This window comes from Pseudomonas sp. GW821-FHT02H09, assembly GCF_059421425.1.
Genome location: NZ_JBWKVA010000027.1, coordinates 1 through 55,939, shown reverse-complemented (window position 1 = coordinate 55,939; position 55,939 = coordinate 1). Strand labels below are relative to the sequence as shown.

49 protein-coding genes, 4 tRNA genes and 10 pseudogenes (1 of these 63 cut by a window edge) are annotated in these 55,939 nt (G+C 58.4%); 29 read left to right on the top strand and 34 right to left on the bottom strand.

The genetic code is table 11. From position 1 onward, the window contains the following. The 5 genes from AC07VR_RS28035 to AC07VR_RS28015 form a co-directional block, all read left to right on the top strand. Window positions 1-355: the final stretch of an SDR family oxidoreductase gene (locus AC07VR_RS28035; RefSeq protein WP_495013185.1), read on the top strand. The gene continues 494 nt to the left of window position 1, outside the view; 355 of the gene's 849 nt are visible here — the last part of the coding sequence; its start codon lies off the left edge, out of view; it ends in the stop codon at window positions 353-355. Further along, entirely contained in the window at window positions 352-1,506 is a 1,155-nt protein-coding gene (locus tag AC07VR_RS28030; protein ID WP_495013184.1) for a phytanoyl-CoA dioxygenase family protein, read from the top strand. Before AC07VR_RS28035 ends, AC07VR_RS28030 begins: the two co-directional genes overlap by 4 nt. 48 nt (window positions 1,507-1,554) lie before the next feature. Continuing rightward, the gene (locus AC07VR_RS28025) at window positions 1,555-2,478 is read left to right on the top strand and encodes a sugar ABC transporter substrate-binding protein (RefSeq protein WP_495013183.1); all 924 of its coding nucleotides are present in this window, start codon (window positions 1,555-1,557) and stop codon (window positions 2,476-2,478) included. 320 nt (window positions 2,479-2,798) lie between these two features. After that, a complete protein-coding gene (zapE, locus tag AC07VR_RS28020; protein WP_495013182.1) occupies window positions 2,799-3,935 on the top strand; it encodes a cell division protein ZapE in 1,137 nt (378 codons plus the stop codon). 88 nt (window positions 3,936-4,023) lie between these two features. Then, window positions 4,024-5,367, top strand: a complete 1,344-nt coding sequence (locus AC07VR_RS28015) for a leucine-rich repeat-containing protein kinase family protein (protein WP_494994097.1) — start codon at window positions 4,024-4,026, stop codon at window positions 5,365-5,367. Between the two features lie 149 nt (window positions 5,368-5,516). Here AC07VR_RS28015 and AC07VR_RS28010 read toward each other — a convergent pair whose 3' ends face one another. The 3 genes from AC07VR_RS28010 to AC07VR_RS28000 all read right to left on the bottom strand — a co-directional run bounded on the left by AC07VR_RS28010 (window position 5,517) and on the right by AC07VR_RS28000 (window position 9,234). Then, the gene (locus AC07VR_RS28010) at window positions 5,517-6,224 is read right to left on the bottom strand and encodes a YebC/PmpR family DNA-binding transcriptional regulator (RefSeq protein WP_494994098.1); all 708 of its coding nucleotides are present in this window, start codon (window positions 6,222-6,224) and stop codon (window positions 5,517-5,519) included. A 208-nt stretch (window positions 6,225-6,432) separates the two neighbouring features. Then, entirely contained in the window at window positions 6,433-7,824 is a 1,392-nt protein-coding gene (locus AC07VR_RS28005; protein ID WP_495013181.1) for an FAD-dependent oxidoreductase, read from the bottom strand. Window positions 7,825-7,908: 84 nt separating this feature from the next. Next, window positions 7,909-9,234 carry an MFS transporter gene (locus AC07VR_RS28000; protein ID WP_495013180.1) on the bottom strand — a complete coding sequence of 442 codons (1,326 nt, stop codon included), beginning with the start codon at window positions 9,232-9,234 and terminating at the stop codon, window positions 7,909-7,911. 286 nt (window positions 9,235-9,520) lie between these two features. Between AC07VR_RS28000 and AC07VR_RS27995 the strand changes: the two genes are divergently transcribed. Beyond that, a complete protein-coding gene (locus AC07VR_RS27995; RefSeq protein ID WP_495013179.1) occupies window positions 9,521-10,393 on the top strand; it encodes a LysR family transcriptional regulator in 873 nt (290 codons plus the stop codon). Between the two features lie 102 nt (window positions 10,394-10,495). Here AC07VR_RS27995 and AC07VR_RS27990 read toward each other — a convergent pair whose 3' ends face one another. Next, window positions 10,496-11,362, bottom strand: a complete 867-nt coding sequence (locus AC07VR_RS27990; RefSeq protein ID WP_495013178.1) for a LysR substrate-binding domain-containing protein — start codon at window positions 11,360-11,362, stop codon at window positions 10,496-10,498. Between the two features lie 114 nt (window positions 11,363-11,476). Between AC07VR_RS27990 and AC07VR_RS27985 the strand changes: the two genes are divergently transcribed. The 3 genes from AC07VR_RS27985 to AC07VR_RS27975 all read left to right on the top strand — a co-directional run bounded on the left by AC07VR_RS27985 (window position 11,477) and on the right by AC07VR_RS27975 (window position 14,358). Then, window positions 11,477-12,586, top strand: coding sequence for a 2-aminoethylphosphonate--pyruvate transaminase (locus AC07VR_RS27985; protein ID WP_495013177.1), 1,110 nt, complete (start codon window positions 11,477-11,479; stop codon window positions 12,584-12,586). Between the two features lie 196 nt (window positions 12,587-12,782). After that, a complete protein-coding gene (gene phnX / locus AC07VR_RS27980; protein ID WP_495013176.1) occupies window positions 12,783-13,610 on the top strand; it encodes a phosphonoacetaldehyde hydrolase in 828 nt (275 codons plus the stop codon). A 199-nt stretch (window positions 13,611-13,809) separates the two neighbouring features. Then, window positions 13,810-14,358 (top strand): cytochrome b, encoded by a 549-nt coding sequence (locus tag AC07VR_RS27975; RefSeq protein WP_494994102.1) that lies wholly within the window; start codon window positions 13,810-13,812, stop codon window positions 14,356-14,358. Here AC07VR_RS27975 and AC07VR_RS27970 read toward each other — a convergent pair. Then, entirely contained in the window at window positions 14,355-15,287 is a 933-nt protein-coding gene (locus tag AC07VR_RS27970) for a 1-aminocyclopropane-1-carboxylate deaminase/D-cysteine desulfhydrase (RefSeq protein ID WP_495013175.1), read from the bottom strand. The genes AC07VR_RS27975 and AC07VR_RS27970 overlap by 4 nt on opposite strands. Window positions 15,288-15,494: 207 nt before the next feature. Further along, window positions 15,495-17,534: an oxidoreductase gene (locus tag AC07VR_RS27965; protein WP_495013174.1), complete on the bottom strand. Its 2,040-nt coding sequence runs from the start codon at window positions 17,532-17,534 to the stop codon at window positions 15,495-15,497. A gap of 209 nt (window positions 17,535-17,743) precedes the next feature. Here AC07VR_RS27965 and AC07VR_RS27960 point away from each other — a divergent pair, with 209 nt between their 5' ends. Next, window positions 17,744-18,874 carry a carbon-nitrogen hydrolase family protein gene (locus AC07VR_RS27960; protein WP_495013173.1) on the top strand — a complete coding sequence of 377 codons (1,131 nt, stop codon included), beginning with the start codon at window positions 17,744-17,746 and terminating at the stop codon, window positions 18,872-18,874. Window positions 18,875-18,877: 3 nt separating this feature from the next. Beyond that, window positions 18,878-19,918: an AraC family transcriptional regulator gene (locus tag AC07VR_RS27955; protein WP_495013172.1), complete on the top strand. Its 1,041-nt coding sequence runs from the start codon at window positions 18,878-18,880 to the stop codon at window positions 19,916-19,918. A gap of 15 nt (window positions 19,919-19,933) precedes the next feature. Here AC07VR_RS27955 and AC07VR_RS27950 read toward each other — a convergent pair whose 3' ends face one another. Together AC07VR_RS27950 and AC07VR_RS27945 are read right to left on the bottom strand one after the other, a co-directional pair. Beyond that, window positions 19,934-20,095 carry a hypothetical protein gene (locus AC07VR_RS27950; RefSeq protein ID WP_494994107.1) on the bottom strand — a complete coding sequence of 54 codons (162 nt, stop codon included), beginning with the start codon at window positions 20,093-20,095 and terminating at the stop codon, window positions 19,934-19,936. A 231-nt stretch (window positions 20,096-20,326) separates the two neighbouring features. Further along, window positions 20,327-21,214, bottom strand: coding sequence for a DUF2242 domain-containing protein (locus tag AC07VR_RS27945; protein WP_494994108.1), 888 nt, complete (start codon window positions 21,212-21,214; stop codon window positions 20,327-20,329). A gap of 152 nt (window positions 21,215-21,366) precedes the next feature. Between AC07VR_RS27945 and AC07VR_RS27940 the strand changes: the two are divergent. Next, window positions 21,367-21,602 (top strand): annotated as a pseudogene (locus tag AC07VR_RS27940) (MFS transporter); the annotation flags it as partial. 87 nt (window positions 21,603-21,689) lie between these two features. On the opposite strand, the gene AC07VR_RS27935 reads toward AC07VR_RS27940, so the two are convergent. The 10 genes from AC07VR_RS27935 to AC07VR_RS27890 form a co-directional block, all read right to left on the bottom strand. Further along, the gene (locus AC07VR_RS27935; RefSeq protein WP_495013171.1) at window positions 21,690-23,561 is read right to left on the bottom strand and encodes a SurA N-terminal domain-containing protein; all 1,872 of its coding nucleotides are present in this window, start codon (window positions 23,559-23,561) and stop codon (window positions 21,690-21,692) included. A 101-nt stretch (window positions 23,562-23,662) separates the two neighbouring features. Continuing rightward, a tRNA-Asp gene (locus AC07VR_RS27930) sits at window positions 23,663-23,739 on the bottom strand. 53 nt (window positions 23,740-23,792) lie between these two features. After that, complete coding sequence (locus tag AC07VR_RS27925) at window positions 23,793-24,065, bottom strand: HU family DNA-binding protein (RefSeq protein WP_002552737.1); 273 nt, start codon at window positions 24,063-24,065, stop codon at window positions 23,793-23,795. A gap of 148 nt (window positions 24,066-24,213) precedes the next feature. Continuing rightward, window positions 24,214-26,610 carry an endopeptidase La gene (gene lon, locus AC07VR_RS27920; RefSeq protein ID WP_494994110.1) on the bottom strand — a complete coding sequence of 799 codons (2,397 nt, stop codon included), beginning with the start codon at window positions 26,608-26,610 and terminating at the stop codon, window positions 24,214-24,216. A gap of 182 nt (window positions 26,611-26,792) precedes the next feature. Then, window positions 26,793-28,076 (bottom strand): ATP-dependent Clp protease ATP-binding subunit ClpX, encoded by a 1,284-nt coding sequence (gene clpX / locus AC07VR_RS27915; RefSeq protein ID WP_494994111.1) that lies wholly within the window; start codon window positions 28,074-28,076, stop codon window positions 26,793-26,795. A 106-nt stretch (window positions 28,077-28,182) separates the two neighbouring features. Next, complete coding sequence (clpP, locus tag AC07VR_RS27910; protein WP_489072213.1) at window positions 28,183-28,824, bottom strand: ATP-dependent Clp endopeptidase proteolytic subunit ClpP; 642 nt, start codon at window positions 28,822-28,824, stop codon at window positions 28,183-28,185. A gap of 91 nt (window positions 28,825-28,915) precedes the next feature. After that, entirely contained in the window at window positions 28,916-30,226 is a 1,311-nt protein-coding gene (tig, locus tag AC07VR_RS27905) for a trigger factor (RefSeq protein ID WP_494994112.1), read from the bottom strand. Window positions 30,227-30,649: 423 nt separating this feature from the next. Next, window positions 30,650-30,734 (bottom strand) — tRNA-Leu (locus AC07VR_RS27900). 56 nt (window positions 30,735-30,790) lie between these two features. Beyond that, window positions 30,791-30,866, bottom strand: a tRNA-His gene (locus AC07VR_RS27895). Between the two features lie 40 nt (window positions 30,867-30,906). Continuing rightward, window positions 30,907-30,983, bottom strand: a tRNA-Arg gene (locus AC07VR_RS27890). Between the two features lie 280 nt (window positions 30,984-31,263). Here AC07VR_RS27890 and folD point away from each other — a divergent pair. Beyond that, entirely contained in the window at window positions 31,264-32,118 is an 855-nt protein-coding gene (gene folD / locus AC07VR_RS27885) for a bifunctional methylenetetrahydrofolate dehydrogenase/methenyltetrahydrofolate cyclohydrolase FolD (protein ID WP_494994113.1), read from the top strand. An 87-nt stretch (window positions 32,119-32,205) separates the two neighbouring features. Here folD and AC07VR_RS27880 read toward each other — a convergent pair. Further along, a pseudogene (locus tag AC07VR_RS27880) lies at window positions 32,206-32,469 on the bottom strand (hypothetical protein); the annotation flags it as partial. A 219-nt stretch (window positions 32,470-32,688) separates the two neighbouring features. On the opposite strand from AC07VR_RS27880, the gene pbpG reads away from it, so the two are divergent. Next, window positions 32,689-33,627 (top strand): D-alanyl-D-alanine endopeptidase, encoded by a 939-nt coding sequence (gene pbpG, locus AC07VR_RS27875; RefSeq protein ID WP_494994114.1) that lies wholly within the window; start codon window positions 32,689-32,691, stop codon window positions 33,625-33,627. Between the two features lie 91 nt (window positions 33,628-33,718). Here the strand turns inward: pbpG and AC07VR_RS27870 are convergent, their stop codons facing one another. After that, on the bottom strand, window positions 33,719-34,450 hold the full coding sequence (locus AC07VR_RS27870) for a PA2778 family cysteine peptidase (protein WP_495013170.1): 732 nt from the start codon (window positions 34,448-34,450) through the stop codon (window positions 33,719-33,721). Window positions 34,451-34,617: 167 nt separating this feature from the next. Here AC07VR_RS27870 and AC07VR_RS27865 point away from each other — a divergent pair, with 167 nt between their 5' ends. Beyond that, window positions 34,618-34,788 carry a hypothetical protein gene (locus AC07VR_RS27865; RefSeq protein WP_494994116.1) on the top strand — a complete coding sequence of 57 codons (171 nt, stop codon included), beginning with the start codon at window positions 34,618-34,620 and terminating at the stop codon, window positions 34,786-34,788. Between the two features lie 86 nt (window positions 34,789-34,874). Here AC07VR_RS27865 and AC07VR_RS27860 read toward each other — a convergent pair whose 3' ends face one another. Next, the gene (locus AC07VR_RS27860) at window positions 34,875-35,624 is read right to left on the bottom strand and encodes a TerC family protein (protein WP_494994117.1); all 750 of its coding nucleotides are present in this window, start codon (window positions 35,622-35,624) and stop codon (window positions 34,875-34,877) included. Window positions 35,625-35,653: 29 nt separating this feature from the next. Further along, complete coding sequence (locus AC07VR_RS27855) at window positions 35,654-35,908, bottom strand: hypothetical protein (RefSeq protein WP_495013169.1); 255 nt, start codon at window positions 35,906-35,908, stop codon at window positions 35,654-35,656. A gap of 131 nt (window positions 35,909-36,039) precedes the next feature. On the opposite strand from AC07VR_RS27855, the gene nhaR reads away from it, so the two are divergent. Beyond that, complete coding sequence (gene nhaR / locus AC07VR_RS27850) at window positions 36,040-36,945, top strand: transcriptional activator NhaR (RefSeq protein ID WP_495013168.1); 906 nt, start codon at window positions 36,040-36,042, stop codon at window positions 36,943-36,945. A gap of 4 nt (window positions 36,946-36,949) precedes the next feature. Here nhaR and AC07VR_RS27845 read toward each other — a convergent pair whose 3' ends face one another. Beyond that, complete coding sequence (locus AC07VR_RS27845) at window positions 36,950-38,104, bottom strand: MFS transporter (RefSeq protein WP_495013167.1); 1,155 nt, start codon at window positions 38,102-38,104, stop codon at window positions 36,950-36,952. A 270-nt stretch (window positions 38,105-38,374) separates the two neighbouring features. After that, window positions 38,375-38,884: a DUF1993 domain-containing protein gene (locus AC07VR_RS27840; protein WP_494994121.1), complete on the bottom strand. Its 510-nt coding sequence runs from the start codon at window positions 38,882-38,884 to the stop codon at window positions 38,375-38,377. Between the two features lie 128 nt (window positions 38,885-39,012). Between AC07VR_RS27840 and AC07VR_RS27835 the strand changes: the two genes are divergently transcribed. Beyond that, entirely contained in the window at window positions 39,013-39,660 is a 648-nt protein-coding gene (locus AC07VR_RS27835) for a YceH family protein (RefSeq protein WP_494994122.1), read from the top strand. Window positions 39,661-39,880: 220 nt separating this feature from the next. Here AC07VR_RS27835 and AC07VR_RS27830 read toward each other — a convergent pair whose 3' ends face one another. Next, entirely contained in the window at window positions 39,881-40,699 is an 819-nt protein-coding gene (locus AC07VR_RS27830) for a shikimate 5-dehydrogenase (RefSeq protein WP_495013166.1), read from the bottom strand. Window positions 40,700-40,955: 256 nt separating this feature from the next. Here AC07VR_RS27830 and AC07VR_RS27825 point away from each other — a divergent pair, with 256 nt between their 5' ends. From AC07VR_RS27825 to trhP, 4 genes are all read left to right on the top strand, one after another. Further along, the gene (locus AC07VR_RS27825; protein ID WP_495013165.1) at window positions 40,956-41,303 is read left to right on the top strand and encodes a hypothetical protein; all 348 of its coding nucleotides are present in this window, start codon (window positions 40,956-40,958) and stop codon (window positions 41,301-41,303) included. A gap of 248 nt (window positions 41,304-41,551) precedes the next feature. Further along, window positions 41,552-41,746 (top strand): hypothetical protein, encoded by a 195-nt coding sequence (locus AC07VR_RS27820; protein ID WP_419117255.1) that lies wholly within the window; start codon window positions 41,552-41,554, stop codon window positions 41,744-41,746. 112 nt (window positions 41,747-41,858) lie between these two features. Continuing rightward, window positions 41,859-42,041, top strand: coding sequence for a hypothetical protein (locus tag AC07VR_RS27815; protein WP_494994126.1), 183 nt, complete (start codon window positions 41,859-41,861; stop codon window positions 42,039-42,041). Between the two features lie 195 nt (window positions 42,042-42,236). Further along, window positions 42,237-43,586: a prephenate-dependent tRNA uridine(34) hydroxylase TrhP gene (gene trhP, locus AC07VR_RS27810; protein WP_495013164.1), complete on the top strand. Its 1,350-nt coding sequence runs from the start codon at window positions 42,237-42,239 to the stop codon at window positions 43,584-43,586. A gap of 34 nt (window positions 43,587-43,620) precedes the next feature. Here the strand turns inward: trhP and ctpM are convergent, their stop codons facing one another. Then, window positions 43,621-45,303 carry a methyl-accepting chemotaxis protein CtpM gene (ctpM, locus tag AC07VR_RS27805; protein ID WP_495013163.1) on the bottom strand — a complete coding sequence of 561 codons (1,683 nt, stop codon included), beginning with the start codon at window positions 45,301-45,303 and terminating at the stop codon, window positions 43,621-43,623. 249 nt (window positions 45,304-45,552) lie between these two features. Here ctpM and AC07VR_RS27800 point away from each other — a divergent pair. Both AC07VR_RS27800 and AC07VR_RS27795 read left to right on the top strand, forming a co-directional pair. After that, window positions 45,553-46,869: pseudogene (locus AC07VR_RS27800) on the top strand (cache domain-containing protein); the annotation flags it as partial. Window positions 46,870-46,971: 102 nt separating this feature from the next. Beyond that, complete coding sequence (locus AC07VR_RS27795) at window positions 46,972-47,727, top strand: methyl-accepting chemotaxis protein (RefSeq protein ID WP_495013205.1); 756 nt, start codon at window positions 46,972-46,974, stop codon at window positions 47,725-47,727. Between the two features lie 131 nt (window positions 47,728-47,858). Here the strand turns inward: AC07VR_RS27795 and AC07VR_RS27790 are convergent. The 4 pseudogenes from AC07VR_RS27790 to AC07VR_RS27775 form a co-directional block, all read right to left on the bottom strand. Continuing rightward, window positions 47,859-48,239 (bottom strand): annotated as a pseudogene (locus AC07VR_RS27790) (ATP-binding protein); the annotation flags it as partial. Between the two features lie 2 nt (window positions 48,240-48,241). Continuing rightward, a pseudogene (locus AC07VR_RS27785) lies at window positions 48,242-48,442 on the bottom strand (response regulator); the annotation flags it as partial. Then, window positions 48,442-48,763, bottom strand: a pseudogene (locus AC07VR_RS27780) (PepSY domain-containing protein). The pseudogenes AC07VR_RS27785 and AC07VR_RS27780, both read right to left, overlap by 1 nt. Continuing rightward, window positions 48,763-48,855: pseudogene (locus AC07VR_RS27775) on the bottom strand (PepSY domain-containing protein); the annotation flags it as partial. The pseudogenes AC07VR_RS27780 and AC07VR_RS27775, both read right to left, overlap by 1 nt. 136 nt (window positions 48,856-48,991) lie before the next feature. On the opposite strand from AC07VR_RS27775, the gene AC07VR_RS27770 reads away from it, so the two are divergent. From AC07VR_RS27770 to codA, 3 genes are all read left to right on the top strand, one after another. Next, complete coding sequence (locus AC07VR_RS27770; RefSeq protein WP_495013162.1) at window positions 48,992-50,071, top strand: patatin-like phospholipase family protein; 1,080 nt, start codon at window positions 48,992-48,994, stop codon at window positions 50,069-50,071. 95 nt (window positions 50,072-50,166) lie between these two features. Next, window positions 50,167-50,523 carry a 6-carboxytetrahydropterin synthase QueD gene (gene queD, locus AC07VR_RS27765; RefSeq protein ID WP_489072189.1) on the top strand — a complete coding sequence of 119 codons (357 nt, stop codon included), beginning with the start codon at window positions 50,167-50,169 and terminating at the stop codon, window positions 50,521-50,523. A 242-nt stretch (window positions 50,524-50,765) separates the two neighbouring features. Further along, a complete protein-coding gene (codA, locus tag AC07VR_RS27760; RefSeq protein ID WP_494994138.1) occupies window positions 50,766-52,019 on the top strand; it encodes a cytosine deaminase in 1,254 nt (417 codons plus the stop codon). Window positions 52,020-52,169: 150 nt separating this feature from the next. Here the strand turns inward: codA and AC07VR_RS27755 are convergent, their stop codons facing one another. Then, window positions 52,170-53,162, bottom strand: coding sequence for a diaminopimelate epimerase (locus AC07VR_RS27755; RefSeq protein ID WP_495013161.1), 993 nt, complete (start codon window positions 53,160-53,162; stop codon window positions 52,170-52,172). After that, window positions 53,159-53,587 carry a RidA family protein gene (locus AC07VR_RS27750; RefSeq protein ID WP_495013160.1) on the bottom strand — a complete coding sequence of 143 codons (429 nt, stop codon included), beginning with the start codon at window positions 53,585-53,587 and terminating at the stop codon, window positions 53,159-53,161. The genes AC07VR_RS27755 and AC07VR_RS27750 overlap by 4 nt, the downstream gene beginning before the upstream one ends. 57 nt (window positions 53,588-53,644) lie before the next feature. Between AC07VR_RS27750 and AC07VR_RS27745 the strand changes: the two are divergent. Together AC07VR_RS27745 and AC07VR_RS27740 are read left to right on the top strand one after the other, a co-directional pair. Continuing rightward, a pseudogene (locus tag AC07VR_RS27745) lies at window positions 53,645-53,854 on the top strand (LysR substrate-binding domain-containing protein); the annotation flags it as partial. Window positions 53,855-54,035: 181 nt separating this feature from the next. Further along, window positions 54,036-55,187 carry an MFS transporter gene (locus AC07VR_RS27740; protein ID WP_495013159.1) on the top strand — a complete coding sequence of 384 codons (1,152 nt, stop codon included), beginning with the start codon at window positions 54,036-54,038 and terminating at the stop codon, window positions 55,185-55,187. Between the two features lie 24 nt (window positions 55,188-55,211). On the opposite strand, the pseudogene AC07VR_RS27735 reads toward AC07VR_RS27740, so the two are convergent. Further along, window positions 55,212-55,490 (bottom strand): annotated as a pseudogene (locus tag AC07VR_RS27735) (TonB-dependent siderophore receptor); the annotation flags it as partial. A gap of 84 nt (window positions 55,491-55,574) precedes the next feature. Here AC07VR_RS27735 and AC07VR_RS27730 point away from each other — a divergent pair. Beyond that, a pseudogene (locus AC07VR_RS27730) lies at window positions 55,575-55,773 on the top strand (Dyp-type peroxidase); the annotation flags it as partial. Here AC07VR_RS27730 and AC07VR_RS27725 read toward each other — a convergent pair. Further along, a partial coding sequence (locus tag AC07VR_RS27725) for a hypothetical protein (protein ID WP_495013158.1) occupies window positions 55,735-55,939 on the bottom strand: 205 nt, incomplete at its 5' end. The pseudogene AC07VR_RS27730 and the gene AC07VR_RS27725 sit on opposite strands and share 39 nt — an antisense overlap.

The window sequence follows — 55,939 nt, the reverse complement described above, 5'->3', positions numbered from 1 at the left end:
CTCCAAAGGTGCCCTGGCGATACTGACCAAAAACGTGGCCTTCAGCGCCCTGCGCAACCGCATCCGGGTCAACGGCCTGAACATCGGCTGGATGGACACGCCCCATGAGGACGAAATCCAGCGCCGCTACCATGGTGCCGAGAATGGCTGGCTGGCGACTGTCGAGCGCGCGCAGCCTTTTGGCCGCCTGCTCAAACCCGAGGAAGTGGCGCAGAGCGTTGCGTTCCTGCTGTCCCGCGAATCGGGAATGATGACCGGCACACTGATCGATCTGGAACAAGGCGTGATCGGCTGCGGCGACGACACCGCTCCGCGCCCCGCCCGCCCGCTGAGCCTGACGGGAGGCGCGCGATGAATCAGCCGCTGTCAGCTTTTGTGCGTGCCGATTCAGTGCAGTTGCAGGACTTCGCCCGATTCTGCGAACAACAGGTCAATCCCGAGGAATATTCCCACTGCAGCGAAGTGCAAGGCAACGTGCCGATCTATCACGCGCAGGCTTTACGCGACGGCGATCGCGCGCAAGTGCTGAACGAATTGCACCGGCTGTTTCGCGACGGCCCCGGGGTCATGGTTGTGCGCCAGGGCTATGCAGACCTGGACGTGGTCGATCGCCACAGCCAGGTGTTCGAAGCAATCTTCGCCAAGGAAGCCGCCCAGGGCTTCAGCGCCGATCACTTCGCGAAGGCCGGCAGCAACGGGCGCATCTGGAATTCGTTGCAAAAGGCGGCGCTGCAATCTCCGTCGTCTTTTGTCGAGTACTACGCCAACCCGCTACTGGGGTTGATTGCCGAAGCCTGGCTGGGCCCCGGCTTTCAAGTCACGGCCCAGGTCAACGTGGTGCATCCGGGCGGCCAGGCGCAACAGCCCCATCGTGACTACCACCTGGGCTTCCAGACAGAGGAAGTAGTCGAGCGCTTCCCGTTGCCCCTGCATGCGCTGTCGCAGTACCTGACATTGCAAGGGGCCGTGGCCCACTCCGACATGCCACTGGAAACCGGCCCGACCCTGCTGCTTCCGTTTTCCCAGCAGTACGCCCTGGGTTATCTGGCCTGGCGCCGCCCTGAATTCATCGACTATTTCCAGCACCATGCAGTACAGCTGCCTCTGAGCAAGGGCGACTTGCTGTTTTTCAATCCGGCGTTGTTCCACGCTGCCGGCAGCAATCACACGCCGGACCGCCAGCGCATGGCCAACCTGCTGCAAATCTCCTCGGCATTCGGCAGGCCCATGGAAACCGTGAACCGCGAACGCATGATGCTGGCGCTCTACCCCTGCCTGCTGCAGCGGTTGGCGGATCAGGTACTGAACGCGCAAGAGCTGGACGCAGTGATTGCCTGCACCGCCGACGGCTACGCCTTTCCCACCAACCTGGACACCGATCCGCCCCTGCACGGCCTGGCCCCGCAGACCGGGCAGCAACTGATGCTGCAAGCGCTGACGGAACGCTGGACCTACGCGACCTTTGCCGAGCGCGTGGCGCAGATGAGCGCCAAACGCCAGGCATGACCCTATTTCCAACGTGTTCAAAAACAACAACAAAACCGGACTGAAACCATGAAAAAACGACTCCTGACCTACCTCTTCGCCGTCCTCTTCGCCCCCTTGGCACTCGCCGATATCCGCATCGGCGTCAGCATCGCCCAGGTGGATGATGTGTTCCTGGCGCAGATGCGCGACTACATGGCCGCCCACGCCAAGGAACTGCCGGGGGTGACTCTGCAATTCGAAGACGCCCAGGGCGATGTGGTGCGCCAGCTCAACCAGCTGCAGAACTTCACCGCCCAGGGCATGGACGCGATCATCGTCAACCCGGTGGATACCGCTGCCACGCAAAGGATGACCAATGACGCGCAGAAGGCCAGCGTTCCCCTGGTCTATGTCAACCGCCGCCCCGACCAGGCCGAACTGCCGCCGGGCGTCGGCTATGTGGGTTCGGACGAGATCAAGGCCGGCGAGATGCAAATGCGCTACCTGGCGGAAAAAATGGGTGGCAAGGGCAATCTGGCGATCATGCTTGGCCTGCTTTCCAACAACGCCACCCACAACCGCACCCAAGGGGTGAAGGAAGTGCTCAAAAGCTATCCGGACATCCACGTGGTCGAAGAACAGAGCGCCGAGTGGCAGCGGAGTAAGGCCATGGACCTGATGAACAACTGGATTCTGTCGGGCAAAAAAATCGATGCGGTAGCCGCCAACGCCGATGAAATGGCCATTGGCGCGGCGATGGCCATCAGCCAGGCCGGCATGCACCCGGGCAAAGACATCCTGGTCGGTGGCAGCGACGGCGGCCCCGCCGGCCTGGACGCGATCAAGAAGGACCAACTGCTGGTGACCGTCTACCAAGACAACAAAGGCCAAGCCATCGCCTCCATTGATCTGGCACTAAAGATGATCAGGAAAGAACCCTATACGGCACAGTTGACCATTCCCTATCAGCTAATTACCAAGGCCAACTATCAAGACTTCCTTAACCCTTGAATGAGGTGGGTTGCACAGCCGGCAGGTGGAATAGAAAGAAGAAGTCGCTCTGAAGCGCTTCAGTGTCCGGTAAGGGCCGTGGAATGCAGCCCTTCCTGACAGGCAGCTGTCGGTCCAGGCCGTGTAGAAACGCAGGCACCGTTTTGAAGTCTGCGTTGCTACGTAAAATCTGCCGGTGTTTGGTTAATCAGCAAGACCTGTGTGCGCCTGATTTCAAGGGGTTGCCTGCTCAAGATCGCTGGCCGGTGAAACACGCCTTTGGTTAAATTACCCCGCCGGCTCTATGATGGGCGGGCTTCTGGACCATGGGGGGACATCAATTGGCCACGAACCCTTCAAACCGCTCACGACTCACATCACGCTGGCCAGCGCTGGGTAAACTTCTCGGCAAGGCCTTTGCAAGACCGTCGCAAGCCACTGCACGCGCACGGGTGATCCATGAATACTTCCGCCAAAAAGCCCATGATCAAGGCTATACCCTCAGTCACAGCCAACAGCAGGTAATCGACTGCATGGCCCGGCAAGCCGATGGCTTGCTGAAAACCGGCGCAAATGCGCATGCTCCGCGTAGCCTATACCTCTATGGCGCCGTCGGCCGTGGCAAAAGCTGGCTGCTGGATGGATTTTTCCAGGCTCTGCCGATGGCTGAAAAGCAGCGCTTGCACTTTCACGATTTTTTCGTCCAACTGCACCAAGGCATGTTCCGCCATCGCCAGCAGTCCGATGCGCTGGCAAGCACGCTGGATGAACTACTCCTGCACTGCCGCGTACTGTGTTTCGACGAGTTCCACGTCCACGACATTGGCGACGCAATGCTGATCACCCGGCTATTCAAAGCGCTGTTCCAGCGTGGAATCCTGCTGCTGGTCACCTCCAACTACCCGCCGGCCGGCTTGCTGCCCAACCCCCTTTACCACGCCCGCTTCAAGCCGGTGATCGATCTGATCAATGCGCGCATGCATGTCATGGAGGTCGGCGGCCCCCATGACTACCGCAGCCAGGCACGGACTCATTCGCAGCAGCTCTTCACTCACGGGCAATACGTCTGGCCCAGTAGCCCGGCTCAGCGCCAGGCATTGCAATTGCCCGAGCAAAACGCCCCAACGTTTGCCCTGCCTGTAGGCCCCCGACAATTCCAGGTACGACGGTGCGAAGAACGGAGCATCAGCTTCGACTTCAGCGACCTCTGTGAACAACCCACCGCCGTGATGGACTATCTGGAGCTGTGCCGACGCTTCGACACCTGGATCATCGATAGACTGCCCAACCTCGCCGACTGTTCAACTGCCGCCCAGCAGCGTTTTATCAATCTGATCGACGTGTTGTATGACCAGGACAAACGCCTGCTATTGCTGGGCGAACGTCCTCTGCGCGAGCACCTTGGCGGCGACGCCATCGACCTGGCGCGAACCCGCAGTCGATTAGGGCAGTTGATTGAGGTCGGCCCTGCGTCATAAACCATCCAACCTGCGGCCCTTTATCGTTATCATGGCGCCCATTTCCAATGGCCGCGCGCCCTTCTCTTTTCGAGTATTGAATCTGTTCATGGATACCCTTGCACAACTTCGGGCCGGCCAACTGGCGGGCATCAAACGTCTGGATCTGTCCTGCGGGCTGAGCGAATTCCCTCAGGAGATCTTCGAACTGGCGGACTCCCTCGAGGTGCTGAACCTGAGTGGCAATGCCTTGAGCCAACTGCCGGACGACCTGCATCGGCTGACGCAGTTGCGAATTCTGTTCTGCTCGGATAATGCATTCACCGAACTCCCGACGTGTCTTGGCCAATGCGCCCGCCTGAGCATGATCGCGTTCAAGGCCAACCGCATCGAGCGCGTCCCCGGTGCCGCGCTGCCGCCGATGCTGCGCTGGTTGATCCTGACCGACAACCGCATCAGCGAACTGCCCGCCGAGCTTGGCGAAAGACCTCATTTGCAAAAACTGATGCTCGCAGGAAACTGCTTGCAACAACTGCCGGCGAGCCTGAGCCAATGCCATCAGCTGGAGCTGATCCGGATTGCTGCCAACCGCCTGACCGAGCTGCCGCAGTGGCTGTTATCGCTGCCACGACTGGCCTGGCTGGCTTACGCGGGTAACCCGCTGGAATCAGAGGCGGACGCTTGCGCTCTGGACGCCACCCCGCACATTCCCTGGTCACAGCTGCATCTACAGCAGAAACTGGGCGAAGGCGCTTCCGGGGTGATTCATCAGGCACTGTGGGAACAGCCATCACAAGCCGCGCGCGAGGTTGCGGTGAAGCTCTACAAGGGCAGCATGACCAGTGACGGCTCACCGCAGCATGAAATGAATGCCTGCATCACCGCGGGCCAACATGCCAACCTGATCAAGGTCGAAGGCAGGATCGTCGACCACCCGCAGGCACAAGCCGGGCTGGTGATGCATTTGATCGACCCCAGCTATGGCAATCTGGCCGCGTTGCCGAGCCTCGCTTCCTGCACTCGCGATGTCTACGAAGCCAACACACGGTTCAGCGCAGCGTCCGCATTGCGGATCGCCAGCGGTATTGCTTCGGCCGCCGCACACTTGCACCAACAGGGCATCACCCACGGCGATCTCTACGGCCACAATATTCTGTGGAACGCTCAAGGCGACTGCCTGTTGGGTGACTTCGGCGCGGCTTCGTTTCACTCCACCTCAGACAGCTTCGAGACACGCGCCCTGCAACGCATAGAGGTGCGGGCGTTCGGGATTTTGTTGGGGGAATTGCTGGAGCGGATTGACTCGGGGTTGAGCGAGGTTGCTCGACAGCCATTGCTGGCGTTGAAAAGCCGATGCTGCCAGGCGGATGTGCTGGCTCGGCCGGGTTTCGTAGAGATTGGTGAGGATCTACGGGTTGCGGTTGAATCATTGCGAGAATCGGCGGCGTCTTGAAAAGATCGTCCGAACGCGGCCCGAACTTATCGGCAGCTCCTACAGAATTTGCGTACACCCGCCAGTGGTGTGGATGGATGCCAATCCCGTAGAAGCTGGCGCAGGCTGCGATCTTTTCGCAGCCACGAAGCCCTTACAGATAGAAGCTCTTAACCCGCCAAACCGACAAACATGTCCTGCACGTCGTCGTGGTTATCGAGCCCTGCAAGGAAGGCTTCGACTTCTTCCATTTGCGCGTCGCTCAAGCCACTGACCGGGTTTTTAGGCTGGTAGCCCAATTTGGCCGACAACACGGTAAAACCCTGTTCAGGCAAGGCTTTCTGTACCGCGTCCAGATCGGCAGGTTCGGTAAGGAACAACGTCGTGCCCTCTTCTTCACCCGGCTCGAAGTCCTGGGCGCCAGCCTCGATAGCCGCCATCTCTGGATCAGAATCCGGGCTATCGGGGGACGCTTCGATCATGCCGACATGGTTGAAATCCCAGGCAACCGAGCCCGAAGCACCCAATTGGCCTTTGCGGAACGCCACACGAATTTCCGCGACGGTCCGGTTGATGTTGTCGGTGACACACTCAACGATAAGCGGAACCTGATGAGGCGCGAAGCCTTCATACGTAACGCGATGGTATTGAACGGTTTCGCCAAGCTGACCCGAGCCTTTCTTGATCGCACGCTCCAGGGTTTCGCGTGGCATCGAGGCTTTTTTCGCCTGTTCTACCACCAACCGCAGATGCGCGTTAGTGGCCACATCCGCACCATTACGCGCGGCAATAGTAATTTCTTTGACCAGTTTGCCGAAGATCTTGCCCTTGGCATTGGATGCCGCTTCTTTGTGTTTAACCTTCCACTGTGCGCCCATTACTCACTCTCTTGATCTGTGGCGCCGAGACATCTATTGGCCGACGCTTTGTGCAAGTTTATACGGCCTAAAGTTCCCAATCGACCAAAAAGTCGAGTGACTGATCGACTTCTCCATAACATCGGGTTTGACTCGGGCCGCCGCCACCGAACCGGGTCTGTTTTCGATTGGCTGGTGAACAGCCAGACACCTGGCGCTGAAAGACTGATCAGCCTTTGTCGGCCTTGCCCGCTGCCGCCGCAAACCTGGCCAGGCGCACATCCAGATGCCGCGGTCGGCGCCCGCGGTCTTCGGCGTGCTCCTTGCGCCGGATCGCGTTGCGGACCATCAATGAGCCCAGATAGCGGATCGGCTCCGGCGGAAAATAACCCAACGGGCCGTTGACCAAGGGCGAGCGGGTCCAGAGATTGTCCAGGCCTTGCACCATCGACGCGAGGATCTGCCCGCCCATATGACAAGGCCCGACACCGCTGCCGGAATAACCGAATCCATAGAACACGTTGCCGCTGGCGCTCATCTGGCCGAAGAATGGCAGCCCGGTGACCGAACGATCCGAGGGGCCGTTCCAGGTCGCCTCCACCGCGACATCGGTAAACGCCGGGAAGAACTCCGCCAGACTATTGCGCAACAATCGTTCGTAAGGTGAAGGCTGATCGAACACCGGCAGCATCCGCCCGCCATATGCAAAGGTGTTGCCGCCTTTGCCAAGCATGATTCGGCCGTCCGGGGTGTTGTGGTAGTAGTGCACGAAAATCCGCGAATCAAGCACCGTCACACCGCTGGTCAAGCCGATTTCCTTGAGTAGATCCGGACGCGGCTCAGTGATGATCATGTCACTGGAGACGATCGCCACACTGCGTTCGAACTGTGGGAACGCCCGGGCCATCCACGCGTTCATCGCCAACACCACGCGGTCGGCCTGGATGTTCCCGTACGGCGTTTGAATCACCGCGGGGTTGCCCTCTTCCAGACCGATCATCGCGGTGTTTTCATGAATCCGGACACCCAGTTGCCAGGCGACCCGCCGTAAACCACGCACCAGCTTGCCCGGCTGCACGCTGGCCGCCGCCGGGGAATACCAGCCTTCAAGATGCTTGCTGGAACCGGCCATGCGCTGCACATCGGCCACAGGGCGTTTTTCGAAAGAGTTGATGCCATTGCGCTCGAGGGCGGCGATCACCCCGTCGGTAGACCCGCACTGCGCCCGGTTGGTGGCGGTGTACAACGTGCCATCGAGGCGGTAATCGGCATCCACCGCGTATTTCTCGCAGAAAGCGCCAATGGCATAAATGCTTTGCTCCGATTCCTTGACCAGCCGCACCGCTTCCTCGACACCGAATAACCGCTCCAGCGTGAAATACTTGGCCGACCAGGACAGTGCACAGCCACCGTTGCGTCCGCTGGCACCGGCGCCGCAGATATCGGCTTCGATCAACACCACCTCAAGCTCGGGGTTCTGCTCCTTGAGCATGATCGCGGTCCACAACCCGGTGTAGCCACCGCCGACGATACAAACGTCAGCGCTGGTATCGCCTTGCAACGGCTCGCAGGGTTCTGAAGCCTCAGACTTCAAGGCCTGTTCCAGCCAGAATGGTCGCATGGGGCACATCTCCAGTTCAGTTGGCCACACTCCGACCTGCCGTCATGACACGACGGCAAGCAGGGTTTGTTTGGCAATAGGATTTCAGCTACGCAGCGGTTTGACGGGCATGGCCCCGTTGGGCACAAAGGCGCAATCCGCTTTGAGACCTGTCGGACGGCTGTTCCAGTGCGGGATCAAGACCAGTGCGGAGAACATCGCGCAACCGGCGAAGACGATAAACACCGTGACCGTGTCGAAGTAACCCGGCAGCAATCCACCGAGAATCGCCCCGACCGAGCCGCAACCATTGACGAAACCCGCCGCCGTCGCACCGGCCTTGGCCGTGCCGAAGTCAATCGCCGCCGCGCCACTGATCATCGAGTCCGGCCCGTAAAGGGTCAGCCCCATGAAAAACAACAAGGCCACCACCAGCAGCACACTGCCGGTGTGCAACGCCCCCATGAACAATGCCAGCGATACAGTCAGCGCCAACAGACTCAAGACACAGGCCGGCATCCGTCGTGCGCCAAAGACCTTGTCCGAGGCCAGGCCTATCATGATCGGCCCGAGCAAACCGGCCAGTTCAAACGCCGTTGGCACAATCGCCGCGCCGACCTTGCCCACCGAGGGCATTTGCTCGAAGACAATCACCGGCCCCCACAGCAAAATCGCGTAGCGCGCCGGTTTCAACAGGAAGTAGGCGAAGCCGAGGGTCAGCACCGTGCGGTTGCGCAGGATTTCGCGCAGCGGTTCCCAGACACTGATTTTGCTCCGGGCTTGCAGCTCCTCGGCGGTCAGTTCAGGCTCTGGCTCCACGGCAGGCAAGCCAACGTCTTCAGGTTTGTTGCGTTGAAAGATAAAGAACAGCACCGCTACCAGACCAACCACTGCTGCGCTGGATATAAACGCCGCATGCCAGGTACCGATCAGTGTGTACGCCCACCAGCCGGCAAACGGCGAGGCCACCAGGCCGCCGAAGGCGTAGCAAGAGCTCCACAAGCCCAAGACCCGCCCGCGCTGCTCGGCGGGAAAGAAACTGCCAATGTTTTTGCACAATCCCGACCAGCCAGTGGACTGCGCCAACCCCTGGATCAACATACAAGTGAAAAAGATGGGCAGTGTCGCGAAGCTGCCCATGACCAATGCCGCCACGGCAGAAATCAACAAGCCACCCAACACCACGACCCGCGGCCCGAAACGGTCAGCGAGCATGCCCCAGGTGAATTGACCGACGGCATAGGCCGCCAGGTAGATGCCGTCGAGGTTGGCCATCATCATCTTGTCGAGATGAAAGGTGGGGTCTTCACCGATCCCCAGTTTGGCCACGGAAAAGGCTTTGCGAGTGAAATAGAAGGCCGCGTAGGCCAGCCAGGTGATGGCAAAAATCTGCACGCGCCAACGCTTGATGGTATCGATGTGCTTATTCATTGTGAGTCTGACCTCAGGGTGAGTGTGCCGGCAGAATTGGGAAAAACGCCTGTTTTTTTATTGTTGAGCACCGCGATATCGCCCTTCAGGAGGAGCGATACCGGTCAGATGAGTCCTGTTGCTTCCCTGTAGTCGGAGGTTCTTCCGCACGCACAGGCTCATGGCCGCCAAGGACTGTCATACGACCAGCCACCGGGGTTGAGGGCGATAAAAACAATTACTGATTAATAAGTGAAATCGATTTATCGTATTTCAAATATAAGCCCAGCTTGTTACTGGTGATCCGATGTCTGTCTCTCACGCCCAACTCAAAGCGTTCCACGCCGTTGCGGTGCACGGCAGTTTCACGCGCGCCGCCGAACGCCTGTTTCTGACTCAGCCAGCGATTTCCGACCAGGTGCGCAAGCTGGAAGAGCGTTTCGGTGTGTTGCTGTTCCATCGCAACAAACGCTCGGTGCACCTGACCGATCTGGGCGAACGCTTGCTGAGCATCACTCAGCGCCTGTTCGTCATCGAAGCCGAAGCCCAGGAGCTGCTGCACGACTCTCAGGCCTTGCAGACCGGCAGTCTGATCCTCGCCGTGGATGCACCGGTGCACGTACTGCCGCAGATCGCCCGCTTCTGTGAGCGCTACCCCGGTATCAGCGTGAAAATCGAGACCGGCAACACCGATGAATCACTGTTTCGGCTGTTCAACTACCAGGCTGACCTGGCCCTGCTTGGCCGCGATGTCAGCGATGAACGCCTGCTGTCGCTCCCCCTGCGCAATGACCCCATGGTGGCGTTCGTTTCGCGCAACCATCCGTGGGCCAGCCGCCAGTCGATCTGCCTGGCGGACCTGGATGACACGCCGCTGGTGCTGCGTGAAATCGGCTCGGTGACGCGGCAGACGCTGGAAGAGGAAATGAATCAGGCAGGCTTTCGCATCCGTCCGGCGATTCAGGTGGAGGGCCGTGAAGCGGCGCGCGAAGCTGTGGTGGTGGGAATTGGCGTAGGCGTGGTGTCAGCGGCGGAATTCGGCTCCGACTCGCGGGTCTGTGCGCTGCCGATTACCGATTGCAAACGGCGGTTGACCGAGACACTGGTATGCCTGCGCGAGCAAAGTTCACGACGGGTAGTGGCGACCTTTCTGGAGATGGTTCGCGAGAGTCTGGTGTAGGCCGCATGGCCCTCATCGCGGGCAAGCCTCGCTCCTACGGGTACGCGTCATATCTGTAGGAGCGAGGCTTGCCTGCGAAGGAAGCGACTCGGTCTCCAAGACTCACCCGACACTGGGTGACAACCCAAAAAACGCCTGAATCAAGCGCAAATCCCGCCGCCGCTCCATACAGCCGATCATGTGCCGATTGACCAGCCCTTCGCCAATGATCGGCACGGCAGCCACCCGCGGATCATGACTGACCTCCACTGACGAGACGATGCCCACACCCAATTCGGCGGCCACGGCCTCGGTCACCGCCTCGCGACTGTCCAGCTCCAGCAGCACCCGCGGATTGACGCTGGCCAGGCCACAGGCGTCGTCAAAGGTGCGACGGGTAATCGAACTCGGCTCACGCAACACCATGATCACCTGATCCAACTGTTCGATGCCGATCCCCGCAGGCGAAGCCAGCCAAGGATGATTGGCCGGCACCAACGCACAGATCCTGGATTCGCTCAATCGTTGCAAGTGCAGCCCTTTGCGCGGCTCAACTTCGGTCAGCACCGCCACATCCGCATGTTCGGACAGCAACGCCGCGAGGGTTTCCTGCGCATTGCCCAAGCGTAAATTCACGGTGATTCCCGGGTATGCCGCCCGCAGACTGGCGAGCATCGGCATGACCATGTGCGGACCGTCCGCCGCCACTTCCAGACGTCCGGTGAGCAACTGCCGATTGGCTTCAAGCATCGCCTGGGCCTCTTCGGCCAGGCCGAACATGGCTCGAGTGATCGCCGCCAGTTTGATCCCCTCCTCCGTCAGCTCCACCCGCCGTGCGGTGCGCCGTAACAAGGTGATCTGGTAATGCTCCTCCAACGCCTTGATATGCCCGGTGACCGCCGGCTGGCTGATGAACAAACGCGCAGCGGCCCGGGTGAAGCTGCCTTCACGGGCCACAGCATCAAACGCTCTTAGCTGGAACAGGTTCATATCTATCGGCCTCACTGATGGCTGGCATAACAACAAACAATTTGATTGATGACAAGCCAAACCGCAATTTATGCCCCGTACCTTCATCCCTAAGCGTTTTGCGAGGACATCAGCATGAGTACTGCCGAGCCAATCCTGCTCACCCCAGGCCCATTGACCACTTCAGCCCGCACCCGTCAGGCCATGATGGTCGACTGGGGTTCATGGGATGACCGCTTCAATCAACTGACCGCCAGCCTTTGCGAACAGCTGCTGGCGATCATCGACGGTGCCGACAGCCATCACTGCGTACCCTTGCAGGGCAGCGGCACGTTTTCCGTGGAAGCGGCCATCGGCACCCTGGTGCCCCGTGACGGCAAGGTGCTGGTGCTGATCAACGGCGCTTATGGCAAACGCCTGGCGAAAATCTGTGAAGTGCTCGGCCGCTCGTTCAGTACCTTTGAAACCGCCGAAGACGAACCGACCACCGCCGCCGATGTCGATCGTCTGCTGCGGGCCGACACCAGCATTACCCACGTCGCACTGATCCACTGTGAAACCAGCACCGGCATCCTCAACCCGCTGCCGGAAATTGCCCGGGTGATTGCCCGGCACGGCAAACGGCTGATCATCGACGCCATGAGCTCCTTCGGCGCACTGCCGATCGATGCCCGACAAGTGCCGTTCGAGGCGCTGATCGCCGCGTCTGGCAAATGCCTGGAAGGCGTGCCGGGGATGGGCTTCGTCTTTGTTCGCAAGGAGGCACTGGCCAATGCCGCCGGCAACTCGCATTCGCTGGCGATGGACCTGTTTGATCAGCACAGCTATATGGCCAAAACCGGTCAGTGGCGCTTTACCCCGCCGACCCACGTGGTCGCGGCGCTGCACGAAGCCCTGCTGCAATACAACGAAGAAGGCGGTTTGCCGGCGCGTCATCAGCGTTATGCCAATAACTGCAAAGTCTTGCTCGATGAAATGGCCAGGCTGGGCTTGCGCAGCTTCCTGCCGGCGGCGATTCAGGCGCCGATCATCATCACCTTTCACGCGCCGAAAGATCCGCGCTACCAGTTCAAGGAGTTCTACGAACGGGTCAAGGCCAAGGGCTTCATTCTCTATCCCGGCAAGCTGACCCAAGTCGAAACCTTCCGTGTCGGCTGCATCGGCCACGTCAATGAAGCCGAGATGCACGCGGCCGTGGCAGCGGTGGCGGACGTACTGCGGGAAATGGAAGTGCTGGAAATCTGATCACGACCTCCCGTAGCAGCTGCCGAGCCTGCGAGGCTGCGTTCGGCTGCGAAGCAGTCGCAAATCAACCACCGCGGTGTTTCAGGTGGACCGAACCGCATGGTTTGCGGCCGCTTCGCAGCCGAACGCAGGCTCGCGCAGCTCGCCAGCTGCTACGGGTATGTAATTCATCATGCCCACACACAGGATTAGAGACATGAACTACAGCAACCCAACCAAACTTCAAGCCGCCATCCTCGACTGGGCCGGCACTGTCGTCGACTTCGGCTCGTTCGCGCCGACCCAGATCTTCGTCGAAGCCTTCGCCGAATTCGACGTTCAGGTCTCCATCGAAGAGGCCCGTGGCCCGATGGGGATGGGCAAGTGGGACCACATCCGCACCCTGTGCGACCAGCCGCAAGTTGCCGAGCGTTATCGCAAGGTGTTCGGTCGCGCACCGACCGACGACGATGTCACCGCCATCTATCAGCGCTTCATGCCATTGCAGATCGAGAAAATCGCCGAGCACTCGGCGCTGATCCCCGGCGCCCTGGACACCATCGCCAACCTGCGTCAGCAAGGCATCAGGATCGGCTCCTGCTCCGGTTATCCGAAGCAGGTGATGGACAAAGTCGTCGAACTGGCGGCCACCAACGGCTATGTTGCTGATTATGTGGTCGCCACCGATGAAGTCCCGAACGGTCGCCCGTGGCCTGCTCAGGCACTCGCCAACGTGATCGCGCTGGGCATCGATGACGTCGCTGCCTGCGTCAAGATCGACGACACCGTCCCTGGCATTCTGGAAGGTCGTCGTGCCGGCATGTGGACCGTGGCGCTGATCTGCTCGGGTAATGCACTGGGCCTGACCTACGAGGGCTACCGCGCCTTGGGCAGTGAGGAACTGGCCAGCGAACGCAAGCGTATTCATGCGATGTTCGAAGGTTCCCGCCCGCATTACATGATCGACACCATCACCGACCTCCCGGAGGTGATCGCCGATATCAACAAGCGTCTGGCCAATGGTGAGATGCCACAAACCAACTGATCCCCGGTACGCGACACAAAAAAGCGGCAGCCCTTGATCGGGGCTGCCGCTTTTTTGTGTCGGATAACCATCCCAGAGTATTTATACGCCGAAGAAAAGCCTGATCTGCCTCAGGCAATCCCACAGAAACAGGATTACAGTTATAGAACTCCGTCGAGCAAGAACGGAGGCTTGTGACCTGATAAGTGAGGGACACCGCATGCCCTGGACAAATACCGAGTCGCGTTACAGCACGGTGTCGATTGCATTGCATTGGTTGATGCTGGTGTTGCTGGCAGTGGTCTACGCCTGTATCGAATTTCGCGGCATATTCCCCAAGGGCAGCGGTGGTCGGACCTTGATCACGGAAGCACACTACATGCTCGGCCTGACCGTGTTCCTGCTGGTCTGGCTGCGCCTGTTCGCACGAAGCCTCGGTGTCGCGCCGAAAATCCTGCCGACGCCACCTGGCTGGCAGATGCTTGTATCCAGACTGATGCATCTGGCGCTGTACGTATTCATGATCGCCATGCCCATCCTCGGCTGGCTGATTACCAGTGCCAAGGGCAACCAGGTCATGTTCTACGGGGTGGACTTACCGTTGCTGGTTCACGAAAACAAGGCATTTGCCAAGCAGCTCCAGGGTTGGCACGAGCTGGGCGGTACCATCGGTTACTGGCTGATTGGCCTGCACGCCGTGGCCAGCTTGTATCACCACTATGTGGTGCGCGATAACACGCTGCTGCGGATGATGCCAAAACGCGGCTAATCCTTACCCATAGCCGTGAATCCCCGACGGCCCTGCAAACCGCCGGTGTGCACAAAGATCAATCGTGCTCCCTGGGCCAGGCCCCCCGCTTCGATCTGTTGTTTGAGCGCCAACAGTGCTTTGCCGGTGTACAGCGGTTCAAGCGGTATACCACTGTGCTTCTCGGTCAACTCGATGAACTCAAGCAACGCCGGATCGACCTTGGCGAAGCCGCCGCGACTGCCATCGAACAGCTCATACACCGGATCGCATAATCCTGCTTGCCGGACTATCGTCTCGATCTGTTGAGCGACCCCATGATCATCAGGCACTGCCAACGCGCCATAGACCGGATGCGCCCCCGCCTCGGCCAGCACCAGACCGGCCAGTGTGGTCCCTGTCCCGGCGGCCAGCCACCAGGCGTCATAGTCGCTCCAGCCCAGTGCACTCAGTTGATTGCGCGCCATCTCCAGCAATCCCGCGCACCCTTGCGCGCCGGGTAAACCGCCCCCGCCTTCGGGTACTGGTTGCAAATGCGGGTATTGCACTTGCCACGGCAGCCAGAAGCCAGGCTCATGCCGCGCGCGATAGCCGCCATAACCCAGCCAATGCAGCTGCATGCCGAAGGCCTGCAAATCCAGTACGGTCGGGGTTTCTTGTGGGTGACCACGCAGCAAACCGACAGTGGGAAAACCGAAACGCTTTCCCGCCGCTGCCAGCGCGTGCAAATGATTGGAGTGAGCACCGCCCAGGCTGATGATGCCCTTGGCCCCGACTTGATCGGCTGCGGCCAGATGTTTGATCAGCTTGAACCACTTGTTGCCGCAGATCAGCGGGTCGATGAGGTCCAGACGCAGGATGGCAACCTGAATATTGGCCTGTGTCAACCAATCCAGATGAAGGTGTTCAAGGGGCGCGCTGGGTAGCCAGTCGAAGGGACCCAGGCTCATGGCAGGAAAAGCATCGGGAACACGCTGCGTGGAAAAGACCCCAGTCTAGCAGCGAGCGCGGCCGTCGTTGTAGCAGCTGGCGTAGCCTGCGTTCGGCCGCGTAGCGGTCGTAAAACCTGAGTCCCCTATCTTGCTTCGGGAGCGCGGCGTCAGGTATTACGGCCGTGCCGGCCGAACGCAGGCTACGCCAGCTGCTACAGGGGGCCGTTACAATTGCGCCGCCAATCGCGAACCCTGATTGATCGCCCGCTTGGCGTCCAGTTCAGCGGCCACGTCCGCACCACCAATCAGGTGCACGTTCTGTCCGGCCGACAGCAGGCCGTCCTGCAGCTCGCGCAACGGGTCTTGTCCTGCGCAAATCACGATGTTGTCCACCGGCAATACTTGCGGCTCGCCTGCCTCCCCGATGCGGATGTGCAACCCGGCATCGTCGATCTTCAGGTATTCGACGCTGTTGAGCATCTGCACCTGCTTGTTCTTCAGGCCCGTGCGATGAATCCAGCCAGTGGTCTTGCCCAGGCCGTCGCCGACTTTGGACTTCTTGCGTTGCAGCAGGAACACCTGACGCGCCGGTGCATGGGGCTCAGCCTTGATACCGGCGACGCCACCACGTGCAGCGAGGTGGGTATCGATGCCCCACTCCTTCCAGAACGCCTCGCGGTTCTGGCTGGTGGACACCCCCTGTTGGACGAGAAATTCCGACACGTCGAAGCCGATACCGCCCGCACCGATCACCGCCACGTTTTTGCCGACAGGCTTGCGCTCAAGAATCACGTCCAGGTAGCTCAAGACCTTGGCATTCTCGATGCCGGGAATTGCCGGCAAACGAGGGGCGATACCGGTGGCGAGAATGATCTCGTCATAACCGCCAGCCACCAGTTGCTCGACGTCGACCCGGGTGTTCAGGCACAGCTCGACATGGCTGGTTTGCAACTTGCGTTTGAAATAGCGCAGGGTTTCAAAGAACTCCTCCTTGCCCGGCACGCGCTTGGCGATGTTGAACTGGCCACCGATCTCGCTGGCGGAATCGAATAGCGTCACCTGATGCCCACGTTCCGCCGCGACGGTAGCCGCCGACAAGCCCGCAGGCCCGGCGCCAACCACGGCGATTTTCTTGATCTGCTGCACCGGCAGGTAATTGAGTTCGGTTTCGTGGCAGGCCCGCGGGTTCACCAGACAGCTGGTCAACTTGCCGCCGAAGGTGTGATCCAGGCAGGCCTGATTGCAACCGATGCAGGTGTTGATCTCGTCGCCGCGCCCGGCAGCGGCTTTGTTGACAAAGTCCGGGTCGGCAAGGAACGGCCGCGCCATCGAGACCATATCCGCGTCGCCTTCAGCGAGAATCTGCTCGGCGACTTCCGGGGTGTTGATGCGGTTGGTGGTGATCAACGGGATCGCTACCTCACCGCGCAGCTTGGCGGTGACCTTGCTGAACGCAGCACGCGGGACTTTGGTGGCGATGGTCGGAATCCGCGCCTCATGCCAGCCGATCCCGGTGTTGATAATGGTCGCACCGGCCTGCTCGATAGCCTTGGCCAGCTGGACGATTTCCTCCCAGGTGCTGCCGCCTTCCACCAGATCGAGCATCGACAGGCGATAGATAATAATGAAATTCGGCCCTACGGCCTCGCGCACGCGGCGCACGATTTCCACCGGCAGACGCATGCGGTTCTCGAAGCTGCCACCCCAGCGGTCAGTACGGTGGTTGGTATGCGCCGCCAGAAACTGGTTAATGAAGTATCCTTCAGAGCCCATGATTTCGACGCCGTCGTACTCGGCTTTTTGCGCCAGGGTCGAACAGGTGACGAAGTCGCTGATTTGCTTCTCGATACCTTCCTCGTCCAGTTCTTTGGGCTTGAACGGGTTGATCGGCGCCTGGATGGCGCTTGGCGCGACCTGTTTCGGGCTGTAGGCATAACGCCCGGCGTGGAGGATCTGCATGCAGATCTTGCCGCCCGCCTCGTGTACCGCGCGGGTCACGATCTGGTGCTTTTGCGCCTCTTGCTCGGTGGTCAGTCTGGCCGCGCCCGAGTACACACCACCTTCCTCGTTCGGGCCAATGCCGCCGGTGACCATCAAACCAACGCCACCACGGGCACGCTCGGCGAAGTACGTAGCCATACGCTCAAAACCGCCGGGCTTTTCTTCCAGACCAGTGTGCATCGACCCCATCAGGGTGCGATTGCGCAGCGTGGTGAAACCCAGATCCAGCGGGGCCAACAGGTGCGGGTAGTGAGCGGCGGCCATCGGTAACTCCATAACGAGCAATCACGGAAAAGTGCAGGAACTCTTTGGCTCCCATCAGTTATGTTCGACAGACTAAGAGCACACCTCTCGCCGCTCAATGACCGTAACTGACAACTTATTGATCCAAATGTGCAGCGCCCCTTGGCAATCGCATGCATGGGCCCTACCCTAGTCGGTAAACCCTGTATGCGGCCGCTTACTGTTTTCCCATGCGCAAACTTCTCAGCCTCACCTTTTCCTTGGCTTTGATCGCCGCCATCACCCTCTATGCGATGTGGACCGCCGAACGCCCCGTCGGCCATTACTTGTCGGACTTGCGGATCAAGCTCGCCGTGGATCACGGTATTCGCGCCGATCGCGGCAACCTTCTGGGCATCCAGCCCGAACTGTTCCCCACCGATTATCAAAGCCCCCAGCAATTGCATCGCAAGCTTGCGGCCTATTTGCAGCAAGCCCTGGATCTAGGCTTGCTGAATGACAAAACCATCGTCGTGCTGCCGGAGCATATCGGTACCTGGCTGATGATCAGCAGCGAAAAAGATGAGGTGTACCAAGCCACCAGCCTTGAAGAGGCAATGAACTGGCTGGCTATCAGTAATCCACTGGCGTTTGCACGGGCACTCATCAGCGCCACAGGCGACAGTCGTCTGGACGACGCGTACCTGCGGATGAAAGCCGACTCCATGGCCAGGGATTACCAGGCACTGTTCGGTGGGCTGGCCAGGGAATTTGGTGTAACGCTGGTGGCAGGTTCCATCGTGCTGCCTGAGCCAAGTGTCAGCGACAGCCAGCTAAAAGCCGGTCGCGGCGCGCTGTACAACAGCACGCTGGTGTTCGGCAGCGACGGCTTGCCGATCGGCCAACCCCAGCGTCAACGTAATCCGGCGTTCGATGAGCGCGGTTTTATCCAGCCCGGTGCCGACAGGACAATTAACGTCATCGATACCCCGGCAGGACGCCTTGGCGTATTGATCGGCAGAGACAGCTGGTACCCCGACAATTACCGCAAACTCAATGACCAGGGCGCGCAGTTGATCGCCGTCCCGGCCTTCGTTACCGGTCGCGGTACATGGGACAAACCCTGGCGCGGGTACAAAAACATGCCGACTCCCAGCGAAACCCACCTCAAGCCCGGAGAGCTCAGCGAAGGTGACGCCTGGCATCACCTGACACTGACCAGCCAGCTTCCCGGCAACCACGCTATAGCCGGCGTGAGCGTGTTTTTACGTGGCCAGTTCTGGGATCAAGGCAGCGACGGCCAGAGCTTTATCAGCTGCAACGGCCAAACCCTCACCGACGGCGATGCCCGCGGTGCCCGCATGCTGAACATCTGGTTGTAACCGATGAAACCGCTACCGATGCGCCTCGGCGATCTATCTGTTGGCTTTGTCCATAGCCTTGCCGACGCCGTGCGCAGCCATGGCCTGGACCCACAGGATTTGCTCGATCAATATGGCCTCGACCCGGCGCGCCTGGCCGAAGCCGGCGCAAGGCTGTCGATTCCACGTTACATGCGCCTGGGCCACGCAGCCATTCAACTGACCGCAGACCCGGCATTGGGCTTGCGCATGGGCCAGCTCAGTCGTCTCAGCCAGGCTGGCCTGGCCGGAGTCACGGCGGCCCAGGCACCGACAGTTCGGGAAGCCGCGCGCTGCCTGACCCGTTTCGAAGCCTTGTATGGCTCAAACTATCGCGGCCATTCGAGCTTCCATGAAGATGCTCAAGGCGCCTGGCTGCGGTTCTATTCCATCAGCCCCTATAACGCCTACAACCGCTTCGTGGTGGATTCGATCATTGCCGGATGGCTACAGCAGTTATCCAGCCTGAGCCCCGAACCGGTGCACGCCGAGCGCATCGACATCGAGTTCGCCGAGCCGGAGTACCGTGAATGCTATGCAATGCTGGGTGACTGTCCTATCCACTTTGGTGCTGAGCACAATCAGCTGCGTCTGAGCCAGGCCAGTCTGGCGCTGCGCAACCCTGAGCATTGCCCCAGTACCTGGCGTCTACTGATCAAGCTGTGTGAAAGGGAACTGGAGCAACTGACTCGAACCCGCAGCCTGCGTGAGCGCATTATTCAGTTGCTGGGACCCTTGCTCAATGGTGGCCGGGAACCCGACCTGGAAGAAGTGGCGGCACGCCTGAAGCTGCCGACCTGGACTTTGCGCCGCAAGCTCGCCGAAGAAGGCACGCAATTTCGCGCCATTCTCAACGACACCCGGCGTGATCTGGCGATGACCTACATCCGCGACACCGAGCTGGCGTTCGGGGAGATTGCTTACTTGCTGGGATTTGCCTCAGCCGAAGCCTTTCAACGGGCCTTCAAACGCTGGAATGGCCAGACTCCCGGCGAATTTCGCCGAAGCCATCGCCAATCAGCCTGAAGCACGCCACCACCATCACAGCTCGGTAGCGTCTTCAGCAGGTTCCAATGGATCGAGTTCAAACGCCTGATATTCGAGAAGCTCTTCCTGGTAATCGTCCATTGCGACATCCTTTTTGGTTGCAGTGTAAAACCGATTGCTTAAATGACCTTCGCTCTCAGCATAAAGTGCCTTCATGACGGAAAAAATAATCCTTCATGACACTCAGACTCTTAAAAATCAAACGTAGCAGATCCCCGCGAATTTACCGCCATCCGCGGTGCAACGATTGTATTGGCATGATTGTGTTGGCCGCGCTGAAGGCGCCAGGCGATGACGGGCAGTCAGCCTGAAGTCACTTGTCGCAAGCGATCAGCCGCTACAGGATTGATATCGGCAAGGCCAATCCTGCAGCGGTCCGGGCCGGGCTTACTGAGCCGAAACCGGCAGAGCCTGAATCGGCTCTGTCGGTGCCGGCAGCGAAGCTGGATTCGCCGGTGGTGTTACGGTTTCAGCCGACGGGACTGGCGCCGCGGTTTGCTCAGGGACAATCGGTGCGGTTTTCGCTGACGGCGCCACAGGCTCTGAGACCGCTGGCGCGCTTTCTGCTGGCACAACAACTGGCGCAGGTTCTGCGGCCGGTACAACAGCGGGCGCAGGTGTTGGTGTTGGCACTACAGCAGCAGGCGCAGGCGTTGGCGTTGGCGCTACAGCAGCAGGCACGACTTTGGGCTCGGGCACCCCCAGATCGGCCTTCGGCTTCTCGGTGATATTCGCAGCCTTCTTGGCCTCAGGCGGCAAGAACAGTTCAACCAGCGCAAAGAAACGCTCATAAAACTTGGCCGAAGACACTGTTTCGCTGGCGACCTTGACCATCGAATCGTCGGAGGAGCCAATTGGCATCGACACCGAACCCAATACACCGACCCCAAGACTGGCGGAGTTATTGGTCTTTTTCAGCGCATAGCGATCCTGCAAGGCATTGGCGAACATCGTTGCGTGGTGACCGGCACTGCCGTCTTCAGCACAGACAACGCTGAAGCTGATCTCCATATGCGTTTCACCGGTCTGCTGAAAGCTCTTGTGACCACTGACCAGCTTCGGATCGCTGCTGGTGATGATATAGCCCTGACTGAGCAAGGCGCGACGTGCGGCTTCGCACGTCGCGGTATCGCTCATCGGGTAGTCGCGCGAGAAGGTTCCGGAGTCAGCGAAATTTTCATGCTCATAAATGGCGGCTTTTTGCGACGAGCAACCTGCTGCGCCCGCCATCACAAGCGCCAGTACAGCAACACGCAAGTGGAATGATTTAAACATTGAAAATCCTGAGCAAAACGGTTCGAGGCGTATTGTGCAACAGATCGACGCTCATGGGCGTACCGTTTAGTGTCTTAAAAGCGTTACAAACTTACTGATCGCTATTTGCGGGAAAAAATCACGCACACAAATGATCCATGAACACCCGCAACCTGGCCACCGCAGGCTTCATTACCGTCATGACAGAAACCTTGCCGGCGGGCCTGCTGTCACGAATGAGCGAGGACCTGAGCGTTTCGCAAGCACGGGTCGGCCAGTTGGTCACGCTTTAAGCCTTCGGCTCGTTACTGACGGCGACCCCCTGACCAGCGTCAACCGGGGCTGGCGCCGTCGCCCCTTGCTGCTGATTGCGATTGGCGGCTTTTCTATCGTCAACAGTATCACAGCCTCCCTTACCGGCATCGATAACCCATAAACAAAGACCCCGGCCTTGCGGCCGGGGTCTTTGTTTACAACTTGTCGACTCAGTGAGGCATCAGAAGCGCTTGATGTCCGCCTGGCTTTCAAGTTGCTTGCGATAGGCCGCAAAGTCTTGCTGACCAATGCGCGAAGCAAGGAAGCGACGATACTGGGCTTTCTCTTCCTCGGTAGGCGCTGCCGCTTCGTTCACGCCGTTCAGACGCACGATCACCAGGCTACCATCAGCCAGGGTCACACTGCTGAAAGTCGGCTTGTCCTTGGCTACAGGTTTCGGCATACGGAACAGTGCTTGCAGCACGGTTGGATCGATGCCTTCCTGACCACGGGTTACGGCCCCAGTCACTTTCCAGCTCTGACCATCCACCGCTTGGGTCAACGGTGTCTTGCCATCGCGCAGACCGGCAATCAGTGTTTCAGCCTTGGCCTTGGCGGCAGCACTTGCATGCTCCTTGGCCAATTGCACGCGGATGCTGCCGGCAACGCTTTCCAGAGGCAGTTGTTCAGGCTTGCGATGCTCTTTGGCGCGCAGCACCACAACAGTTTCCGGATCCAGCTCGATGGCGGTGCTGTTAGCCCCCTCATCCAGCACTTCAGGACTGAACGCTGCTTGCACAACCGCACGGTTGGCGGCAACACCATCGCCACCTTCACGACCGAATGGCGCCGAGGTGTGAACGGTCAGTTTCAGATCTTGAGCCGGCTGAGACAGATCGGAAGCTTCGAACGAGGAGTCCTCCAGTTGCTTGGTCGCCTCGACAAAGCGCTGCTCGACCTGTTGGGTTTTCAGCTCTTTGGTCAGCTTGTCTTTCAGGCTGGCAAAGCTCGGCACTTGAGGTGCCTCGACGCCCAACAGCTTGATCAAGTGCCAACCGAAGTCAGTGCGAACCGGTGCCGAAACCTGATCCTTGTTCAAGGCGTACAAGGCCTTTTCAAAGCTTGGGTCGTAGACACCTGGACCTGCATAACCGAGGTCGCCGCCGTTAGCTGCCGAGCCCGGATCCTGCGAGAACTCTTTGGCCAACGCTTCGAAGCTTTCACCCTTGGCCAGACGTTGTTGAACTTCGTCGATTCTGGCCTTGGCTTGCGCCTCGTTCACCTTGTCATTCACTTCAATCAGAATGTGCGCCGCCCGACGTTGCTCGGAGAGGTTCGCAGTTTCTTTCTGATACTGAGCCTGCAGGTCCTCGTCCTTGACGCTGATCTGATCAAAGAAAGAGGATTTCTTCAACTCGAGGTAATCGATCACCACCTGATCAGGAGACATGAACTCCTTGGCGTGCTCGTCGTAGTAAGCCTTGATCTCATCATCGGTCAGTTTGACTGCCGCCGGGTCAGCCTTGATATTCAAGGAGGCGAAATCGCGAGTCTGTTTTTCCAGACGGGCGAAAGCCATAACCTGTGCATCGGTCACGAAACCGCTACCTGCCAGACCGGCACGCAGCTGGCCGATCAGCATTTCCTGCGTCAGCATCTGACGGAATTGCAGACGGTTGTATCCCAACTGACGGATCACCTGATCGAAACGCTCGGAGCTGAACTTGCCGTCGACCAAAAACTCAGGCGTTTGCAGGATCACTTGATCCAAAGCAGCTTCGGAGAAAGCGAATTTCGAACTGTTTGCGCCTTGCAGCAACAATTTGCGATCGATCAGCCCTTTCAGAGCGGCTTCACGCAGCATCTTTTCGTCGAGCAAGGAAGCATCGAAATCCTTGCCCAGCCGTTGCATGAGCTGACGGCGTTGCATATCGACCGCCTGGCTCAGCTCATTCTGGCTGATGTCTTCGCCGTTCACCTTGGCCGCATCATTGGTATGTGTGGTGGCCTTGAAAATGGCGTCGAAACCGGTCAAAGCCATCAGTGCAACGATGACTCCAATAATGGTCTTGGCAATCCAGCCTTGTGAATTGTCCCTGATATTCTGCAGCATGCGTCCCCCATAAACGGTTGTACTTCAAATTAAGCAACCGTGGAGCGTGGGTAGAATCCGGATAGAAGAAAGGCGCATCCGAGGATGCGCCTTCTCGTAACTGGCGGAGCGGACGGGACTCGAACCCGCGACCCCCGGCGTGACAGGCCGGTATTCTAACCGACTGAACTACCGCTCCGCTGCCAAGTCAGGACTGACCCCGACCCGGATGGGTAAAGACTTTAAAGAAACTTAGTTAACAGCTTCTTTCAGTGCTTTACCGGCTTTGAAACCTGGTTTTTTGGCTGCTGCGATTTCCAGCGTCTTACCGGTCTGTGGGTTACGACCAATGCGAGCTGGACGATCGGTAACGGAGAACGTGCCGAAACCAACCAGTACAACAGAGTCGCCAGCCTTGAGAGCGCCAGTGACGGATTCGATTACTGCGTCCAGCGCACGGCCAGCAGCAGCTTTCGGGATATCAGCGGATGCAGCGATAGCATCAATCAGTTCCGACTTGTTCACTCTAAGTCCCCTTATATCTATTTGAGTATGATTCTAAGTTTTTTGGTGAAAGCAAAAACGAGTGCTGAATGGCCTACAGACACTTAAGAGCCGCTTTATAACAAGGGCTCTAAAAAGCTGTCAAGGAAGCCCCCCAGGCTAATGCGTACTAATGCGTGCTAATTCTTTCCTTAGAGTCAGACTCGCGCTTTTCATCCTTTGCAACTATCTCGGGAGCCACATCCGGCAAGGGCTCCGGCGCGTATTGCAGCGCAATTTGCAGGACCTCGTCAATCCATTTAACTGGTTTAATCTGAAGATCTTGCTTGATATTGTCAGGAATTTCCTTCAAGTCGCGGACATTCTCTTCAGGAATGATCACGATTTTGATCCCGCCGCGATGTGCCGCCAACAGCTTTTCCTTGAGGCCGCCAATCGCCAGAACCTGACCACGCAGGGTAATTTCACCTGTCATGGCGACATCTGCACGCACCGGAATCCCGGTCAGTGCGGACACCAGAGCGGTGCACATGCCTACACCAGCGCTAGGACCGTCTTTAGGTGTAGCCCCTTCCGGCATGTGGATGTGGGTATCGCGCTTCTCGTGGAAGTCCAGAGGGATCCCCAGGCTTTTCGCGCGACTGCGAACAACCGTCAGCGCCGCAGTGATCGACTCGACCATCACGTCACCCAAAGAACCGGTCTTGATCAGTTGGCCCTTGCCGGGAACCACGGCGGCTTCGATGGTCAGCAACTCACCACCCACCTGAGTCCAGGCCAGGCCTGTCACTTGCCCGATCTGATCCTGCTGTTCAGCCAGGCCGTAGCGGAATTTGCGCACGCCCAGGAAGTGCTCCAACAGCTCGGCGGTCACTTTCACCGAAAAGCGTTTTTCCAGAGAATGCTCTTTGACCGCCTTGCGGCAAACCTTGGCAATCTGACGCTCAAGCCCACGTACACCGGCTTCGCGGGTGTAGTAGCGAATGATGTCGCGGATCGCTTCGGCGTCGAATTCCAGTTCGCCTTTCTTCAAGCCGTTGGCCTGAATCTGCTTGGGCGAGAGGTATTTGACGGCGATGTTGATCTTCTCGTCCTCGGTGTAACCGGGCAGACGAATGACTTCCATCCGGTCGAGCAATGCCGCCGGGATGTTCATCGAGTTGGCGGTGCAGAGGAACATTACATCGGAAAGGTCGTAATCGACTTCCAGGTAATGGTCGTTGAAATTGTGATTCTGCTCGGGATCGAGCACCTCGAGCAAAGCCGAAGCCGGGTCACCGCGCATGTCGCTACCCATCTTGTCGATTTCATCGAGCAGGAACAGCGGGTTGCGCACGCCAACCTTTGTCATCTTTTGAATCAATCTTCCTGGCATCGAACCGATGTAAGTCCGCCGATGACCACGAATTTCCGCTTCGTCACGCACGCCGCCGAGCGCCATGCGAACAAATTTACGGTTGGTCGCATGGGCAATCGATTCAGCCAGCGAGGTTTTACCCACCCCTGGAGGACCGACCAGGCACAACACCGGGCCACGAATTTTCTTCACGCGCTTTTGCACTGCGAGGTATTCGAGGATCCGTTCTTTGACTTCTTCAAGCCCGTAATGGTCGGCATCGAGAATATCTTCAGCCCGCGCCAGGTCCAGGCGCACTTTGCTCTGGGCCTTCCACGGCACCTGAACCAGCCAGTCGAGGTAAGAACGCACCACTGTCGCTTCCGCTGACATTGGCGACATTTGCTTAAGCTTGTTCAGCTCGGCCTGAGCCTTGGTCATGGCATCTTTCGGCAAACCGGCGGCATCGATGCGCTTTTTCAGCTCTTCGATTTCATTATGGCCCTCGTCGCTATCACCCAGCTCTTTCTGAATGGCCTTCATCTGCTCATTCAGGTAGTACTCGCGCTGGCTGCGCTCCATTTGCTTTTTGACACGACCACGAATGCGTTTTTCAACTTGCAACAGATCGATCTCGGCATCCAGCAACGCCAGAACGTGCTCGACCCGGGCCGACAAATCGATGATTTCGAGAATTTCCTGCTTCTGCTCGATTTTCAGCGCCATGTGCGCCGCCATGGTATCGACCAGGCGACTCGGCTCGTCGATGCTGTTGAGGGACGACAGCACCTCGGCAGGGACTTTTTTGCCCAACTGCACATATTGCTCGAACTGAGCCAGCAAGCTGCGGACAAATACTTCCGACTCGCGCTCAGGAGCATCAACTTCGTCAATCAGCGAAACTTCGGCGCGGCAGTGGCCGTCCACTTCGCTGAAACGCTCGATCGCACCGCGTTGCTCACCCTCGACCAACACTTTGACCGTGCCATCAGGCAGCTTGAGCAGCTGCAGAACCGTTGCAATGGTACCTACGCGATAAAGTGCGTCTTCACCGGGATCGTCGTCAGCAGGGTTTCTCTGAGCCAGCAGGAGAATCTGCTTGTCGCCCGTCATCGCGGCCTCGAGGGCTTCGATAGATTTCTCGCGCCCCACGAACAGCGGGATAACCATGTGCGGATAAACCACAACATCACGCAATGGCAGGAGAGGCAATTCGATGGTTGTCTTCATGATTTCGCCTCTACGGCGGCCATAAGGCCGTAAACAGATGGGAGTAAGCTTGAAACCAAGATGGGGGCTGCCTTGAAAAAAAACAAGCTCAAAGACGGCACTTCAAGCTCAAAGACATGACTTAAAGGCTATAAAAGCAAAGGGGCCCGAAGGCCCCTTCTTTAAATCCAGCAGTGCGACGCTTAAGCGTCTGGCGCTGCCTTGGCTGTCGGCTCACTGTTTTCATAGAGATACAGTGGCTTGGACTTGCCTTCTATAACGCTTTCGTCGATCACTACTTTACTCACCTCGGATTGCGAGGGGATCTCATACATAGTGTCCAGCAATACACCTTCGAGGATCGAACGCAATCCACGAGCACCGGTCTTGCGCTCAAGCGCACGCTTGGCCACCGACTTGAGAGCGTCGGTACGGAACTCAAGATCGACGCCTTCCATCTCGAACAGCTTGGCGTACTGCTTGGTCAGAGCATTTTTCGGCTCGGTGAGAATCTGCATCAAAGCAGCTTCGTCGAGCTCGTCCAGGGTTGCCAGAACCGGTAGACGACCAACGAACTCCGGGATCAGACCGAACTTGACCAAATCATCAGGCTCGACTTCACGCAGGGATTCACCAACCTTCTTACCCTCTTCCTTGCTACGCACTTCAGCGTTGAAGCCGATGCCACCACGGGTAGAACGGCTTTGAATCACCTTTTCCAGCCCGGAGAACGCACCACCGCAAATGAACAGGATGTTACGCGTATCGACCTGAAGGAACTCTTGCTGCGGATGCTTGCGACCACCTTGAGGCGGAACGGAAGCGACAGTGCCTTCGATCAATTTAAGCAGCGCCTGCTGCACGCCTTCGCCGGAAACGTCCCGGGTAATCGAAGGGTTATCAGATTTACGCGAGATCTTGTCGATCTCATCGATATAGACAATGCCCATTTGAGCTTTCTCTACGTCGTAATCGCACTTCTGCAGCAGTTTCTGAATGATGTTTTCAACATCTTCACCGACATAACCCGCCTCGGTGAGGGTGGTGGCGTCAGCGATGGTGAAAGGCACGTTCAGCAAGCGAGCCAGTGTTTCTGCAAGCAGGGTTTTACCCGAGCCTGTAGGGCCGATCAGCAAGATGTTGCTTTTGCCGAGCTCGACATCGTCATTCTTTTTGTCGCGCTGGTTGAGGCGCTTGTAGTGGTTGTACACCGCTACAGCCAAAACCTTTTTCGCACGCTCCTGACCAATCACATACTGATCAAGGATGCTGCTGATTTCTTTAGGCGAAGGCAATTTATGCGCGCTGCTTTCAGCCTGTGCTTCCTGCACCTCCTCGCGGATGATGTCATTGCACAGGTCGACGCATTCGTCGCAGATAAAGACCGAGGGGCCGGCAATCAATTTGCGTACTTCATGCTGGCTTTTGCCACAGAAGGAGCAATAGAGCAATTTGCCGTTGTCCTCGCCGTTGCGGGTGTCAGTCATTCGATCGATCCAAATCCGATAGGCTTGCAACACAAGATGAAGGCAATTGCAGGCTTTTTCAAGCCCGCAGGTGGCCAGTTAACCCAACCACCTACATTTGAGCTGCTTAGGCAGGCATTTGACGCTTCGTGATCACGGAGTCGATCAGGCCATATTCGGCCGCACGCTCCGCGCCCATGAAGTTATCACGTTCGGTATCACGCTCGACGGTTTCGAGGCTTTGCCCGGTGTGATGGGCCAGCAACGAGTTCAAGCGATGACGAATAGAGAGGATTTCCTTGGCATGGATGTCGATATCCGACGCTTGCCCCTGGAAGCCGCCCAACGGCTGGTGAATCATCATGCGCGAGTTAGGCAGGCAGTGACGCTTGCCCGCAGCGCCACCGGCGAGCAGGAAAGCACCCATGCTGCAGGCCTGGCCGATGCAGATGGTCGAAACGTCAGGTTTGATGAATTGCATGGTGTCGTAGATCGACATGCCCGCAGTCACCGAACCGCCTGGTGAGTTGATGTAAAGATGGATGTCCTTGTCCGGGTTTTCCGCTTCAAGGAACAGCAGTTGCGCCGCAACCAGGTTGGCCATGTAGTCTTCTACCGGACCAATCAGGAAAATCACCCGCTCCTTGAGAAGGCGCGAGTAGATGTCGTAGGCACGTTCGCCACGGGCAGACTGCTCGATAACCATCGGGACCAGGCCGCCTGCGGCCTGGATGTCAGAGCTCTGCTGATAATAAGAATTGCGGGACATGTCCGGCAGTCACTCCCAAATAGTTATGTCTTGAATACGCATAAGCCAGCGCGAAGGCTGGCTTATGTGTGTATTTCAAACTAAGAAAAAATCAGTCGGCTTGTGGAGCTTCTACCGGCTTGACCGCTTCTTCGTAAGAGACCGATTTGTCGGTCACGCTAGCTTTCTGCAGAACAGTATCCACAACTTGTTCTTCCAGCACAACCGAACGGACTTCGTTCAGCTGCTGGTCGTTCTTGTAGTACCAGGCCACAACCTGCTCAGGCTCCTGATAAGCGGAAGCCATTTCCTGGATCAGCTCGCGAACGCGGGTTTCGTCAGGCTTGAGGTCGAATTGCTTGACCACTTCAGCAACGATCAGACCCAGCACAACGCGGCGCTTGGCTTGTTCTTCGAACAGCTCGGCCGGCAGTTGATCAGGCTTGATGTTGCCACCGAACTGCTGAACGGCCTGAACGCGCAGACGGTTCACTTCATTCTCGAGCAGGGACTTCGGCACTTCGATCGGGTTGGTGGCCAGCAGACCATCCATTACCTGATTCTTGACCTTGGATTTGATCGCCTGGCGCAGTTCACGCTCCATGTTCTTGCGAACTTCGGCGCGGAAACCGTCAATACCCGCTTCCTTGATACCGAACTGAGCGAAGAATTCTTCGGTCAATTCCGGCAGCTTCGGCTCGGACACAGTGTTCACGGTAACGGTGAACTCTGCTGCCTTGCTGGCCAGGTCCAGGTTCTGATAGTCCTCAGGGAAGGTCAGGTTCAGAACACGCTCTTCGCCAGCTTTAGCGCCAACCAGACCGTCTTCGAAGCCAGGGATCATGCGGCCGGAACCCAGAACCAGCTGAGTACCCTTGGCAGAACCACCCGCGAACACTTCACCGTCGACCTTGCCAACGAAATCGATGTTCAACTGATCTTCGTTCTGGGCAGCGCGATCGGCTTGCTCAAAACGGATGTTCTGCTTGCGCAGCACTTCCAGCATCTTGTCGAGATCGGCGTCCGCCACGTCAGCGCTCAGGCGCTCGACAGCGATGGAGTCGAAGCCGGCAACGGTGAATTCAGGGAACACTTCGAAAGTAGCTACGTATTCCAGGTCCTTGCCCTTTTCCAGGACTTTAGGCTCTACGGAAGGAGCGCCAGCCGGGTTCAGCTTCTGCTCGACAACAGCTTCGTAGAAGGAAGCCTGGATCACATCGCCCACAGCCTCTTGACGCGCATCAGCTTCGTAACGCTGACGAATCACGCTCATTGGCACCTTGCCAGGACGGAAGCCTGCAATTTTGGCCTTTTGGGCAGTCTGCTGCAGACGCTTGTTGACTTGGGTCTCGATGCGCTCAGCTGGCACGGTGATGCTCATGCGGCGCTCAAGAGCAGAAGTATTTTCAACAGAAACTTGCATGGATATTCCTCGTTGCACAGACGTTAGCCGGCCGTTTCCGACCCCAGAATCAAGGGCATGCATTCTAGTGGGTCAAACTCAAGAAGTCACCCTACTGAAAACGGGTAAAAAAGCAGCAGGCAATTTATAGGCGGGGGACAAACGGTTGCGCCTCGCCCTGAGAGCAAATACAGCGAATCACGCCAAGGCCTCTACACCAACCCTTCTATATATAGAAGGAATCAGCGGGCACATCCCTGGCAGCCGAACCGACAAGGTACACGGCAGGCAAACACAGCACCATCCAGCGACAAAATGGCGATGACTCGCCACCCTTTCAGCCCAATGCCTGCAGCCATCCTGGAAATTCACGCTTCTGAAACGAAAACGGCGCAGCCCTTTTCAGGTGCTGCGCCGTTATCTGCTATCAAATAGCTACTTAATTGGTGCGGACGAAGAGACTCGAACTCTTACACCTTGCGGCGCTGGAACCTAAATCCAGTGTGTCTACCAATTCCACCACGTCCGCGTATCAAGCTTTTAAAGCAAAGGCGCCAGATTATTAATCTGGCGCCTTTCTAAATATGGGGTGGACGAAGGGGATCGAACCCTCGACAACGGGAGTCACAATCCCGTGCTCTACCAACTGAGCTACGCCCACCATATTGCCTTGTTGCGTTACTTGTGCCAAAGCTGCCTAATGGCGCACCCGGCAGGACTCGAACCTGCGACCATCCGCTTAGAAGGCGGATGCTCTATCCAGCTGAGCTACGGGCGCCTTGTTAATCTGTATTCTTGGACGATTACAAACTAAGTGCTTTCAGTCTTACCGAGTTAAACAGCAACCCGACTCAACCTTCTTAACCAGTGCTAGGCTGTGCCCGACAAGTGCGACGAATGTTATAGACGACCGGAAAGGTCGTCAACTCTTTTTTGAAAAAAATTCATTTAATTAAAGGGGTTAGGGGAATTTGCAGACCAAGCGCCTTTGCCCTCACGTCACGACATGCGAGAATGCGTTCTCTTTTCTTCCCCCTCTCGATGGTTAATCACGCGTCATGACTGCACAACTAATCGACGGCAAAGCGATCGCCGCTAGCCTGCGCCAGCAGATCGCCAAACGTGTCGCCGAGCGTCGCCAGCAAGGCCTGCGCACTCCTGGCCTCGCGGTGATCCTGGTCGGCAGCGACCCCGCCTCTCAAGTTTATGTCTCGCACAAGCGTAAAGACTGCGAAGAGGTCGGCTTCCTTTCGCAAGCCTATGACTTGCCCTCCGACACCACTCAAGAAGCACTGACCGATCTGATCGATCGCCTGAACGATGACCCCAGGATCGACGGCATCCTGCTTCAGCTCCCTCTTCCTGAACAGCTGGATGCCTCCAGGCTGCTGGAGCGCATTCGCCCGGACAAAGACGTGGATGGTTTCCACCCTTATAACGTCGGCCGTCTGGCGCAACGCATTCCACTGCTTCGCCCTTGCACACCTAAAGGCATCATTACCTTACTGGAAAGCACCGGCGCCGACCTTTATGGGATGGATGCAGTGGTGGTTGGCGCTTCCAACATTGTCGGGCGTCCGATGGCGATGGAATTGCTGCTGGCCGGCTGCACCGTCACCGTCACCCACCGCTTCACCAAGGACCTGGCTGGCCACGTTGGCCGCGCTGACCTGGTGGTTGTAGCCGCTGGCAAGCCAGGTCTGGTCAAAGGTGAGTGGATCAAGGAAGGCGCGATCGTCATCGATGTTGGCATCAACCGCCAGGAAGACGGCAAGCTGGTGGGCGATGTGGTTTATGAAACCGCCCTGCCCCGCGCTGGCTGGATCACGCCAGTTCCAGGGGGGGTTGGCCCGATGACTCGCGCCTGCCTGCTGGAAAACACACTGTACGCGGCAGAAACGCTGCACAGCTAAGTTCAGGTATTACATAAAGACTTGAACAAAGAACCCCGCCACTTGGCGGGGTTCTTTGTTTTAGCGCCTTGAAACACCCTTAAATCGTTAAGCCCGCTCTGCCAGTGCTGCATTAAGCTGCGCACGGTGCGCCAGTTTCTGCAAACGTTTTTCCAGATCCATCATGATTGCTCGATCAGAACGACCGCTCTCCAGCTCGTCAATCAAGCCATTGGCCAACCTGCGCAATTCATGAACGATCACGATCCGGTCATCGTTAAGGTCATGCTTGTGCGAGTCGAACAGGCGATGCAGAAAATCCTCGATCGTGCGCTGGCAACGATGACGATCCGCCGCCCGCAAATGCACCAGCTTGGCAGGATATCCCGCACACCACGGAAATCGTTTAGATACCACAGCAATGGAGCATCTCGTGTCAGGGATACCCCCCGTTTTTTTTATTTTTTTAAGGTTTTCGACTGGCTGCCGAAGAACAATCGACAGTTCTTCGACCATACTCATAAAATGTAACGTTTTTCGAGAAAGCCCCGTTACACAACGGCATATCCATCTTTTAACGAGTCCACCCGCGTGAAAATTCGTATTTCGATCCTGAGCCTGGTTTTCGCATTTACAGGCACTTTCATCACGCCGAGCGTCAACGCTCGTGAAACCATCGCGGCGCCCCGAGACACTTCCCATCTGCACATCGCATCCGGTAGCGCGATACTGGTCGACCTGCAGACTAATAAAGTCATCTATTCGAGCAACCCGGACGTCATCGTGCCGATCGCTTCAGTCACCAAGCTGATGACTGGCATGGTCGTTCTGGACGCCAAGCAGTCGATGGACGAATACATTTCCGTGTCGATCAGCGACACCCCGGAAATGAAAGGTGTGTTTTCTCGCGTCAAACTCAACAGTGAACTCAGCCGCAGAGAAATGCTGCTGATCGCGCTGATGTCCTCGGAAAACCGTGCAGCCGCCAGCCTGGCCCATCACTATCCAGGTGGTTATGCGGCGTTTATCGCTGCGATGAACGCCAAAGCCAAAGCGCTGGGCATGACCAGCACCCATTACGTCGAACCTACAGGCCTGTCGATCCATAACGTATCCACTGCCCGCGACTTGAGCAAGCTGCTGGAAGCCGCGCGCAAATATCCGATGTTGAGGGAGCTGAGCACCACCAAGGAAAAGACCGTGGCTTTCCGCAAGCCGAACTACACCTTGGGCTTTCATAACACCGATCACTTGATCAACAAGGCCAGCTGGGACATCAAGTTGACCAAGACCGGCTTTACCAACCAGGCCGGTCACTGCCTGGTATTGGTGACCGTTATGGGCGATCGCCAGGTCGCCCTGGTGATTCTTGATGCCTTTGGCAAATACACGCATTTCGCCGACGCCACCCGTATCCGAAACTGGGTCGAAACCGGGAAAAGCGGTTCCGTGCCGGAAGTTGCCGTACGTTACAAAGCTGAAAAGAACCTCAAGAACCGTCATGGTGGTGTAGCGCAGAGTGCTGATTAACCCTTGGGAAACCTAATGAAAAAGCCCTGAACGTCATGTCAGGGCCTTCACAACAAACGGCGCTCAAGAGCGCCGTTTTTTATCCCCTGAATCAGTGCGCGCCAACTGCCTGGGTTGCTCTCGCCGCGGCCTGCTCCTGGCCGGCCTGAGCCAGCTCATTAGCGGCTTTGAGCCAGCGCTGCTGGTCAACCTTGGCGGGTATCTGGGTCGGCCCCTGGATCAGCACAGCCCAACTGCCAGCATTCTCCCAAGAAGATTCAAAAGACTTGAAGTCGATCAGCAAACGGCGGTTCATCCCCGCGCGGAGCAAAACTGTCTGCTTATGACGGTTGTAGCCCGCGAGCACGGCGTACCTTGGCTCCGACCAGAACGCCGAGCCTTCGGTGAAACGCACCAGCACCGGGTAACCTGCCGCAACCTGGGTCAACAACGCGGGAAGATTATTGTCGAGCGGATAGACCACCATGCCGTACTCGCGCGCCAGGGCCTGCATATTCTGCTGCAGTCCGGCTTCACCGCCCGGTAAATGAAGTGGTTTATCCAACAAGCCCGGCGTGATCACGATACCTTGCTGGGACAGCATGCTGGCCAAAGCACTGGGCCCACTCTGATACAGCTCGCTACGAAAAAACGGCACGCCGTTGAGCTCGACGCGCTCCGGCAAACGCTGGATCTCTGGCTGCACGCTCCCGGCGCAACCGGCCAGGCTCAGAACACAAGCACCGATCAGCAGCGCAGATCGAAATCGAGGAAATACCCGCAACATCATTACTCTCTTGGTCAGGCGCCAGGCGAACACGCTCCCGGCTTGGCCCTCGATCATAGGGCCGTCTCGGGCGACGGTATAGCCTTGAACGGCAGTTTATTGCGCCCGATAGAGCGAACTGGTTGGTGGCTCTCGACCTTTGGTCAATAGCTTGAAACACATCAGCGACTAGACTGTCCATAGCAAAGAGTGTGCGCCCCAAGCAGGGCTAAAAGGAGGCACTTATGAGCCTGACAACGACAATCATCATGCTGATCTTTGGCTGGCTGGCCGTTGCCGCCGCGATGCTCTGGGGCGTGCTGCGCGTTACTCGCAGACACCATCACCCACACATCCAGCCAACCCCCATTGCGAAGACCGAAAAAACTGCCGGTCGCACCGCTACCGCGCACTGACTGAAATCCGCCCCCCCAAAAAAAAGAAAACGAAAACGGTCGCCGTGCCCTTTCGAGCACAGACGACCGTTTGCTGTTTGCGCTACTCAGGCCTCAACCGCAACCCGCTTCTGGCGAGCGCGGCGCGACAGCATATTCAAACCTTCAATCGTCGCCGAGAACGCCATGGCCGCGTAGACGTAGCCTTTCGGTACATGAGCGCCGAAGCCTTCGGCAATCAAAGTCATACCGATCATGATCAGGAAGCCCAGAGCCAACATCACCACAGTCGGGTTGTCGTTGATGAACTTCGCCAGGGGCTCGGCCGCCAGCAACATCACCAGCACCGAGACCACTACGGCAATGATCATGATCGGCAAGTGCTCGGTCATGCCGACGGCGGTAATGATGCTATCAATCGAAAAGACCATGTCCAACATCAGGATCTGACCGATCGCCGCGGCAAAACCAATCGATACACCGGAGGTCGCGGATGCCGTCTCTTGCGGCTCCGGGTCCATGCTGTGGTGGATCTCTGTCGTCGCTTTCCAGAGCAGGAACAGACCACCGGCAATCAGGATCATGTCTTTCCAGGAGAACACCTGGCCGAACACATCGATGACCGGTTCGGTCAACTGCACGATAAACGCAATGGTGCTGAGCAGGCCCAGACGCAGAACCAATGCCATGCTGATGCCGATGCGCCGCGCTTTGGCCCGGTGCTGCTCAGGCAGCTTGTTGGTCAAGATCGAGATGAAGATCAAGTTGTCGATGCCAAGCACGATTTCCATAACGATCAAGGTAGCCAAGGCCACCCAGGCGGTGGGGCTGACGGCGAGTTGTAAAAGATATTCCATGGGTCAGTCCTGACTCGGTGTTCGAAGGGTTAGATTTCCTGCGACGACTTTTCGCGTTGCTCGCCGTCATCAGCGGGCTTTTTCTTGTTACTGATCAAGCCCTGAGTCGCATCACTCAGTGCCTGCTCCGCAGCTTTGTGGGTATCGTCGATGGCTTGCCTGGCGCTCTCGCTCGCTTTGCCCATCAATTGCCGGGCACTTTTCTCGACCTGGTCGCAGCCACTGAGCGCAAATACCGAGAGCGCCAGCAGACTAGCGGCGCCAATGGATTGGAGTTTCTTCATGAGTTCCTCGATAGAACATACAGACCCAAGATGATGGCCTGTCCATAGCGCTGCATTCTAAGGAGGCAAATACTTCAGGAAAATTCGTATTTTTAGCAGCTATACTTCGATTTTTACGAACTTAATCCCCCATGCTCAATTATCGGCAACTGCATTACTTCTGGGTCGTGGCCAAGACCGGCAGCATCGTTCGGGCGTGTGAGCAGCTGAACCTGACGCCACAGACCATCAGTGGGCAAATCAGCCTGCTCGAACAGACCTACGGGATCGAGTTGTTTCGCCGGGTCGGGCGACAGCTTGAGCTGACCGAAGCCGGGCGCCAGACCCTGCCCTACGCCGAGCAGATGTTCCAGCTCGGCGGTGAGCTGGAGGCGATGCTAAGAGCCCAGCCCAATGAGCAACAGATTCAGCTCCGGGTCGGGGTTGCTGACGTAGTACCCAAGTCAATTGTCTACCGCCTCATCGCGCCGACCATGGAGTTGAGCGAGCCGATCCACATCACCTGCCGTGAAGACAAACTCGAACGGCTGCTTGCCGACCTGGCCATACAGCGTCTGGACCTGGTGATTTCCGACAGCCCGATGCCGTCACATCTCGACATCAAAGGCTACAGCCAGAAACTCGGTGAATGCGGGATCAGTTTTTTTGCCACCAGCGCCCTGGCTGAACGATATGGGAAAGACTTCCCTCGGGGTTTGCACGGCGCCCCACTGCTGATTCCCGGGCAAGAAACCGTGGTGCGCAGTCGGTTGTTGCGCTGGTTCGCCGAACAGCAGATCCAGCCACGCATCGTTGGTGAGTTTGATGACAGCGCCTTGATGCAGGCCTTTGGCCAATCCGGCAGCGGGATATTCATTGGCCCGAGCGTGATTGCCGACGAAGTGAAACGCCAGTATGGCGTGGAGTTGATTGGCCAGACCGATGCGGTAACCGAGTCGTTCTACGCCATTTCGGTGGAGCGCAAGGTCAAGCACCCCGGCATTGTCGCCATTACCGAAGGCGCCCGACGCGAGCTGTTTACCGCGATTGACACCTGAGGATTCAGGCGCAAACAGCGCGGGTTTTGGCGGTCATCAACAACAGCGCCAGCAGGATCGACAGCATGATGAAGCCCGCCGCTGCAAAACCGAGACTGGCCAGCCCCAACGTATCGATCACCCGGCCGCCAACCATCGCACCCAGCCCAATGCCCAGGTTGGCCCCGGCGATATTCAGCGACGCGGCGAAGGCCGGCGCCTGTGGTGCGACCTTCATCAAGCGGACATGGCTGACGAGGAACAACGCTGCCTGGGTGACACCCCATATGCCCATGGCAGCCGCCAACCCAACCGTCGAATGAATGCTTGGCACCAGCGCCACCATGCCGCCGATCATGAAGGCACAGAACACCATCGAGGCGATCAGTGGATGGCGATCAACCATGCGTCCGCCCAGTGAGTTACCGATCAACCCCACCGCACCGAAGCCCATCAGGCACCAGCCGACCACAGTGCCGTTGAAACCGGCAAGTCGCTCCAGGATGTCGGCCAGGTAGGTGTAAGCGGTGAACATGCCACTGAAGACCAGGATCGACAGCAGCACATGGCCCTGCATCAACGGACTGCGCAGAATTTTGAACTGTGAACGCAGGCTCACCTGTTTTTCATGCAACTGCGTCTTTGGCAGATAGATAAACAGCAGCAATGCCTTGGCAAACGCCACCACCGCCAGAATGGCAAACGCACTGCGCCAGCCGAATGCATCGGAAATCAAAGTGCCGACCGGAATCCCGAAGACGGTCGCGCAGACGATTCCAAAACCGATTTTCGCGATGGCGCGCCCGGCGTAATCCGGCCCGACGATGTCCACAGCCGTCTCGCTGGCCAAGGCCCAGAACACTGGCAAACCCAGCGCCGGAATCAACCGCGCCAGCGCCATTACACCTATGTTCGGCGCCACTGCCGCCAGGGTATTGGCCAGGCCAAACATGATCAGCACGCTGATAAACAGCCGCCTGCGCTCAAAGCGTGCGAAGTATGCGGTCAAGAACGGCCCGAACGCGGCCACGGTAAAAGCGAACAAGGTCACCAGTAAACCGGCCTGGGAGACGCTGACATCCAGGTCGCGAGCGATGGATGGCAACAGGCCAACAATGATGAATTCTGTGGTCAGCACGGTAAAACCGGCGGCTGACAACAGAAGGATGGGCAACAACATGCATTACTCCGCAAACGACGACGCCAGCGATAGCCCAAGGGCTCACTGGATATGAAAAAAGAGGATGGCGGATCTTAACAGAGTGTTTCCGACAGCGGTTACGCGAACCTGACCTATCGCCTTGAACACCCGGGCGGCAGGCCGTTATCGGTGCCTGGTCCAGGAAAAAAACAAGCGCATTGAGCCAAAAGCCTGAGTCCTGCCCCAGCAACATAAGAAAAGCCCGGAAAGGTTCAGACGAACCTTTCCGGGCTTTTTTGTCTTTGCGGTTTAGAACGCGCCCATGTAATCGCGTTTGCCGATTTCAACACCGTTGTGACGCAGGATCGCGTAGGTGGTGGTGACGTGGAAGAAGAACTGCGGCAGGCCGTAGGTCAGCAGATAAGCCTGGCCACTGAAGCGCTTCTCTTTCGGCGTGCCTTGACGGGTGATGATCTCGATCCCTTCCTTGCCATCGATTTGCGCCGGTTTGATGCCGTCGATGAATGCCAGGACTTTGCTGATCAGCGCTTGCAGCTCAGCGAACGTGGTTTCGGTGTCGTCGTACTTCGGCAACTCAACCTCGGCCAGACGCGCGGAAACGCCTTTGGCGAAATCAACGGCGATTTGCACCTGACGCACCAGCGGGAACATGTCGGGGTACAGGCGCGCTTGCAGGAAGGCATTTGGCTCGATGTTCTTTGCCGTGGCGTGGGCTTCGGCCTTGCTCAGAACGTCGCTCAAGGCGTTGAGCATTTGCTTGAAAACCGGGATGGAAGCGGCGTACAGGGAAATAGTCATGACAATCTCGCAGGTTGTGGCGGGAGGTGAACGTGACGCGATTATAGACATGCTTGGGCGCTCTGGCGGCTTGTCTTTTATTCTGCAAGGATTAGGCTAGTCGCCTTCGACAGCATAGGGAAAGCGCGATGAACACCGAGCACGATACCCCCATCGACGAACTGCGGCTCAACAGCACTGAACTCCGTATTCTCGGTTCTTTGATCGAGAAACAGGCCACCAGCCCGGAAACCTATCCGCTGACACTCAATGCACTGGTTATCGCCTGCAATCAGAAAACCAGCCGCGAACCGGTGATGAACCTCAGTCTGGGTCAGGTCGGCCAGAGCCTTCGCGTCCTTGAAGGACGGGGTTTCACTCGATTGGTCATGGGCAGCCGCGCCGATCGTTGGGAGCATCGGCTGGACAAGGCACTGGAGCTGGTTCCCGCCCAGGTGATTCTCGCTGGCCTGCTGTTCCTGCGCGGCCCGCAGACCGTCAATGAACTGCTGACCCGCAGCACCCGCATGCATGATTTCGAAGACAACGAACAGGTCGTGCATCAGTTGGAACGGCTGATTGCCCGAGGCCTGGCGTTGCTGCTGCCCCGTCAGTCCGGACAACGCGAAGACCGCTACATGCATGCGCTGGGCGACCCGGCCGATATCGAAGCGATTCTGGCTGCGCGCCAAAACCCGGTTGAGCGTGGCGCCAGCAGCGGCGTGTCGGTGGAGCGCATCGAAGAACTGGAAGCACGGATCGCGGCACTGGAAGAACGTTTGGCACGGCTGGAATAGCGCCCTGTCGACGCTTTCGCGGGCTTGCCTTGTTCGGCCTGGAGAGCACGCAAACCGTCGTAGCAGTTGCCGCCAGGCTACGTCCGGCCGCGCAGCGGTCGTAAATCCGGCTACCTCGGTCTTCCTGCAAAGACGCGATTGCCCCTATTACGACCGCTGCGCGGCCGGACGTAGCCTTCGGCAACTGCTACGGGGGGAGCGTCGTTCCCGAGACAGCTAATCAGCCCCGTGCGAAGGCGACCGCCTTCTGGAACTGCTCCTCAGTGGGGCGCACGCCGGTGTACAACACGAACTGCTCCAGAGCCTGAATGGCGATCACCTCCAGCCCGGTGATCACCCGCTTGCCTTTGGCCTGGCCACGCAGGATCAGCGGTGTTTGCGACGGAATTGCCACCACATCAAAGACTGTTTGCGCGGCGTCGATGGCATCCGCTTCGAACGCCAACTGATCGACTTGCGGCCCACCGGCCATACCAATCGGCGTGACGTTGATCAGCATCTGTGGCCGTTGGTCACCCAGCTCAGCCAGCCATTGGTAGCCCAGGGAACTCGCCAGGGCGCGACCGGCCACTTCGTTACGGGCCACAATTAAACCGTTTTTGTAACCGCCATCGCGCAAGGCGCTGGCCACTGCCTTGGCCATGCCACCGCTGCCGCGCAGCGCAAAGGTCGAACTTTGCGGCACTTCATGCTTGTTCAGCAGTTGCTCGATGGCGATGTAATCGGTGTTATAGGCCTTTAGATGGCCATTGGTGTTGACGATGGTGTTTATGGACTGGATGGCCTTGGCCGAATCATCCAGTTCATCGACCAGCGCGATGCAGGCTTCCTTGAACGGCATCGAAACCCCGCAGCCACGGATGCCCAGAGCACGAATTCCGCCGACTGCACCAGGCAGATCGTTGCTGCTGAAAGCCTTGTAATAGAAGTTAAGGCCCAGTTGCTCATACAGATGATTATGAAAACGCAGGCCGAAATTCCCGGGTCGCCCAGACAATGACATACACAGTTGGGTGTCTTTGTTCGGGTTCATCAGCATGTTTATCTCCTTCAAATAGAACTTTCAGATGGACGGGATTAGCCAGCCCACCGATTCTGTTCGATCATAGTCCTGTAAGGTTCAAGTACCTGATTGTGTATCAAATCAAGGTAAAGAAACCGGTACAGACCTTACACAATATTTACTGAACGGCTTCGCAGTTTTTTCAAAAAATGCTGTCTTAGAAGTATCCCCGCGACAAACTGTGGGTCTATTGCAGACCACAAGCGCAGGGGCTGGAACCCGAGGAATAGCCATGATTCGTAAAATCCCCACAATAGCCTTGCTCATCGGTGCACTCGCTGTCACCGGACAGGCGTCTGCCCACGATCACCGTGGTGGTGGTTGGGGTTGGGGTGGTCCGGCCCTGTTTGGCGCTGTTGTCGGCGCTGCGGTAGTGGGCTCGGTAATCACCAGTCACGATCGCCCGGTCTATGTTGAGCAACCGGTGTACGTGCAACCTCAGCCGGTTTATGTCCAGGCTCCACCGCCTGTCTATTACCAGTCGCAACCGGTTTATGTGCAGCCGGCACCGGTTTACTACGGCCCGCCACCTGGCTACTACGGCCCACCGCGCGGTTATTACGGTCCACCACGTTGGTAGTTATCACGCTGTGAATGCATCAGGCCCCGCCTCAAAACGGGGCCTGATGCATTGTAGAACCTGAACAACGTCTGAATAGATCCTGCCAGGGTCGCTGCTGAGACAGTGGCTACGGCTGAATTTGGCATGATAGATCCGACTGTCGCCTTCGCACCTCGATGCAACGACTGTCATATTTATGTCATGACACCTCAGCAAGATCTGACTTGTCCATATAAGCAGGCCCATAAAAACAAGGACGACCCACAATGCCGACTCAGAATCCCCACCGCACTGCCGGCCTCTGCACATCGAGCAAGGTCTACAGTGCGCTGACCGAACTGAAACACCTGGAAGGCCATCGAAGTGCCAAGTTCCTGTCTTTACTGGCCGAGAACCTGGTGCGAAAAGGCCTGTTGAATGATCAGGAAGTGGTGAACATGCTCGATCAGGTCGTCGACTGACACCAGGGTCGCGTTGAATTTCGCCTGCGTCGATGTCCACTATCGAGCGCGATGATTTTTCGTTGAGCCGGCAGGTCCGTAAGGTAGCCCCCATAGATTGATGGAGGTACTTATGCCCAAGGTTCATATCATGTCCGTTATCGGCAGCGCCGTTCCCGCACCGCTCAGAGAGCTGGGACTGCTCGCCTGTTGGTATCTGGTGCAGGACGGCGTGCCGATCAGCGGTCCGCTCACTTCACTCCCGGCCGCTCAGGCGCTGTCGCAAAGAATGGGTTCCCATGGTTTGCACGCCTAGGCAAAAAGTACACTGCCACTGGCGCCCGGACGATCCCCGCCCCCACCGCTGGCAACAGCACTGACAGCCTCCCCTTGATGCGTCATCCGCAATGGCGCGCCGCAGTGCCATCTTTGTTCATGGCGCATAGATCCAGATCAATAAATCCCGGACGCGACTCGATTACCCTCCCGGCCTTTTGCGATCGACACGACCATGCCCCTTGCCACTCCGGAACTCCTCGCCCCTGCCGGCTCCCTGAAAAACATGCGTTATGCCTTCGCCTACGGTGCCGATGCGGTGTACGCCGGGCAGCCACGCTACAGCCTGCGGGTGCGCAATAACGAATTCGACCACGCCAACCTGGCCACCGGCATTCGTGAAGCCCGGGCCCAGGGCAAGCGTTTCTATGTGGTGGTGAATATCGCCCCGCATAACGCCAAGTTGCGTACCTTTCTCAACGATCTGGAACCGGTGATCGCCATGGCGCCGGATGCGCTGATCATGTCCGACCCCGGCTTGATCATGTTGGTGCGCAAGCATTTCCCGCAGATGCCGATTCACCTGTCAGTTCAGGCCAACACGGTGAACTGGGCCAGTGTCGAGTTCTGGCAGCAACAAGGCTTGAGCCGGATCATCCTGTCCCGCGAACTGTCCCTTGAGGAAATCGCCGAGATTCGCCTGCAGGTCCCAGGCATGGAGCTGGAAGTGTTCGTTCATGGCGCGCTGTGCATGGCCTATTCCGGTCGTTGCCTGTTGTCGGGTTACCTGAACAAGCGCGATGCCAATCAGGGCAGTTGCACCAACGCCTGCCGCTGGCAGTACAAGGCACAACCAGCGGTAGAGAATCAATTGGGCGATATCGTCAAAGCGTTTCAACCCGAACCGGCCCAGCCAACGCTGGGCCTCGGCGCACCGACCGATCAGGTATTTGTGTTGCAGGAAACCAATCGCCCCGAAGAGCTGATGCCAGCATTCGAGGACGAGCACGGCACCTACATCATGAACGCCAAGGACCTGCGCGCGGTGCAGCACGTCGAACGCTTGACCAGGATGGGTGTGCACTCGCTGAAAATCGAGGGCCGGACCAAATCGCATTTTTACTGCGCACGGACCACTCAGGTCTATCGCCGGGCGATCGATGACGCCGTTGCCGGCCGGGAATTCGACCGCAGCCTGATGACCGATCTCGACTCCCTGGCACAACGCGGGTACACCGAAGGCTTTCTACGCCGGCATGTGCATGACGAATATCAGAACTACCAGAACGGCAGCTCGGTGTCCGAGCGTCAGCAGTTCGTCGGTGAGCTGACCGGCAAGCGACGTGATCGACTGGCCGAAGTCCGCGTGAAGAACCGCTTCCTGCTCGGCGACCACCTGGAGTTGATGACCCCCAAAGGTAACTTTCATTTCGATTTGCATCAGTTGTACAACGTCAAAGGAGAACCCATTGAGGTTGCGCCGGGAGACGGGCACACGGTGTATTTGCCGATCCCGGATCAGGTGGATTTACGCTTTGGGTTGTTGATGCGGGATGTGCGAGTGAGTGCGCCAGCTGAGCGTTGATCGCTCCCACGCAGAGCGTGGGAGCGATCAGGACTCAGATGCGGAATTGCCCCACCAACTTGCCCAAGCGCTGGCCAAGCTCGGCCAGACTGCGAGAGGTCTGTGCACCGAGTTGGGTTTCGTCGGCCACGTTGTCCACCGCCACGGCGATCTGGTGCACGCTGCGATTGATCTCTTCGGCCACCGCCGTTTGCTCTTCGGCGGCGCTGGCGATCTGCGCGTTCATCGAGTTGATGGTGCCGATCAACTGGGCCATGGTGTCCAGCGAAGCACCGGCCTCGTTGGCCTGGGCCGAAGTACCGTCACCGGCATCGCTGGAACGGCGCATGGCTTCTACCGCTGATTGAGTGCCCTGTTGCAGGCGGTCGATCATGCCCTGGATTTCCTGGGTACTTTGCTGGGTGCGGCTAGCCAGCGCCCGCACTTCATCGGCCACCACCGCAAAACCACGCCCGGCCTCACCGGCGCGGGCCGCTTCGATGGCCGCGTTGAGTGCCAGCAAGTTGGTCTGATCGGCAATCGAACGAATAACGCTCAGCACACTGACAATAGACAACACATCTTTTTGCAGGCTATCAAGGGACGTGCCGCTGCTGCGGATATCGCTGACCAACGCGTGGATCTGTTTGATGCTGCCATCCACCACGCGCTTGGCGGCCTGCCCCTCTTCATCGGTCTGCTGCGCAGCAACCGCGGCGCCCTGGGCGCTTCTCGCGACTTCCTGAGCCGCCGAGGACATCTCGTTGATCGCCGTTGCCACCTGATCCGTCTCGTGACGCTGGCGTTCCATGGCCTGCTCCGAACGCTGAGCCTGATCGGAAACCTGTGTCACCAGACCGGTCAACTGCGAGGTCATTTCGGTGATTTGTCGCACCAGGCCGTGGATCTTGTCAACGAAGCGATTGAACGAGCCGGCCAAGTCGCCCAGCTCATCCTGGCTGGTAATCGCCAGACGACGAGTCAGGTCGCCCTCACCTGCGGCGATATCGTCCAGGTTGGCTTTCATCAAGTGCAGCGGACGCAAAATGGTGTTGGCGACGAACATGCCTACCACCGCAATCACCAGCAGCACCACGACGGCGATGCCGACGATGCTCAGCACCACGCCTTGCATGCGCTCATGAACCTTGGCCTCGACCACTGCGACCTGGGCCTCGATCCCGTCCAGGTTGACTGAAGTACCGATGGCCATGTCCCACTTGGGCAGGTATTCGGTGTAGCCGAGCTTGGGTACCAGAACTTTCGGGTCGCTCGGCAACGGCGAGCTGTATTGCAGGTAGTGAGTACCGTCCTTGGCGACTTTCACCAGGTCACGGTTGACATACACGCCATTCGGATCGCGGTTGTCCTTGAAGCTCTGACCCACGCCGTCCGGGCTGTTGCTCTTGAACAGGCGCACCGTTTGCGAGTCGTAACCGAAGAAGTAGCCATCCTTGCCATAGCTGATGCTCGACAGCAGCTTGACCACTTGCGCCCGGGCCGCGTCATCACCCGGTGCCGCCGCGTCGTACAACGGCTTGATCGCGCTCATCGCCACCGCCACATAACTTTGCAGCGTCGCCTTGGCATCGGTCAGCAGGCGCTGACGGGTTTCGTCGACTTCTTTGCTGGCCTGTTCTTGCAGAATGAACACCGTAGTCAGACTGATAACCAGCGCAAACAGTAAGACCGGGAGTACCGCGAGGGATAAAACTTTGGCCTTCAGGCTTAGGCGCATGGCATTCACTCTTGATTTTATTGGCGTGGTTAAGCCTTTAACGGCACGCCGGATCAAAAGTTGAGGGGTCGTCCCGCAAACACAGACCAAAGGTCGCCTGGCTGTCCTTAAACGACGATTTGTCGCTTGCATTCAATGAGCACAATAAAAAATTAAAACTATTTACTTGTCTAAAACGTTTCAGCAGCACTTCTTTAAATGAATGGATAAAGAAACAAAAAGTGCCGCCGCTACAGTGCGAAGACTCTCATGTTCTATCCAATCAAGGACGTCTCCATGTCGATCAGACAGCTTTCCATTCAATGGAAAATTACCCTTCTGGCCGGACTCTGCCTGCTCGGCATTGTCACGTTGCTGGTAGGGCTTTCGCTTTATCGCATGGAGCACAATTCCGAGCTGGTCAAAGCCTCGAGCATGGAGATGCTCAACGAAGCGGCTCAGGCACGTATCGAGGCTAAGGGCGAAGTCCAGGCGCTGGGCATTCGCCAGCAATTCATGGACGCCTACCAATACGGTCACGGCTTCTCCCGCCAGGTACTGTTCCTGCGCGAACAAGCCGAGAAGCGTTTCCTCGATGCCTTCGACCTTCGTGAAGACCTGACCCGTCAGGTCAAGTCGGCGTTGCAAGCCAACCCGGAACTACTCGGTCTGTCGCTGGTGTTTGAAGCCAATGCGCTGGACGGCAAGGATGAGTTGTTTGCCGGCCAGAAAGAAATCGGCAGCAACGAAAAGGGCCGCTTTTCCCTGTACTGGTCGCAACCGACACCGGGCAAGCTGACCTCAATGTCGCTTCCGGAAAGCGACATTGCCGACACCAGCACCGGCCCCAGCGGCGAACCGGCCAATGCCTGGTTCACCTGCCCACGCACCACACTCAAGCCTTGCGTGATCGAGCCCTACTTCTACATGATCGACGGCCAGAACGTGCTGATGACCAGCATCGTCTTCCCGCTGATGGTCGACGGTAAAGTCATCGCCTCGCTGTCCGTCGACATCAACCTCAACAGCCTGCAAGCGGTCAGCCAGCAAGCGAGCAAGAAACTCTATGACGGCCAGACCAGCGTCAGCATCATCAGCCCGGTCGGCCTGCTGGCCGGCTACAGCGCGGACGCCGGAAAACTGAGCCAGCGTCTGGACATGGTCGACAAGGCCAGCGGCGCCGAGCTGGTCCGCATGCTCTCCAGCGGCAACCGGACCCAGAGTCTGCGCAGCGATCAAGAGCTCAAGGTGCTCTCACCGTTTTCGCCGATTCCTGGCGGCAAGTCGTGGGGCGTGCTGCTCGACGTGCCGGAAAAGGTCCTGGTCGGCCCGGCTGAAACCCTGAAGAAAGAACTCGACCAACGCAGCACCGCCGGCACCCTGATCGAACTGAGTCTGGGCCTGTTGGCGGCAGTCATCGGCCTGTTGCTGGTCTGGTTGATGGCCCGCAGCGTGACAAAACCAATCCTCGGCGTGGCGCACATGCTCGAAGACATTGCCAGCGGTGAAGGTGATCTGACCCGACGCCTGGCATACGACAAGCAGGACGAACTGGGTCAGCTGGCCGGCTGGTTCAACCGCTTCCTCGATAAGCTGCAACCGATCATCGCCGATGTGAAACGCTCGGTGCAGGACGCCCGCAGCACCGCCGACCAATCAGCCGCCATCGCCACCCAGACCAGCGCCGGCATGGAGCAGCAATACCGTCAGGTTGACCAGGTGGCCACCGCCTCCCACGAAATGAGCGCCACCGCGCAGGACGTCGCCCGTAGCGCCGCGCAAGCGGCCCAGGCCGCTCGCGACGCCGATCAGGCGACCCGTCAGGGTTTGACCGTGATCGACCGCACCACCTCCAGCATCGACAACCTCGCCGCGGACATGAGCACGGCGATGACCCAGGTCGAAGGCCTGGCCGCCAACAGCGAGAAAATCGGTTCGGTGCTGGAAGTCATTCGCGCCATCGCCGAGCAGACCAACCTGCTGGCACTCAACGCCGCCATTGAAGCCGCTCGCGCAGGTGAAGCCGGACGTGGATTCGCCGTGGTCGCCGACGAAGTACGCAACCTGGCCCGCCGCACTCAGGAGTCCGTAGAGGAAACCCGCCAGGTGATCGAACAGCTGCAAAGCGGTACTCGGGACGTTGTCGGCTCTATGAGCAACAGCCATCGTCAGGCTCAAGGCAGTGTCGAGCAAGTCAGCCAGGCAGTCACGGCCCTGCGTCAGATCGGTGATGCCGTGACCGTGATCACTGACATGAACCTGCAGATTGCCAGCGCTGCCGAAGAGCAAAGCGCCGTGGCCGAAGAGATCAACAGTAACGTGGCGACCATTCGTGACGTGACTGAGTCTCTGTCGGGGCAAGCCAACGAGTCGGCGCGGGTCAGCCAGTCGCTGAACAGTCTGGCTAACCAGCAGCAGAGCTTGATGGATCAATTCAGGGTTTGATCAGCGGTTGGCGGTGTTGATCGTTCCCACGCTCCGCGTGGGAATGCATCCCGTGACGCTCCGCGTCACATCCACAGCGGACGCAGAGCGTCCATGGCAGCGTTACCACGCGGGAGCGTGGGAACGATCGATTAACACCCAGCCAACTCAATCACCACCTTCAACCCGCCCGGCTCACTACCCTGCAACTGCAATACCCCGCCCCTCGCCTCGACGATATCACGCACGATGCCCAACCCCAGGCCATGGCCATCGGTCTGTTCATCCAGCCGCGCACCGCGGCTCAACACCTGATTGCGGTTCTGCTCGGGAATCCCCGGCCCGTCATCCTCCACCACCAGGCGAAAGCCCTCGGCCGTCTCGACGATGCTCAGTTTCACCTCGGCATCCGCCCATTTGCAGGCATTGCGTGAACGCTAGAGGCTGTCTTCGGTATGCGCGAGCAGATGGTTGATCTGCGCCACCAGCGGTTCCAGCTCAACCGGCACTTGGGCGTCCAGTTGTGAACGCTGGCGCGCCACTGGGTCAGCACCTCAAACCCGGGTAAGCCTGGCAACCCCAGGTCGAGAATAATCAAGTCATAGGGTTCGCTGCTGGCCTGATACACCGCATCACGGCCGTCGGCCAGCCAGTCGACGGCATAGCCCTGGCGATTGAGCCCGGCCATCAACTCGTCGGCCAGCGGGACGTGGTCCTCCACCAAAAGCAGGCGCATCAATCATCTTCCTTGTCTTTGAGCAGCTCACCGGTGTTGGCGTCGAGTTCGATTTCATGCACCACGCCCTCGACGGTCAGCAGCTCGATGTCATAGATATAGCGCGCGTTCGTCTTTATGCTCCTCGAACTCGGCTTCCAGCAATCTGGCTCCGGGGTAGCGTTGCAGAGCCGGCCCCAGCAGTTGCTCAAGCGGTGCGATCACCCCTTGCTGACGCAGGCGCAGGGCTTGGTCCTGATCAAGATCAAGGGCCACTGCCACCGAGCAAAAAGCCAGTAGCGCCAGCGCCATTTGGCTGCCGGCGCGCAGATTTACCTTCATTACGTATCCTGATGATTCTTGAGAACCTGCTCGCAGACGGCGTCCAACTCCAGGTCCCACTCAACACCCTGGACATCGCGCAGTTCAACCTGAATAGACGTAAACCTATAGGCCCCACGATAACCACATCAACTTAACGGAAACTGAATTGCCTTCATTGCCGTCCTGGAAACCGCGCACCGACGGTAAAATCTTCTACAATCGCCGATCGCCAGACATGAGGTCGGTATGACCGCTATCCACATCAAGTTCCCCGCCCTGACCCTCAAAGCCGGAAAACGCGCTTTCACGCGGATCCGTGAAAACGGCTTGAGCGCCGCCGACGTCGGTACGCTTCCGGGCGCCGCCGGTGGGCCGAAAGCCTTGGGTATTCAGGGTCTGGATCTGGCGTTGTTTGGTGAATGGCTGCCGGCGGCCCCGCGGGAGCGCTCGTTGATTGGCGCCTCTGTCGGTTCCTGGCGCTTCGCCAGTGCCTGCTTGCCGGACCCCGCCGAAGGGATCAGACGCCTCGGTCAGCTCTACAACGAGCAAAGTTTCGGCAAAGGCGTGACCATGGCGCAAATCAGCCTGCGTTCGCAGCGCATGCTGCACGACCTGCTCGACGGTCGCGACGCCTCGATCCTCAACAATCCTGACTACCGACTGAACATCGTCGTGGTGAAAAGTCACGGTCTGCTGGCCGATGATCATCGCGCGCGGTTGGGTCTTGGCCTGTCGTCGGTGATCGCCGACAACCTGCGCGGGCGCTCACGCCTGTCCCGGCATTTCGAACGACTGATCCTGCATGATCCGCGCCTGGCGCCGCCGCTCAATGCCCTCAACGACTTCCCTTCGCGCTTTGTGCCTCTGGACGCTACCAACCTGCGCCAGGCCTTGCTGGCCTCGGGCTCGATCCCGATGATCATGGAAGGCGTGCGCGACTTGCCCGGCGCGGGTGTCGGCACCTATCGCGACGGCGGCCTGCTCGATTACCACCTCGACCTGCCCTACAGCGGCGATGACATCGTGCTCTATCCACACTTCACCAACCGGGTGATTCCCGGCTGGTTCGACAAGCCCCTGCCGTGGCGCCGCGGTAACCCGCAGCGGTTGCAGGACGTCTTGCTGCTAGCGCCCTCCAAGGATTACCTGGCCCGCCTGCCCTATGGCAAACTACCGGATCGCAACGACTTCAAGCGTTTCATCGGCGATGACCTCAGCCGACAAAACTATTGGCGCACAGCCATGGACGAAAGCCGCCGGCTCGGTGATGAGTTCCTTGAATTGGCCGCGAACGGTCGGCTGGGGGAGAACTTGTTGACCCTTTAGTCAGTGTTTTCCCGCATAGACAAACCCAAGCTGTTAAACTCGTCACCTGCTTTCATCGCCGCGGGCGATAGCCACCTGACAGAGCTCAAACCACTGTGGAAATCTTCAAAGAATTTACCTTCGAATCCGCCCACCGCCTGCCCCACGTCCCGGAAGGCCACAAATGCGGACGCCTGCACGGTCACTCGTTCAAGGTGGCGATTCACCTGAGCGGGGATCTCGATCCGAACACCGGCTGGATTCGCGACTTCTCGGAAATCAAGGCGATCTTCAAGCCGCTCTACGAGCGCCTCGATCACAACTATTTGAATGACATTCCTGGCCTGGAAAATCCAACCAGCGAGGTCCTGGCCAAATGGATCTGGAACGAGTTGAAGCCCCTGCTGCCGGAGCTCAGCGCGATCCGCATCCATGAAACCTGCACCAGTGGCTGCATCTATCACGGCGAATAAGCCGGCGATCAAAAAAACCACCGGGCCCGGTGGTTTTTTTATGCCTGTCACTTCGGTTTTTGGACCGTTACAGTCAAGGCCGGTTCCTCGGTTAAAAGGTATTGGCTCCATACCGTCCATCACATGACTAAATCGTTGGGTTGAGCGCAAATGGTGGACGTCTTTTTCCGCTATCGTGATCGTTACCCGCACCTGACTGCTTATGCGGTGCGTACCCAAGAGTGAATAAAAGGACTGTCGCGATGCATATCATCAACGCCCGCCTGCGCAACCGCGAAGGTCTGCATGAACTGCACCTGGAAAACGGCCTGATCGTCAGCATCGCCCGGCAAACCGAAGCGCCGACACTGGGCCCTGAAGACCTGGATGCCGGTGGCAATCTGGTAGTACCGCCCTTCGTCGAACCGCACATTCACCTGGACGCCACCCTCACCGCCGGCGAGCCGCGCTGGAACATGAGCGGTACCCTGTTCGAAGGCATTGAATGCTGGGGCGAACGCAAGGCGACCATCACCCAGGAAGACACCAGGACCCGCGCCAGCAAGACCATTCGCGCCCTCGCCGCCCACGGCATCCAGCATGTGCGCACCCATGTCGACGTCACCGACCCCAGCTTGACCGCGCTCAAAGCAATGCTCGAAATACGCGAAGAAAGTCGCCACCTGATCGACCTGCAGATCGTCGCGTTCCCCCAGGAAGGCATCGAGTCTTACCGCAATGGACGGGAGCTGATGGAAGAAGCCATTCTCCTGGGCGCCGATGTGATTGGTGGCATACCGCATTTTGAGTACACCCGCGATCAAGGGGTGAGTTCGATCAAATACCTGATGGACCTGGCAGAACGCACCGGCTGCCTGGTAGACGTGCATTGCGACGAAACCGACGACCCGCATTCGCGCTTCCTCGAAGTGCTCGCCGAAGAGGCCCGCAGCCGCGACATGGGCGCCCGGGTCACGGCCAGCCACACCACCGCCATGGGTTCCTACGACAACGCCTACTGCGCCAAACTGTTTCGCCTGCTTGGGCATTCCGGGATCAGCTTCGTCTCCTGCCCGACCGAAAGCATTCACCTGCAAGGACGCTTCGATAACTTCCCGAAACGCCGCGGTGTAACCCGCGTCAACGAGTTGCTTGAAGCCGGAATGAATGTCTGTTTCGGCCAGGACTCCATCGTCGATCCCTGGTACCCGTTGGGTAACGGCAACATCCTGCGGGTGCTCGAAGCCGGTCTGCACATCTGCCACATGCTCGGTTATCGCAACCTGCAAAGTGCCTTGGACCTGGTCACCGACAACAGCGCCAAAGCCATGGCTTTGGGTGATCGTTATGGACTGGAACCAGGTCGCCCGGCCAATCTGCTGATTCTGTCAGCCGACAGCGACTACGAAATGATCCGCAGCCAGGGGCTGGCGTTGTATTCGATTCGAGGTGGGGAAGTGTTGATGAAAAGGCAGATGCCACAGGTGGAATGGGTTGGGGATTCGAGCTACAGCTGATTGCCTTTAGAGACTCGCTCGCCGGACTGACGCCATCGCGAGCAAGCCCGCTCCCACACTGGATCGCAGTCGTTCACAAATTAAGTGTTCGCTGAAGATCTAATGTGGGAGCGGGCTTGCTCGCGATGGCGTCAGTCCGGCTCCGTTGCTCTAAGGGATGATCCTCGCTGTCCCGAACAATCTGACGCGACTCAACTCGCCGTCCTTTTCCTCCAGAAAGATCGGCGCCGTGCCGCCCGGCATGACCACCGAGACCTCCCCCGCCATCACCCAACCCACGCTCCAGGCAGCACAAGCCACTGCGCTGGCACTGGTACCGGAGGACGCGGTCGGGCCTTCACCGCGTTCGAACACCCGGGCGACGATCCGCCCTTCAGATTCACGCATTGCCCATTGCAGGTTGACCCCTGCCGGGCATGGCTCGCCAGCACCGGCCGGCATCGCAAAAGCGATGCGAGTCAGGCCTGAAGATAAATCGGGCTCGCGCATCTGCTCATTACCGGGTAGCGCAGCCGCTTGCGATACCAGGGTCACGCAATGGGGGTTGCCGACGCGCACGAACTGGCTGTGATCCCACAGAGGGTTCAGCCTGGAAAGCGGCGGCACCTTGTTCAGACTGCGACCGTTCAATTCAGCCGCCGCAACGCCTTGAGCACCTGTGGCCTGCGGACCGAATGCCGGTTTGCCCAGGTCCAGCCAAAACCCGCGAATGCCGTCAATCCCGGCCGACTCTACCGAGGTTTCCACCGGCGACACAGCATCACGCTTGTCGTGATGAACCTTGAGCACGCACGCCCCCTGCTCCGGCATCAAACCCTGCTCAGTCAACGCCTGAGCAAAAATCGTCAAACCGTTACCACTGCGCTCGGCCAGGCTACCGTCAGTGTTGACGATCAGCAGGTCGTAGGGCGGTGCGGACTGAAACGGACCGATGAGCAAACCATCCGAACGATGTGCCTTGGCGCCAGGCGGCATGGCTTGGGGTGCCCAGCCGCAAAAGGCTTCCACTGCCTGCAACGCCCAGGTATCGCGGGTTTGAGCGGCCAGGCGGGCCTGCTCAGGCAACTCGATTCCCCTTTGACGCAGAGCATCGGGAGAGGCAACAGCGTAGATATTCCCGCGGGCATCATAGAACTGCGTCATACAGCAACGGCCGCCAGCGCTTCAATCTCGAACAACATGTCGTCCAGCGCCAGCCTCGGCACCGGGATCAAGGTGCAGGCCGGCTTGGGTAACGAACCCCAGACCCGATGCAGTTCCTCGCCGAAGATTTCCAGACGCTCCAGGCTGTGATCAACGATCAGCACCGTCAGTTTGGCGACATCGGACACCTCGGCATCGGCCGCCGCCAGGGCGATCTGCAGATTTTCCAGCGCCTGCCGGACCTGTTCGGCGAAGTCGCTGGATAACTGACTCTGCGCGTTCTCGCCGCCCTGCCCGGCGATAAACACCAGCCGTGCGCCAGCGGCGACCTGGGCCACATGGGAATAACCATTGGCGGTCGGATCGTAAAGCCCTGGCGGGTTCGACAGTTGTAGCGTTGGCGCGTGTTTTTTATCCGTTTGCATCGAGATCTCTCCTTGTTTGAGGCCAGTAGTACAACGAATAACTTTCCGCTTATTTGATCGGCAATGCTACCGGCCGGACTGGGCATCGGCGCCCTGCCCTCGTTCATTGCCTTGCCGTTGCTGGAAAGCGGTCAGTTGCAACGGGTCTTGCCGGAACATTCGATGTCCCGACGCGGTATCTACGCGCTGTACGCGAGCAACCGCCATCTCTCGCAAAAAATCCGGGTGTTTGTCGATTTTCTGGCTGAGAGGTTAAGTCAGGGGTGACATTGCAAGATCAGTTGGGCGGCCGGGATCCTTGCGGCCGCCATCGCCAGCGGCTACGGGAAATGTCAGAGATTCCTTGACCGACTGACATTACGGATTGTCCGCGCCTCGCCCGACGCCGCCTGATGTGCAAGGATGTTGCGCCGCACATTGTTATCCGCCGGATTGCCAAGGATTTTTCATGACCGCCATCAGTACCCCAGCCCCCGTGGTCCCCGGGCGCCTGGAGCAAATGTCCACCCGTATCGCCTTCTTCATCGCCGGTTTCGCCATCGCCGCCTGGGCGCCGCTGGTGCCTTACGCCAAAGCGCGGGCCGGACTCGATGAAGGAACACTCGGCTTGTTGCTGCTGTGCCTGGGGGTCGGCTCGATCATTGCCATGCCGGTGGCCGGGATCCTGGCTTCGCGCTTCGGTTGCCGTCGGGTGATGACCGGCGGGACGATGTTGATCTGCCTGGCTCTCCCGCTGTTGGCGACGGTTTCCTCGACTCCGTTGTTGATCGCCGCGCTGTTCATGTTCGGCGCAGGGCTGGGTTCGGTGGACTCCACGGCGAACCTGCAAGCGGTGATCGTCGAACGGGCCAGTGGCAAAACCATGATGTCGGGCTTCCACGGATTGTTCAGTCTCGGCGGGATCGTCGGCGCGGCCGGGGTCAGCGCTCTGCTGGGCCTGGGAATACCGCCGTTGGGTGCCATGCTGGTGGTAATCGTGTTTCTGGTGCTCGCTTTGCTCAAGGCTGCGCCGCATCTGTTGCCCTATGCCAGCGAAAGCTCAGGTCCAGCCTTCGCCGTACCCCATGGCGTGGTGCTATTTATCGGCAGCCTGTGCTTTATCGTGTTTCTCGCAGAAGGCACGGTGCTCGACTGGAGCGCGGTGTTCCTGACGTCCGAGCGCAATCTCGACGCCGCCTACGCGGGCTTGGGTTATGCCGCGTTTGCCCTGACCATGACCGCCGGCCGTCTGACCGGCGACGCCATCGTGTACCGGCTCGGCGCCACGCGAGTGATCGTGTTTGGCGGCCTTACCGCCGCTACTGGCCTGTTGCTCGCAACTCTCGCCCCAGCCTGGGAAGCGGTATTGATGGGCTATGCGTTGGTGGGGGCGGGCTGTTCGAACATTGTGCCGGTGCTGTACACCGCCGTCGGCAAACAGAACGTCATGCCCGAAAGCATCGCCGTGCCGGCCATTACCACCCTGGGCTACGCTGGCATCCTCGCCGGGCCCGCGCTGATCGGTTTTATCGCCCATGGCAGCAGTTTGAGCATTGCCTTTGGCTTGATTGCGTTGCTGTTGCTGGCCGTTGCGGCCAGCGGGAAAGTGTTGAAGGTTTAAAAGCTATCAGCCCCCTACGCTGGCCTACACAAAGAACGTGCATGGCGCGCCGACATAGATCCCCGAGTTTTTGTCGCTCGAGCGGGTGAAGTACTGGCGATCGAAGAGGTTCTTCACCCCCGCGCCGAGTTTCAGGTTCGACAACTGCGAGCCGAAGTCATAATCACCGCGAACGTTCCAGGTCACGTAACCCGGCATGTCACCGTACTGACCATCAGCGGTACCGTCAGTGATGTAATTGCCGCTGAAGCTGCCATCGGCGTTGATGCCGGTGCCCGGGGCATGCTGTCTGGACTGAACAAACAGGCTTTTCTTAACCCGAGTCAGCGCCTTGAAGAAAGAGACCAGTGCTCTCACTGAGGCTCTAGAGAAGGCGTCGCGCGAGACGCAGGAGAGTTTGGTACATAACTTCATCGGTTATGCGCGTTCGCCAAAGCCGATTGAGCAGATGCTCGATAATATGTTTGTCGGAAGACCGGCGGGCAACTATGACCGATTGCTTGATTTCAGCACGGCGGTCACTAGAGGCTTGTTCTTCGTTCCTTCATCAGACCTGCTCGAAGAGCTTGCTGATCGCAAGCCTTAGGGGAAGCGCAGACAAAAAAAGGGCGAGCAAACGGTCGCCCCTTGATGGAGCAATTTCTGTGTAGGAGCGAGCTTGCTCGCGAAGGACGTTTGATCGTTCCCACGCTCCTGCGTGGTAACGCATCCCGGTGACGCTCTGCGTCACATGGACGCGGAGCGTCCAGGGC

Excerpts from the sequence above, each read along its gene's own strand:
- AC07VR_RS27870 (WP_495013170.1), bottom strand. The coding sequence starts at position 34,450 with ATGATCGAGGGCCAAGCCGGGAGCGTGTTCGCCTGGCGCCTGACCAAG.
- lon (WP_494994110.1), bottom strand. The coding sequence starts at position 26,610 with ATGAAGACAACCATCGAATTGCCTCTCCTGCCATTGCGTGATGTTGTG.
- AC07VR_RS27960 (WP_495013173.1), top strand. The coding sequence starts at position 17,744 with ATGCGCAAACTTCTCAGCCTCACCTTTTCCTTGGCTTTGATCGCCGCC.
- AC07VR_RS27995 (WP_495013179.1), top strand. The coding sequence starts at position 9,521 with ATGTCTGTCTCTCACGCCCAACTCAAAGCGTTCCACGCCGTTGCGGTG.
- AC07VR_RS28000 (WP_495013180.1), bottom strand. The coding sequence starts at position 9,234 with ATGAATAAGCACATCGATACCATCAAGCGTTGGCGCGTGCAGATTTTT.
- AC07VR_RS27825 (WP_495013165.1), top strand. The coding sequence starts at position 40,956 with ATGATTCGTAAAATCCCCACAATAGCCTTGCTCATCGGTGCACTCGCT.
- AC07VR_RS27970 (WP_495013175.1), bottom strand. The coding sequence starts at position 15,287 with ATGAGCCTGGGTCCCTTCGACTGGCTACCCAGCGCGCCCCTTGAACAC.
- AC07VR_RS27860 (WP_494994117.1), bottom strand. The coding sequence starts at position 35,624 with ATGGAATATCTTTTACAACTCGCCGTCAGCCCCACCGCCTGGGTGGCC.
- AC07VR_RS27845 (WP_495013167.1), bottom strand. The coding sequence starts at position 38,104 with ATGTTGTTGCCCATCCTTCTGTTGTCAGCCGCCGGTTTTACCGTGCTG.
- AC07VR_RS27955 (WP_495013172.1), top strand. The coding sequence starts at position 18,878 with ATGAAACCGCTACCGATGCGCCTCGGCGATCTATCTGTTGGCTTTGTC.
- AC07VR_RS28010 (WP_494994098.1), bottom strand. The coding sequence starts at position 6,224 with ATGGGCGCACAGTGGAAGGTTAAACACAAAGAAGCGGCATCCAATGCC.
- AC07VR_RS27975 (WP_494994102.1), top strand. The coding sequence starts at position 13,810 with ATGCCCTGGACAAATACCGAGTCGCGTTACAGCACGGTGTCGATTGCA.
- AC07VR_RS27935 (WP_495013171.1), bottom strand. The coding sequence starts at position 23,561 with ATGCTGCAGAATATCAGGGACAATTCACAAGGCTGGATTGCCAAGACC.
- tig (WP_494994112.1), bottom strand. The coding sequence starts at position 30,226 with ATGCAAGTTTCTGTTGAAAATACTTCTGCTCTTGAGCGCCGCATGAGC.
- ctpM (WP_495013163.1), bottom strand. The coding sequence starts at position 45,303 with ATGCGCCTAAGCCTGAAGGCCAAAGTTTTATCCCTCGCGGTACTCCCG.
- AC07VR_RS27990 (WP_495013178.1), bottom strand. The coding sequence starts at position 11,362 with ATGAACCTGTTCCAGCTAAGAGCGTTTGATGCTGTGGCCCGTGAAGGC.
- AC07VR_RS27770 (WP_495013162.1), top strand. The coding sequence starts at position 48,992 with ATGACCGCTATCCACATCAAGTTCCCCGCCCTGACCCTCAAAGCCGGA.
- AC07VR_RS28030 (WP_495013184.1), top strand. The coding sequence starts at position 352 with ATGAATCAGCCGCTGTCAGCTTTTGTGCGTGCCGATTCAGTGCAGTTG.
- nhaR (WP_495013168.1), top strand. The coding sequence starts at position 36,040 with ATGCTCAATTATCGGCAACTGCATTACTTCTGGGTCGTGGCCAAGACC.
- AC07VR_RS27945 (WP_494994108.1), bottom strand. The coding sequence starts at position 21,214 with ATGTTTAAATCATTCCACTTGCGTGTTGCTGTACTGGCGCTTGTGATG.
- trhP (WP_495013164.1), top strand. The coding sequence starts at position 42,237 with ATGCCCCTTGCCACTCCGGAACTCCTCGCCCCTGCCGGCTCCCTGAAA.
- clpX (WP_494994111.1), bottom strand. The coding sequence starts at position 28,076 with ATGACTGACACCCGCAACGGCGAGGACAACGGCAAATTGCTCTATTGC.
- AC07VR_RS27965 (WP_495013174.1), bottom strand. The coding sequence starts at position 17,534 with ATGGCCGCCGCTCACTACCCGCACCTGTTGGCCCCGCTGGATCTGGGT.
- AC07VR_RS27795 (WP_495013205.1), top strand. The coding sequence starts at position 46,972 with ATGGAGCAGCAATACCGTCAGGTTGACCAGGTGGCCACCGCCTCCCAC.
- AC07VR_RS27815 (WP_494994126.1), top strand. The coding sequence starts at position 41,859 with ATGCCCAAGGTTCATATCATGTCCGTTATCGGCAGCGCCGTTCCCGCA.
- AC07VR_RS28005 (WP_495013181.1), bottom strand. The coding sequence starts at position 7,824 with ATGCGACCATTCTGGCTGGAACAGGCCTTGAAGTCTGAGGCTTCAGAA.
- AC07VR_RS27820 (WP_419117255.1), top strand. The coding sequence starts at position 41,552 with ATGCCGACTCAGAATCCCCACCGCACTGCCGGCCTCTGCACATCGAGC.
- codA (WP_494994138.1), top strand. The coding sequence starts at position 50,766 with ATGCATATCATCAACGCCCGCCTGCGCAACCGCGAAGGTCTGCATGAA.
- folD (WP_494994113.1), top strand. The coding sequence starts at position 31,264 with ATGACTGCACAACTAATCGACGGCAAAGCGATCGCCGCTAGCCTGCGC.
- AC07VR_RS27865 (WP_494994116.1), top strand. The coding sequence starts at position 34,618 with ATGAGCCTGACAACGACAATCATCATGCTGATCTTTGGCTGGCTGGCC.
- AC07VR_RS28025 (WP_495013183.1), top strand. The coding sequence starts at position 1,555 with ATGAAAAAACGACTCCTGACCTACCTCTTCGCCGTCCTCTTCGCCCCC.
- AC07VR_RS27830 (WP_495013166.1), bottom strand. The coding sequence starts at position 40,699 with ATGCTGATGAACCCGAACAAAGACACCCAACTGTGTATGTCATTGTCT.
- AC07VR_RS27855 (WP_495013169.1), bottom strand. The coding sequence starts at position 35,908 with ATGAAGAAACTCCAATCCATTGGCGCCGCTAGTCTGCTGGCGCTCTCG.
- phnX (WP_495013176.1), top strand. The coding sequence starts at position 12,783 with ATGAACTACAGCAACCCAACCAAACTTCAAGCCGCCATCCTCGACTGG.
- AC07VR_RS27750 (WP_495013160.1), bottom strand. The coding sequence starts at position 53,587 with ATGCAAACGGATAAAAAACACGCGCCAACGCTACAACTGTCGAACCCG.
- AC07VR_RS27840 (WP_494994121.1), bottom strand. The coding sequence starts at position 38,884 with ATGACTATTTCCCTGTACGCCGCTTCCATCCCGGTTTTCAAGCAAATG.
- AC07VR_RS27835 (WP_494994122.1), top strand. The coding sequence starts at position 39,013 with ATGAACACCGAGCACGATACCCCCATCGACGAACTGCGGCTCAACAGC.
- clpP (WP_489072213.1), bottom strand. The coding sequence starts at position 28,824 with ATGTCCCGCAATTCTTATTATCAGCAGAGCTCTGACATCCAGGCCGCA.
- AC07VR_RS27950 (WP_494994107.1), bottom strand. The coding sequence starts at position 20,095 with ATGAAGGCACTTTATGCTGAGAGCGAAGGTCATTTAAGCAATCGGTTT.
- AC07VR_RS28015 (WP_494994097.1), top strand. The coding sequence starts at position 4,024 with ATGGATACCCTTGCACAACTTCGGGCCGGCCAACTGGCGGGCATCAAA.
- AC07VR_RS27755 (WP_495013161.1), bottom strand. The coding sequence starts at position 53,162 with ATGACGCAGTTCTATGATGCCCGCGGGAATATCTACGCTGTTGCCTCT.
- AC07VR_RS27985 (WP_495013177.1), top strand. The coding sequence starts at position 11,477 with ATGAGTACTGCCGAGCCAATCCTGCTCACCCCAGGCCCATTGACCACT.
- AC07VR_RS27740 (WP_495013159.1), top strand. The coding sequence starts at position 54,036 with ATGACCGCCATCAGTACCCCAGCCCCCGTGGTCCCCGGGCGCCTGGAG.